The 57671-nt window shown below is 56.6% G+C and carries 52 protein-coding genes and 1 tRNA gene (1 of these 53 running past the window's edge); 22 read left to right on the top strand and 31 right to left on the bottom strand.

Translation table 11 applies throughout. The features are described from left to right. A protein-coding gene (locus ACR0LF_RS07085) for an ABC transporter substrate-binding protein (RefSeq protein ID WP_480582268.1) crosses the window boundary here: on the bottom strand, positions 1-1284 show its 5' portion. Its footprint begins 291 nt before the window's first position; the window shows 1284 of its 1575 coding nt (coding positions 1-1284); it begins with the start codon at positions 1282-1284; its stop codon lies off the left edge, out of view. A 353-nt stretch (positions 1285-1637) separates the two neighbouring features. Between ACR0LF_RS07085 and ACR0LF_RS07080 the strand changes: the two genes are divergently transcribed. From ACR0LF_RS07080 to ACR0LF_RS07055, 6 genes are all read left to right on the top strand, one after another. Further along, positions 1638-2051, top strand: coding sequence for a PepSY domain-containing protein (locus ACR0LF_RS07080; protein WP_480582266.1), 414 nt, complete (start codon positions 1638-1640; stop codon positions 2049-2051). A 64-nt stretch (positions 2052-2115) separates the two neighbouring features. Continuing rightward, positions 2116-2793 carry a winged helix-turn-helix domain-containing protein gene (locus tag ACR0LF_RS07075; protein WP_480582378.1) on the top strand — a complete coding sequence of 226 codons (678 nt, stop codon included), beginning with the start codon at positions 2116-2118 and terminating at the stop codon, positions 2791-2793. 13 nt (positions 2794-2806) lie between these two features. Beyond that, complete coding sequence (locus ACR0LF_RS07070) at positions 2807-4138, top strand: sensor histidine kinase (RefSeq protein ID WP_480582264.1); 1332 nt, start codon at positions 2807-2809, stop codon at positions 4136-4138. Between the two features lie 185 nt (positions 4139-4323). Continuing rightward, a complete protein-coding gene (locus tag ACR0LF_RS07065) occupies positions 4324-4644 on the top strand; it encodes a hypothetical protein (RefSeq protein WP_480582263.1) in 321 nt (106 codons plus the stop codon). Positions 4645-4692: 48 nt separating this feature from the next. Continuing rightward, positions 4693-5409, top strand: coding sequence for a HupE/UreJ family protein (locus ACR0LF_RS07060; protein WP_480582261.1), 717 nt, complete (start codon positions 4693-4695; stop codon positions 5407-5409). 13 nt (positions 5410-5422) lie between these two features. Continuing rightward, positions 5423-6034, top strand: coding sequence for a transmembrane anchor protein (locus ACR0LF_RS07055; protein WP_480582259.1), 612 nt, complete (start codon positions 5423-5425; stop codon positions 6032-6034). A 92-nt stretch (positions 6035-6126) separates the two neighbouring features. Here the strand turns inward: ACR0LF_RS07055 and ACR0LF_RS07050 are convergent, their stop codons facing one another. After that, positions 6127-6783, bottom strand: coding sequence for a GntR family transcriptional regulator (locus ACR0LF_RS07050; RefSeq protein WP_480582257.1), 657 nt, complete (start codon positions 6781-6783; stop codon positions 6127-6129). Positions 6784-6921: 138 nt separating this feature from the next. On the opposite strand from ACR0LF_RS07050, the gene dctP reads away from it, so the two are divergent. The 5 genes from dctP to ACR0LF_RS07025 all read left to right on the top strand — a co-directional run bounded on the left by dctP (position 6922) and on the right by ACR0LF_RS07025 (position 12640). Further along, positions 6922-7908: a TRAP transporter substrate-binding protein DctP gene (gene dctP / locus ACR0LF_RS07045; RefSeq protein ID WP_480582255.1), complete on the top strand. Its 987-nt coding sequence runs from the start codon at positions 6922-6924 to the stop codon at positions 7906-7908. 94 nt (positions 7909-8002) lie between these two features. Next, on the top strand, positions 8003-8545 hold the full coding sequence (locus ACR0LF_RS07040) for a TRAP transporter small permease (protein WP_480582253.1): 543 nt from the start codon (positions 8003-8005) through the stop codon (positions 8543-8545). Positions 8546-8550: 5 nt separating this feature from the next. Then, positions 8551-9867 carry a TRAP transporter large permease gene (locus ACR0LF_RS07035; protein ID WP_170670147.1) on the top strand — a complete coding sequence of 439 codons (1317 nt, stop codon included), beginning with the start codon at positions 8551-8553 and terminating at the stop codon, positions 9865-9867. Further along, entirely contained in the window at positions 9864-11120 is a 1257-nt protein-coding gene (locus ACR0LF_RS07030; RefSeq protein ID WP_480582251.1) for a malonyl-CoA decarboxylase, read from the top strand. The genes ACR0LF_RS07035 and ACR0LF_RS07030 overlap by 4 nt, the downstream gene beginning before the upstream one ends. 5 nt (positions 11121-11125) lie before the next feature. Further along, positions 11126-12640, top strand: coding sequence for a malonate--CoA ligase (locus ACR0LF_RS07025; RefSeq protein WP_480582249.1), 1515 nt, complete (start codon positions 11126-11128; stop codon positions 12638-12640). 440 nt (positions 12641-13080) lie between these two features. Here the strand turns inward: ACR0LF_RS07025 and ACR0LF_RS07020 are convergent, their stop codons facing one another. From ACR0LF_RS07020 to ACR0LF_RS06940, 17 genes are all read right to left on the bottom strand, one after another. Continuing rightward, complete coding sequence (locus tag ACR0LF_RS07020; protein WP_480582245.1) at positions 13081-14427, bottom strand: FAD-binding protein; 1347 nt, start codon at positions 14425-14427, stop codon at positions 13081-13083. 21 nt (positions 14428-14448) lie between these two features. Beyond that, positions 14449-17583, bottom strand: a complete 3135-nt coding sequence (locus ACR0LF_RS07015; RefSeq protein WP_480582243.1) for an ATP-binding protein — start codon at positions 17581-17583, stop codon at positions 14449-14451. Positions 17584-17900: 317 nt separating this feature from the next. After that, positions 17901-19412: a mannitol dehydrogenase family protein gene (locus tag ACR0LF_RS07010; RefSeq protein ID WP_480582241.1), complete on the bottom strand. Its 1512-nt coding sequence runs from the start codon at positions 19410-19412 to the stop codon at positions 17901-17903. Next, positions 19412-20185: an L-iditol 2-dehydrogenase gene (locus tag ACR0LF_RS07005; RefSeq protein ID WP_480582240.1), complete on the bottom strand. Its 774-nt coding sequence runs from the start codon at positions 20183-20185 to the stop codon at positions 19412-19414. The genes ACR0LF_RS07010 and ACR0LF_RS07005 overlap by 1 nt, the downstream gene beginning before the upstream one ends. Then, positions 20182-21186 (bottom strand): ABC transporter ATP-binding protein, encoded by a 1005-nt coding sequence (locus ACR0LF_RS07000; RefSeq protein ID WP_480582239.1) that lies wholly within the window; start codon positions 21184-21186, stop codon positions 20182-20184. Before ACR0LF_RS07000 ends, ACR0LF_RS07005 begins: the two co-directional genes overlap by 4 nt. 12 nt (positions 21187-21198) lie before the next feature. After that, on the bottom strand, positions 21199-22029 hold the full coding sequence (locus ACR0LF_RS06995) for a carbohydrate ABC transporter permease (RefSeq protein WP_480582238.1): 831 nt from the start codon (positions 22027-22029) through the stop codon (positions 21199-21201). Positions 22030-22041: 12 nt separating this feature from the next. Beyond that, the gene (locus tag ACR0LF_RS06990) at positions 22042-22908 is read right to left on the bottom strand and encodes a carbohydrate ABC transporter permease (protein WP_480431073.1); all 867 of its coding nucleotides are present in this window, start codon (positions 22906-22908) and stop codon (positions 22042-22044) included. Positions 22909-23014: 106 nt separating this feature from the next. Continuing rightward, positions 23015-24319: an ABC transporter substrate-binding protein gene (locus tag ACR0LF_RS06985; protein ID WP_480582237.1), complete on the bottom strand. Its 1305-nt coding sequence runs from the start codon at positions 24317-24319 to the stop codon at positions 23015-23017. A gap of 95 nt (positions 24320-24414) precedes the next feature. Then, positions 24415-25440, bottom strand: coding sequence for a LacI family DNA-binding transcriptional regulator (locus tag ACR0LF_RS06980; protein WP_480582236.1), 1026 nt, complete (start codon positions 25438-25440; stop codon positions 24415-24417). 158 nt (positions 25441-25598) lie between these two features. Further along, positions 25599-26609: a DUF2955 domain-containing protein gene (locus tag ACR0LF_RS06975; RefSeq protein ID WP_480582235.1), complete on the bottom strand. Its 1011-nt coding sequence runs from the start codon at positions 26607-26609 to the stop codon at positions 25599-25601. After that, positions 26599-27663, bottom strand: a complete 1065-nt coding sequence (locus ACR0LF_RS06970) for an HlyD family secretion protein (RefSeq protein ID WP_480582234.1) — start codon at positions 27661-27663, stop codon at positions 26599-26601. The genes ACR0LF_RS06975 and ACR0LF_RS06970 overlap by 11 nt, the downstream gene beginning before the upstream one ends. Then, complete coding sequence (locus ACR0LF_RS06965) at positions 27660-28739, bottom strand: AI-2E family transporter (protein WP_480582233.1); 1080 nt, start codon at positions 28737-28739, stop codon at positions 27660-27662. Before ACR0LF_RS06965 ends, ACR0LF_RS06970 begins: the two co-directional genes overlap by 4 nt. Positions 28740-28916: 177 nt before the next feature. Next, complete coding sequence (locus ACR0LF_RS06960; RefSeq protein WP_480582231.1) at positions 28917-29243, bottom strand: potassium channel family protein; 327 nt, start codon at positions 29241-29243, stop codon at positions 28917-28919. A gap of 188 nt (positions 29244-29431) precedes the next feature. Further along, complete coding sequence (locus ACR0LF_RS06955; protein ID WP_480582230.1) at positions 29432-30211, bottom strand: IclR family transcriptional regulator; 780 nt, start codon at positions 30209-30211, stop codon at positions 29432-29434. An 11-nt stretch (positions 30212-30222) separates the two neighbouring features. Next, positions 30223-31581 carry a TRAP transporter large permease gene (locus ACR0LF_RS06950; RefSeq protein ID WP_480582228.1) on the bottom strand — a complete coding sequence of 453 codons (1359 nt, stop codon included), beginning with the start codon at positions 31579-31581 and terminating at the stop codon, positions 30223-30225. Continuing rightward, complete coding sequence (locus tag ACR0LF_RS06945) at positions 31581-32246, bottom strand: TRAP transporter small permease (RefSeq protein ID WP_480582226.1); 666 nt, start codon at positions 32244-32246, stop codon at positions 31581-31583. The genes ACR0LF_RS06950 and ACR0LF_RS06945 overlap by 1 nt, the downstream gene beginning before the upstream one ends. Positions 32247-32311: 65 nt before the next feature. After that, positions 32312-33550: a TRAP transporter substrate-binding protein gene (locus ACR0LF_RS06940; RefSeq protein ID WP_480582224.1), complete on the bottom strand. Its 1239-nt coding sequence runs from the start codon at positions 33548-33550 to the stop codon at positions 32312-32314. 109 nt (positions 33551-33659) lie between these two features. On the opposite strand from ACR0LF_RS06940, the gene ACR0LF_RS06935 reads away from it, so the two are divergent. Further along, positions 33660-35255: a GMC family oxidoreductase gene (locus tag ACR0LF_RS06935; protein WP_480582222.1), complete on the top strand. Its 1596-nt coding sequence runs from the start codon at positions 33660-33662 to the stop codon at positions 35253-35255. Between the two features lie 56 nt (positions 35256-35311). Here the strand turns inward: ACR0LF_RS06935 and ACR0LF_RS06930 are convergent, their stop codons facing one another. After that, positions 35312-36340 (bottom strand): LacI family DNA-binding transcriptional regulator, encoded by a 1029-nt coding sequence (locus ACR0LF_RS06930; protein ID WP_480582220.1) that lies wholly within the window; start codon positions 36338-36340, stop codon positions 35312-35314. Positions 36341-36580: 240 nt separating this feature from the next. On the opposite strand from ACR0LF_RS06930, the gene ACR0LF_RS06925 reads away from it, so the two are divergent. The 4 genes from ACR0LF_RS06925 (at position 36581) to ACR0LF_RS06910 (ending at position 42422) form a co-directional block, all read left to right on the top strand. Then, on the top strand, positions 36581-38770 hold the full coding sequence (locus tag ACR0LF_RS06925) for a DUF1989 domain-containing protein (RefSeq protein WP_480582376.1): 2190 nt from the start codon (positions 36581-36583) through the stop codon (positions 38768-38770). A gap of 36 nt (positions 38771-38806) precedes the next feature. Further along, positions 38807-39778: an ABC transporter substrate-binding protein gene (locus ACR0LF_RS06920; protein ID WP_480582218.1), complete on the top strand. Its 972-nt coding sequence runs from the start codon at positions 38807-38809 to the stop codon at positions 39776-39778. A gap of 66 nt (positions 39779-39844) precedes the next feature. Continuing rightward, on the top strand, positions 39845-40894 hold the full coding sequence (locus ACR0LF_RS06915; RefSeq protein ID WP_480582374.1) for a quaternary amine ABC transporter ATP-binding protein: 1050 nt from the start codon (positions 39845-39847) through the stop codon (positions 40892-40894). A gap of 10 nt (positions 40895-40904) precedes the next feature. Beyond that, positions 40905-42422, top strand: coding sequence for an ABC transporter permease (locus ACR0LF_RS06910; protein WP_480582216.1), 1518 nt, complete (start codon positions 40905-40907; stop codon positions 42420-42422). A gap of 245 nt (positions 42423-42667) precedes the next feature. Here the strand turns inward: ACR0LF_RS06910 and ACR0LF_RS06905 are convergent. Continuing rightward, positions 42668-42743, bottom strand: a tRNA-Val gene (locus tag ACR0LF_RS06905). A 308-nt stretch (positions 42744-43051) separates the two neighbouring features. Between ACR0LF_RS06905 and modA the strand changes: the two genes are divergently transcribed. Genes modA through modC form a run of 3 tightly spaced genes read left to right on the top strand, consistent with a single transcriptional unit; the run spans position 43052 to position 45626 of the window. Next, positions 43052-43831 carry a molybdate ABC transporter substrate-binding protein gene (modA, locus tag ACR0LF_RS06900; RefSeq protein ID WP_480582214.1) on the top strand — a complete coding sequence of 260 codons (780 nt, stop codon included), beginning with the start codon at positions 43052-43054 and terminating at the stop codon, positions 43829-43831. A 5-nt stretch (positions 43832-43836) separates the two neighbouring features. Then, positions 43837-44529 (top strand): molybdate ABC transporter permease subunit, encoded by a 693-nt coding sequence (modB, locus tag ACR0LF_RS06895; RefSeq protein WP_480582212.1) that lies wholly within the window; start codon positions 43837-43839, stop codon positions 44527-44529. Continuing rightward, complete coding sequence (gene modC / locus ACR0LF_RS06890; RefSeq protein ID WP_480582210.1) at positions 44526-45626, top strand: molybdenum ABC transporter ATP-binding protein; 1101 nt, start codon at positions 44526-44528, stop codon at positions 45624-45626. The genes modB and modC overlap by 4 nt, the downstream gene beginning before the upstream one ends. Before the next feature lie 2 nt (positions 45627-45628). Here modC and ACR0LF_RS06885 read toward each other — a convergent pair whose 3' ends face one another. Both ACR0LF_RS06885 and ACR0LF_RS06880 read right to left on the bottom strand, forming a co-directional pair. Beyond that, positions 45629-46555 carry a Hint domain-containing protein gene (locus tag ACR0LF_RS06885; protein ID WP_480582208.1) on the bottom strand — a complete coding sequence of 309 codons (927 nt, stop codon included), beginning with the start codon at positions 46553-46555 and terminating at the stop codon, positions 45629-45631. Then, complete coding sequence (locus ACR0LF_RS06880) at positions 46556-47068, bottom strand: toxin-activating lysine-acyltransferase (RefSeq protein WP_480582207.1); 513 nt, start codon at positions 47066-47068, stop codon at positions 46556-46558. Positions 47069-47255: 187 nt separating this feature from the next. Here ACR0LF_RS06880 and ACR0LF_RS06875 point away from each other — a divergent pair, with 187 nt between their 5' ends. Further along, entirely contained in the window at positions 47256-47663 is a 408-nt protein-coding gene (locus ACR0LF_RS06875; RefSeq protein ID WP_480582205.1) for a hypothetical protein, read from the top strand. Positions 47664-47666: 3 nt separating this feature from the next. Here the strand turns inward: ACR0LF_RS06875 and hemF are convergent, their stop codons facing one another. From hemF to clpS, 4 genes are read right to left on the bottom strand one after another with little or no spacing between them, the layout of a single operon-like run. Next, on the bottom strand, positions 47667-48551 hold the full coding sequence (gene hemF / locus ACR0LF_RS06870) for an oxygen-dependent coproporphyrinogen oxidase (protein WP_480582203.1): 885 nt from the start codon (positions 48549-48551) through the stop codon (positions 47667-47669). Between the two features lie 5 nt (positions 48552-48556). After that, entirely contained in the window at positions 48557-49357 is an 801-nt protein-coding gene (locus tag ACR0LF_RS06865) for an SDR family NAD(P)-dependent oxidoreductase (protein ID WP_480582201.1), read from the bottom strand. Between the two features lie 36 nt (positions 49358-49393). Further along, positions 49394-50359 carry a class I SAM-dependent methyltransferase gene (locus ACR0LF_RS06860; protein WP_480582199.1) on the bottom strand — a complete coding sequence of 322 codons (966 nt, stop codon included), beginning with the start codon at positions 50357-50359 and terminating at the stop codon, positions 49394-49396. Positions 50360-50397: 38 nt separating this feature from the next. Continuing rightward, positions 50398-50739 (bottom strand): ATP-dependent Clp protease adapter ClpS, encoded by a 342-nt coding sequence (gene clpS / locus ACR0LF_RS06855; RefSeq protein WP_480582197.1) that lies wholly within the window; start codon positions 50737-50739, stop codon positions 50398-50400. A gap of 93 nt (positions 50740-50832) precedes the next feature. Here clpS and ACR0LF_RS06850 point away from each other — a divergent pair, with 93 nt between their 5' ends. Then, on the top strand, positions 50833-51534 hold the full coding sequence (locus ACR0LF_RS06850; protein ID WP_480582195.1) for an HAD family hydrolase: 702 nt from the start codon (positions 50833-50835) through the stop codon (positions 51532-51534). Between the two features lie 279 nt (positions 51535-51813). Beyond that, a complete protein-coding gene (locus ACR0LF_RS06845; protein WP_480582193.1) occupies positions 51814-53208 on the top strand; it encodes a D-alanyl-D-alanine carboxypeptidase family protein in 1395 nt (464 codons plus the stop codon). Positions 53209-53265: 57 nt separating this feature from the next. Here ACR0LF_RS06845 and ACR0LF_RS06840 read toward each other — a convergent pair whose 3' ends face one another. The 4 genes from ACR0LF_RS06840 to ACR0LF_RS06825 all read right to left on the bottom strand — a co-directional run bounded on the left by ACR0LF_RS06840 (position 53266) and on the right by ACR0LF_RS06825 (position 57180). Next, a complete protein-coding gene (locus tag ACR0LF_RS06840) occupies positions 53266-54513 on the bottom strand; it encodes a hypothetical protein (protein WP_480582191.1) in 1248 nt (415 codons plus the stop codon). 148 nt (positions 54514-54661) lie between these two features. Further along, complete coding sequence (locus ACR0LF_RS06835) at positions 54662-55423, bottom strand: LamB/YcsF family protein (RefSeq protein ID WP_480582189.1); 762 nt, start codon at positions 55421-55423, stop codon at positions 54662-54664. Positions 55424-55435: 12 nt separating this feature from the next. Further along, positions 55436-56434 carry a 5-oxoprolinase subunit C family protein gene (locus tag ACR0LF_RS06830; protein WP_480582187.1) on the bottom strand — a complete coding sequence of 333 codons (999 nt, stop codon included), beginning with the start codon at positions 56432-56434 and terminating at the stop codon, positions 55436-55438. Further along, a complete protein-coding gene (locus ACR0LF_RS06825) occupies positions 56431-57180 on the bottom strand; it encodes a 5-oxoprolinase subunit B family protein (RefSeq protein ID WP_480582185.1) in 750 nt (249 codons plus the stop codon). The genes ACR0LF_RS06830 and ACR0LF_RS06825 overlap by 4 nt, the downstream gene beginning before the upstream one ends. Between the last annotated feature and the right edge of the window lie 491 nt (positions 57181-57671).

Raw genomic sequence — 57671 nt, 5'->3', positions numbered from 1 at the left:
GTCATAAGTCGGAACGCCCCAACCCAGCATGTAGAAATCGGTCTTTCCGTCTGTGATCAGCGGGAAGTGCTGCGCCTTGGGCTTAGCATCCAGATTCACCGTAATGCCGATCTGACCCAGCATCCCGACCGCGGCCTGACAGATCCCTTCGTCGTTGATGTATCGGTCATTGGGGCAGTCCAGTCGGATCGAGAATCCATCGGGGTAGCCCGCTTCGGCCAAGAGTGCCTTTGCGCCTTCGACATCCGTGCTGCTTTCGGCGTCCATCTCAGCGGTCCAACCATTGACGAAGGGTGGTGCGATCATTCCGGCAGGTTGCGACTGACCACGCATGACCACCTGTTTGATGGCATCGCGGTTAATCGCTTTTGACATGGCCTGACGCACGCGGACGTCGGCAAGGGGGTTCTTGCCATCGACGTTATCCGCCTCGATGTCGTCTCCTCCCTGGTTCATGCCAAAAAAGATCACCCGGTTCTGCGGCGCTTGTTTGACGACCAGCCCATCAACGGCATTCACCCGGTCCAGATCCTGCACCGGCATATCCTGAAGGAAGTTCACCTCACCCGACAGCATGGCTGCAACGCGGGTCGCGTCATTCTGGATCGGTGTGTAGACGATTTCGCTGATCGCCATCGGAAACTGATCACGGCCCCAATAATCCTCATTCCGTTTCATCACGGTTTTCACGTCGGGTTCACGGCTGACGAGTTTGTAGGGGCCGGTGCCATTCACATTGGTGGTCGCGAAAGTGATCTCGCCACCTTCAAAGTCCTGAACGTCGACTGCGTTGTTCGCCTCGGTCCAGCCTTTGTCCATGATGAACAGGTCGGTCAGGTTCGCTGGCAGAATCGGGTTCGGACCGTCGGTTTCGATCTCGACCGTATGATCGTCAACAGCGCGCACCTCGACGATCGAGTTGATCAGCTCTTTCATGTCCGAGTTTGGCTGTTTGGCGCGATTGATGCTGAACACTACGTCTTCTGCCGTGAAGTCGGCGCCGTCATGGAACTTTACACCCTGACGCAGGTTGAACACCCAAACATTCGGATCGCTCTCGCTGGGGGCCCAATCCGTCGCCAGTGCGGGCTCGAAAGCGCCGGACGTATCGCGGATAATCAGTGGTTCATACATCTGGTGGCGCACGGTATGCGTGGGCCCTTCGTTTTGCGAATGCGGGTCAAGCGTCAGCGCATCCCCCGAACGCGCCCAACGCAGGGTTTCTGCGTTGGCCAATGACGTAGACGTCATCAACAGCGCGAGCGTTAGCATTGATATTTTCATATTTTTCTCCCAATTTTGCAGTAGTTTAGCTGCAATGAATCTGCGATACGGCGCCGCAAATTTCTGATTAAGTTATGGTTAGCGATAGCATACCAACTACGAATGCATGTCAATCGTGCAACGCGGTGCTTGGTTGCCAAACGTAAGCGACCTGGGATTTTTTGAAGGGCAGCTAACCTGTCTATATCAAATTCGCCGACAGATTTCGTGCTCTGCATCATCTTGTGACGCCAGTATTCGCGGTAAGTAAAAAAGTAACACAAACGTATTCTTCAACGAATCTGTATGAAACCTAAGGTTCCTAAATCCTGTCATGCGAGCGGATGAACCTCGCTGACACGAAAGGAAACTTTATGAACTCTTTGAACGTAAACAAACTGGTTGTTGCCGGTGCATCTGGCCTGGCGCTTCTGGCACTGTCAACGCTCGCATTCGCTGAGCCGGCGGGATCGGAAAAGGTGATTTCGCCTTCAGTTCCCTTCTCGAAAGCGATGGAGATCGCAACAACTGCCGCAGAAGGCAATCTAGTGGCACTCGAAGTGGACCACTATGGCGACAGCCCGATCTATGTTGCCGAGCTTGAGAGCAACACAACTCACACGATGCTGCAGATCGACGGCGTGTCGGGCGAGGTATTCGCGAACAATACGATTACGGCAGCGTCGCCAGAAGCGTTGCACGCGATGCTGGAAGAGCTTGATCACGACGGCGACGACGATGGCGATGACCACGAGGCCGAGCACGATGGCCATGAAGATGATCATTAAGGCCTAAACTTATCAGGGGGCAGCGTTTATGTTGCCCTCTGAAAACATCGCAGGTGTGATCAGGGTGAAGATATTACTACTCGAAGACAATTCGGAGATTACTCAATGGGTCGAGAAGGGTTTGGGCGACGCAGGGCATACCGTGGATTGTTTCGGAAACGGACCTGATGCTCTGTTTGCAGCAACCACCCGCAGCTACGACGTGATTATTCTCGACCGGATGGTTCCCGAACTTGACGGGCTGTCGGTGCTCAAGGCTCTACGTGCCGCTAGAAACACAGTGCCCGTACTGATGCTGACTGCACTGAATGAAGTTTCGGATCGTGTTGAAGGATTGGAAGCCGGTGCCGACGACTATCTTGCCAAACCCTTTGCCATCAGTGAGCTGTCCGCTCGGATAGCCGCGCTTGGCCGCCGGGCATCTTCGGTATCGTCAGGCGAAGAGACGACTTTGAAACATGAGGGTCTTGAACTGGATTTACTTGCCCGATCCTGTCGCCGAGATGGACAACTCATCGAGCTTCACGCCAAGGAAATCCGATTGCTAGAGGTTTTCATGCGCAACAAAGGTCGGGTTATGACACGCTCCATGCTTCTCGAAAAAGTTTGGGATATAAATTTCGACCCCGAAACAAATGTTGTGAATACAAACGTAAGCAGGCTGCGCAACAAGATCGACAAACCGTTCAAAACCTCCTTGCTGAAAACGGTTCGCGGGGCGGGATATGTTTTCGGCGCTTAGAAACTTTCTGCGCATGAGCGCATTGCGGAATTCCCTGCTTCTTGCGGCGGTATTTCTCGCTATCATGCTTGTCGCAGGCAGCATTTTGCGGTTCGAGCTGACGCGTCAGGCCTATGATGCGATTGATGACGATCTGACCTTGAGCGCTCAAAGGTTCGAGTTTTCCGGGCCAACATCCAACGCGCTGCACGGGGATCTGAACGCGGCACATATCGGCATTTCAGTCGGATTTATCTCCAATACAGGCGAGAATTTTGGACCAGTCAAAAGCAGTGTTTTTGAAACACTGGGGTTTCAGAACCTGACCAGGTCAGAGCTCTTTTCCAGGAAGGTTCCTATCGCCGCCGAACTGGATGATGACGACTATCATGACAACCACCATGACTGGGAAGACGATCCCGAACTTTGGAGAGTTTTGGTCGAAAATGCCCGCGAAGGTCGGCTGGCGGTTTTCACGCCGATTCATGAAATCGAAGACACGCTGGAACTGCTACCGCAAATCATGTGGCCGATCGCCATCGTGACCGTGATCGCGACACTGATAGTCGGGGCTATCCTTGGGCTGGTTCAGCAACGACGCATAAACAAGGTGCAATTTGCATTCGAACAGATCGCAAATGGGAATCTCGACCACCGGATTGAACCACAATCCTCTCGCGATGACATGGACGATCTGATGCAAGGGTTTGATACGGCTGCGGCGCGATTGGAAACTTCTGTCCAACAGATGAGGGATTTTTCCCGTAACGTGGCACACGAGTTACGAACACCCTTGAGCGAGTTACATCTTGCATTGGAAAGCATCGAGGATGGACCGGAGCAGGAGTTGGCGCTTGCCAAAGCTGACAAAGTGTTGCGCACGTTTGATGCAATCCTGCGCATATCTCGTTTGTCGGCTGGTACTGACCGTTCGCATGTGGAACCCGTAAATTTGGACGAATTGGCCCAGCAGCTTTACGACCTCTATGTCGACAGTGTGGATGAGGCGGGGCAAACTTTGAAACTGAACCTGGGGAATTCCGACGTTGTTATCGGGGATCGTCAGCTCTTGCTGCAACTCGGATCAAACTTGATTGAGAACTCGATAAAGTATGCGGGCGATAGCGCTGAAATTTCAATCGGGACAGATGACAAGAGTTTAACCATTTCAGACACAGGACCCGGAATTCCGGCCAAGGACCGGACGAAGGTCCTTATGCCGTTATTTACATTGGATGGATCCCGCTCGAGGCAAGGAAGCGGTTTGGGCTTGGCACTCGTAAAAGCGATTGCAGATCACCACAGCGCGGTCTTGAAGCTGGACGAGGTAAAAAACAGCGGGCTGAAGGTATCTCTTGTGTTTTGAGGACATCTTGGCAGACGGTAGTCTTTCGATGCAGTGGCGCGTTTCAGCCGGTCAATGAGTGCGGGATGACTTGCGTGTATTCGTGGTTTAATCTTATAAGTCCAGACAGCCCCGAGAGGGGAAAAAACAAGGCCGCAGAGGCATCTGTTAGCGTGAGAGCAGTTCAGAGATATACGCAGAACGCGATGGCAGCTTTGCTTTGCCTGTCTTTGATCGTGTGGTCGCTTCAGCCCAACTCGGGCCATGCTCCAACAGTGATTGAAACCGTGCAGGAGCATTTGCAGATCATTGCAGAGCACGGGCATACTCACGGATTTGAAGAAGATTTGTTGTGGGCGATGCACGGGCACAGTCATGATGGTGCCGATCATGACCACAGCCAAATGGTTATACCGGACTCGGGCAAAGCGCTTTCATTGGCGTCGCTCCCGGATGACTGGGCGTTCGGCAGGGTGCCGGACGGCCCGTTCAGGAACAACGGTATAGAACGACCTCCGCGCGTGTGACGTCGCCCCAATCGGGGTTTTCGACATCACATACAACGGAGATCATCAATGAATCTAATCTCTCGGGCTCTGGACAGGCGCGCGACGCTCCTGCTGGCCCTCATCATAACCAATCTGGCGCTGAGCACGTCTCAGGTGCTGGCTCACAACGTCACTGAAGGCGACGCAGGCTACATCCAGGAAATCTGGGGCGTGAACATCATCCCCTTCATGTATCTTGGGGCAAAGCATATGGTCACAGGCTACGATCACATCCTGTTCCTGCTTGGCGTTGTTTTCTTCCTATACCGAGCCAAGGATGTCGGCATCTATGTCAGCCTCTTTGCGGTCGGTCACTCAACGACCATGCTGTTGGGCGTTTGGTTCGGCTGGGGCGTAAACGCCTATATCGTCGACGCCATTATCGGCCTTTCGGTTGTCTACAAGGCGCTCGACAATCTTGGCGCGTTCCAGCGGTGGCTGGGGTTTCAGCCAAATACCAAAGCCGCGACGCTGATTTTTGGTCTGTTCCACGGTATGGGGCTCGCAACCAAAATTCTCGACTACGATATCGCTCAGGAAGGGCTTCTTGCCAATCTGTTGGCATTCAACGTGGGTGTGGAACTTGGCCAGCTTACGGCCCTTGCGATCATCCTTATCGTCATGGGGTTCTGGCGCAAAAGCCCGTACTTCTTCCAACAAGCTTACAGCGTAAACGTCATCATGATGACTCTCGGGTTTATCCTGATGGGCTATCAGATCACCGGCTATTTTGTTGCCGCGTAACGGAGTTCAGAACATGTTCAACACAGAAAGACCAAGTCTTGAGGAACTGCCAAGCTCGGCACAACTTATCCGCTCAACCGTCATCGCGGGTGCGTCCGCCGCTGTGATCCTTGTCACGGTGGTTCTGCCGGCAGAATATGGGATCGACCCCACCGGTGTGGGTCGTGTGATCGGACTGCAAGAAATGGGTGAAATCAAAACCCAGCTTGCTGACGAGGCCGAAGCCGACCGAGAACTTGAAAGTCAGGACCAGTCGAGCTTGCTGAACGACGTCCTTGGTTTGTTTGTCGGCTCGGCCCATGCGCAAGAGGCCGTGGTCTGGCAGGATGAAACCAGCTTTACCCTTACTCCGGGAGAGTCGGCTGAATGGAAGCTGGTCATGGAGGAAGGTGCGACGGCTGAATACCGTATGGTCGTGACGGGCGGTCGGGTGAACTTCGATCTGCATGGTCACGGTGGCGGGCAGTCGATCACCTATGAAAAGGGGCGCGGGTCGACCGGTGCCGAAGGCGCCATCGAAGCCGCCTTTGCAGGTGAGCATGGCTGGTTGTGGCGCAACCGCGATTCAGGTGATGTATCCGTGATGGTACAAGTCCGCGGCGACTACAGCGAGATCGTCGAATAAACAAAACAGGCCGTCGCGCAGTATCTTGTGCGGCGGCTCTTTTGGGTCGATCGACGATTTTGGGGATGTTTGATAATCCGCAACCCGCAGTGCTACTCGGGTGCGTTCTTCAATGATGCCATCAGATTGTGGAACTTTTCCCCCTGCACGGCGACATGCGAGCGTAACGCATTTGCCGTTTCCTCGGGATTGCCATTATCGAGAGCACGCACAATGTCTTCATGCTCGGACATCGACTGTGCCATACGACCTCTGAACCGCAGTTGTTGCCGCCGGAAAGGTTTGAGCCGTCTGTGCAGCTTGGACGCCTCTTGTTCCAAAAACGAATTGCCGGACTGGTTGTATATGATTCGATGAAACCGCTCGTTTTCCAGGTAGTATGTGTCCGGGTCTCCGGTATCGACGGCTTCCTGACATCTCGCGTTGGCGTCAGTTAGGTCTTTCAACGCTTCATCAGAGATACGCATAGCGGCAAGTCGACCGCAGACAGCCTCGAGTTCGGCCATGACCTCGAACATTTCCATCAGTTCTACTGGTCCGGGTTGTCGGACAAAAGCCCCCCGGCGCGGGATGAGGTCGACCAGGCCCGACAGGGCAAGCCTCTGAAATGATTCTCGAAGTGGTGTTCTCGAAACGCCGAATTGCTCGGCCAGTTTGACTTCATCCAGACGGTCACCGTCTGAAAATGTCCCGTCAAAGATCAGCTCTTCCAGATCCTGAGCAATGGTGTCGGCAAGTCTTTGGTCCATGGGTTTTTATTTTACTCACGAATGGGTGAGAACTCAAGAATTCAAATCTTGTATACAAAAATATTGACTTGAAAAACATTATGCCCCTATGCTTCTGCTCATCCCCGGCAAGCCCGGGTTTGAAAAAGGGAGGAAGAAATGAAAGCTACGATCAAAACAGCCGTTGCTGCTTTGGCGCTTGCATCCGCGGGTACCTTGAGTTCCGCAGAGGAACTGCGCCTGTCCCATCAGTGGTCGAACAAGGACATCCGGCATCAGGTCGCACAAATCGTTGCGGATGAGGTTGCCGCGGCCGACGTCGATCTGGAAATCAAGATTTTCGGCTCGAAATCGTTGTTCAAACCGCGCGAGCAATACAAGCCACTCAGCCGGGGGCAGTTGGATATGACCGTTCTGCCGCTCAGCTATGCCGGAGGTCAGCAGCCCGCCTATAACCTGACCCTGATGCCGGGTTTGGTGAAGAACCACGATCACGCAGCGCGTCTGGCAGACTCGCCCTTCATGGAAGCCTTGGAAGAAAAGATGGCCGAGGATGACGTGATGGTTCTGGTCCACGGTTATCTGGCCGGTGGTTTCGCCGGTAAGGACAAGTGTATCACCAACCCCGAGGACGTCGCAGGCTTGCAGACACGCGCAGCGGGCAAGTCCTTTGAGCAGATGCTGGCCGGAGCTGATGCCTCGATCGCCTCGATGGCGTCATCGGAAATCTACAACGCTATGCAGACCGGCGTTCTGCAGGCGGCCAATACCTCGTCCTCTTCGTTTGTCAGCTACCGGATCTACGAGCAGGTCAGCTGCTACACACCGGCGGGCGAAGTGGCGCTGTGGTTCATGTATCAGCCACTGCTGATGAACAAGTCCACCTTCGAGGGGTTGAGTGAAGATCAGCAGGCTGCACTGCTGGCCGCGTCTGAAAAGGCACAGGCCTACTATATGGAAGAGGCCAAAAAACAGGACGCCAACTCGGCCAAGGTGTTCGCCGACGCGGGTGTCGAGATTGCCGAGATGAGTGCGGAAGACTTCGAAGCCTGGCGCGCACTGGCGATGGAAACCTCGTACAAAGCCTTCGTGGAAGAGGTTCCTGATGGACAGGACCTGCTGGACAAGGCTCTGGCGGTCGAGTGACTCTCTCCAGCCCGGGCGGCCCTTGCTGCCGCCCGGTCCCTGATCTCAGTTCTGATCTACAGACTTAATTTCATCTCAATCACAGGAGGCGCACATGGCTGGCCATAGTTCTGCCGTTGCTTCCCACACCGGAAACAATCCCTTCCTTCGCTTTGTCGCTGCGCTTTCAACTCTGGCCGGATGGTTTTCCGCAGGCATGATCGTCGCCGCCGTCGCCATCACCTGCCAGATGATCGTTGTGCGCTTTGTCCTGAATGGCTCGACCATCTGGCAGACCGAAGCGGTCATCTATCTGGTCATCGCCGCCACACTGGTTGGCTTACCTTACGTGCAGCGTTTGCGTGGGCATGTGAATGTAGACCTGATCCCAATCTCGCTGGCCCCGCGTGCCCGCTTTTTCATGGCGATCCTGACTTCGGTCCTGTCCATCGCCATCGTCTCGGTCATGCTGTTCTACGGCTACGAATATTGGCATTTCGCATGGGAGCGTGGCTGGAAATCCGACACTGTATGGGGTGTTCGCCTGTGGATTCCCTACCTGTCCATCCCGGTCGGCTTTGGACTGCTGTTGTTGCAACTGATTGCAGACCTCGTCGCCGTCCTGCTTGGCATCGATAAACCCTTCGGACTGGAGTAAAGCCGATGGATCCCCTTCTGCTCGGCGCCATTGTCGCCATCGCCACCATCCTTGTTCTGTTCTCGGGCGTCTCGGTCGCCATCGGTTTGCTGATCGTCTCGGCTGGTTTCCTGATTGTCTTCGACGGCCCCCGTTCGCTGGAACTGATGCCGGAAATCCTGTTCGGTAAACTTGACAACTTTGCTCTTCTGTCGATCCCGATGTTCATCATCATGGGGGCGTCCATCGCCTCGACCCGCGCAGGGGCGGATCTGTACGAAGCCCTGGAACGCTGGTTGACCCGTGTTCCCGGCGGGCTGGTCGTATCAAACCTTGGCGCTTGCGCCCTGTTCGCGGCCATGTCGGGCTCATCGCCCGCCACCTGTGCTGCCATCGGTAAGATGGGCATTCCCGAAATGCGCAAGCGTGGTTACCCCGATGGTGTTGCTGCCGGGTCCATCGCCGCAGGCGGTACGTTGGGCATCCTGATCCCGCCTTCTGTCACCATGATCGTCTATGGCATCGCCACCGAGACCTCGATTGGCCGCCTGTTTTTGGCCGGCGTGATCCCGGGCCTGATGTTGGTCGGCCTGTTCATGGCCTGGTCGCTGTATTCGACATGGAAATCCGGCGACGCCACCCGTCTGGGGTCCGGCAGCTACACCTGGGGTGAACGGTTTGAGATCCTGCCGCGCGTCCTGCCTTTCCTCGGCATCATTCTTGGCGTGCTCTACGCCATGTATGGCGGCATCGCGACGCCTTCGGAAACGGCTGCCGTTGGTGCACTGCTGTGTCTGCTGATCGCGATGATCATCTACAAACTGTGGAACCCCAAGGACATCTGGGTCGTGCTGCGCGACAGCACCAAGGAAAGCGTGATGATCCTGTTCATCATCGCCGCTGCAGGGGTGTTCTCGTACATGCTCAGCTCGCTGTTCATCACACAGGCGATCGCCGAATGGATCGGTACGCTGGATGTGAACCGCTGGGTTCTGATGGGCGCGGTCAACGTGTTCCTGCTGATCGCTGGGTTCTTCCTGCCACCTGTGGCGGTGATCCTGATGGCGGCACCGATCCTGTTGCCCATCATTACCACCGCCGGTTTTGACCCGATCTGGTTCGCGGTCGTTCTGACCATCAACATGGAGATCGGCCTGATCTCACCCCCGGTTGGTCTGAACCTCTACGTGATCAACGGCATCGCGCCGGACATCTCGCTGAAAACCATCCTGACCGGATCACTGCCATTTGTGGCCTGCATGGTGATCGCGATTGTCCTGCTGTGCCTGTTCCCGGGCCTGGCGACATGGCTGCCCGATCTGGTGATGGGAGCAGCGGTATGACCCTGTTTGCCGATCTTCTGTCCACGGTGTTCGAACGTCGCTATCGCCGTGACAGCGCGGCGACCCTTGATGGTCGCCCGCTGACAGAGCTGGCTGACGCGCTTGTTGGGTCTGCCGGGGAAACCTCAGGGCTGGCATTGGCCGAAGAGATTCTCGGTCGCTTCGAAACGCTGAGTGACGGTGAAAAACTGGAGTTTTTCCGCTATCTCGCCACGGCGATGAATATCGACCCCGAGACAGTGCGATCATCTTTGGACGAATACGAACGCAACCCGTCCAAGGCCAGCTATCGCAGTTTCGCCGCCGCCGTTGAACCGGCGCGGCAAGAGTTGATCCGCCGCCTGAACCGGGTCCCCGGTGCCACCGGAGCACTGGTGCAAATGCGCGCTGACCTGCTGCGGCTGGGCGGCAAAGAGCCTGAATTGCAGGCGCTGGATCTGGATTTCCGGCATCTGTTCGCCAGTTGGTTCAACCGCGGTTTTTTGGTCTTGCGCCCAATCAACTGGGAGAGCCCGGCGCATATTCTGGAAAAGATCATCGCCTATGAAGCCGTCCATGCGATCGACAGCTGGGACGACCTGCGTCGAAGGCTGGAGCCCACCGACCGGCGTTGCTTTGCCTTCTTCCACCCCTCGATGCCAGACGAGCCTTTGATCTTTGTCGAGGTGGCGCTGAATAGTGGAGTACCCGGCTCGGTTCAGGCACTGCTGGCCGAAGATCGCGATCCTCTGCCGGAAGACCAGGCAGATACTGCGGTGTTCTATTCGATCTCGAATTGTCAGGCAGGGCTGGCCAGCATCTCGTTCGGCAATTCGCTGATTAAGCAGGTGGCCTCAGACCTGGCGGCAGAGCTGACCGGACTGAAGACTTTTGTCACCCTATCGCCGATTCCGGGGCTGACCAAGTGGCTGTCACAACAAGGCTTCGAATGGGACATCGAAGAACCCGATCATATGAAGTCGCTGGCAGCGCATTACTTACTGAACGCCAAAGGGCGCGGCGATTTACCGTTCGACCCGGTGGCGCGGTTCCATCTTGGCAATGGCGCGCTGGTCCATGCAGTTCATGCCGATGCCGATACCTCGGACAAGGGTCGGGCGCAGTCCGGCGGTGCGATGGTTAACTACCTCTATGACCTTGACCGCGTTGCCCAGAACCACGAGAAGTTCGCCAATTCACGCGAGGTTATCGCTTCGCCCGAGGCCAAGTCACTTGCTGCATCTGCCTCTCTCACCACGACACAGGAAAGGTAACCCTTATGGCCAATCCTCTCTATGACGGTTTGTTCGGCGCTCATGCCGGGAAAGACACACCTTTTTTGCATCTGCTCGACGGTTCGGTGATCACGCATCAGGGCTTTCTGAGTACAGCCGCGCAGATCGCGCATGTGGCAACCCAACTGGGTCTGAAGCCCGGAGACCGGGTCGCGGCGCAGATTGAGAAATCGCCCGAAGCACTGGCGCTCTATGCCGCCTGTGCGCAAGCCGGTCTGGTGTTCCTGCCGCTCAACACGGCGTATACGGTGGATGAACTGACCTATTTCATCGAAAACAGCGGTGCTTCTCTGATCGTATGCGACGGCAAAAACGAAGCGAAGCTTGCCCCGGTCGGCTCGCAATTGGGTGCAAAGGTCGAAACCCTGAATGCCGATGGCTCGGGCACACTGATGGATCAGGCCGCAGCAATGCCTGCCAGCTTTGAAACCGTTGATCGCGACGGTGAAGACTTGGCCGCGTTCCTCTACACCTCGGGCACGACGGGCCGGTCGAAAGGCGCGATGCTGACCCAGAACAACCTGTTGTCGAATGCACAAACGCTGGTCACGGAATGGCGTTTCACATCAGACGACGTGCTGCTGCACGCGCTGCCGATCTTTCACACTCACGGACTGTTCGTGGCAACCAATGTCACACTGGCTGCGGGCAGCAGCATCTTATTCATGCCCAAGTTCGATCTGGACGAGATCATCGGGCGGATGCCACAGGCTACGACGATGATGGGCGTCCCGACCTTCTATACCCGCCTGTTGGATGATGATCGGTTCACAAAGGAACTGGCCGAACATATGCGCCTGTTTGTTTCCGGTTCCGCGCCTTTGCTGGCGGAAACCCATGTGCAATTCGAAGAGCGCACCGGCCATCGCATCCTGGAACGTTACGGCATGACCGAGACCAACATGAATACTTCAAACCCCTATGACGGTGACCGTCGTGCTGGCACTGTTGGTTTCCCGCTGCCGGGTGTCGAACTGAAAATCTGCGACTCTGATGGCAATGCCCTTCCGCAGGGCGAGATCGGAGAGATCGAGGTGCGCGGGCCCAATGTATTCAAAGGTTACTGGCAGATGCCGGAAAAAACCGCTGCCGAACTGCGCGAGGACGGATTTTTCATTACTGGCGATCTGGGCCGGATCGACGAGGATGGCTATGTCCATATCGTTGGCCGCAACAAAGACCTGATCATCTCGGGCGGTTACAATATCTATCCCAAGGAAATTGAGCTTGTGCTGGATGATCAGCCGGGAGTGCTGGAGAGTGCGGTCGTCGGCGTACCCCACCCGGATTTCGGTGAAACGGTTCTTGGTGTGATTGTCGCCGAACCGGGTGAGATCCCCAATCTTGAAGAGATGCAGGCTGCTGTGTGCAACAGTCTCGCGCGGTTCAAACACCCCCGCCAGTTGATCCTGCTGGATGAACTGCCACGTAACACCATGGGCAAGGTTCAAAAGAACATCCTGCGTGACCAATACAAAGACATGTTCGTGGAAGCGTAAGACAACACTCCCCAGCCCGACAGTCTTCTTCTCGACAATGCTGCGGGCCTAACTTCAACGGCCTGAGGGTTCGAAATCCGTGCTTTCAAGCCGTTGATTTTTCTCTTCAGACGTTTGCAACAAAAATAAAACATCCTCGTTCCGGTTTCGTTGGATGGAGGCCGAGGCACGGCGCGCGCTGTAGACGTTGCGCGGGCGCTCAATTCCGACGGTGGTCATCTCACGTTTTTACATGTCCTCGAGCATCTGCCGCAATATACGAACGATGTGCTTCCCGAAGATCATTTGGAACGCGTTAAAACTGTGGCTTCATAAAAATTACAGGTATTGATGAGTGGTGCGACGAACGCTCAGAGTCCCCGTCCAAAAAAACAGGACGGCGGGCGGTTCAAATCCTCCGAGCAGCAGTTACCGGGCTTGCCGTGCGTTCACTGAAATCGTTACAGCAATGCCGCAAAAAAGGAGTTTAGGAACCGGTCATTCGGGTCAGCTTTGCGCCGCAAAGCGGCAAATGTTTTCCACTTGTTTCCAAATGCGCCATTAACATCTTTCTTACAAAGCTGCTTTGTCTGGTTCAACAAAGGACGCGCCCCGTGAGCGACGGCAAGCTCGTTAAAACGCCGGTTGAACTCGGCCCACAGCGGATCGTTTGGGCGCGTATCCACCGGATCCATGGTAAAGATGGCTTCGTCGAACGAAAACGACAGCGGAGAGTGATCGTCCTGTTGGATGAAATAGATTTCGGTCGTCAAACTTGGTCGAAATCCCGTATTTTGTTTAAAACGATCGCAAAAATCCAGATAAGCGGGAACGAACGTGCCCCACTTGCTAACTGGCACGGCCCAGAACGTGAAATCAAAGTAGTGACATCGCTTAAACCTGAAGTTCAGCATGGAGTCGGCTCGTCTGGCCCTGAAACCACCGGACCAGCGTATAATCTTCAAGAACGCAATGAGGGCATAGTCGTTTGCGCTGTACCACCAGTTGTAGGGTAGCCATGACAGGATAAACGTCGCACCAACTTGCCAGATGCGATCACGAATCCGGCGCTTTACCCGTGACGGCACTCCGATGCTGCCTGTGGTAACTTTGCGCCGTTCGACAATCAGCCTGCCACTGCCGGGTTGCAAAAAGCCCAAGAAACCGTCCGAAGAATCAACCAACTCATTAAAGGCTGGCAACGGTTCGAGTTTGAAGAACGCATATTGATATTGCAGAGTTTCTTCCGGCTGGATTCTGAATGTGACCTCAAAAATCACCCCCAGCAACCCATAGCTACACCGGATGTTCTGCATCTTTTGCGGGTGGTGCTGTTCAGTCAGCGTTTGGATTTTGCCAGAGGCATCCACCATACGTACACCGACAACGCAGGAACTGATCTGGCCCAGGCCCTTTGGACCCAAAGATGCGTCTTTGGTTCCGCAACAGGCAACCGAACCGGCTGTCGCATTGCCGATTTCCGGTTGGACCTCGATACACATTTTGTGCGGCTCAAGCGCATCCCGCAATCCAAGCATGTTCACGTGGGCGCCAACAGTTACAGTCCGGTTTTTTAAATCAATTTCAATATCGGTGAAATGGTCCAAAATGATCTGCGTACCGGTCGTGCAAAAACAATCGTTCAGGGAATGAAAGCTGCCGCCCACGCGAAGGGGTGATGGAAAACTATCCTTGTCGCGCACGACATTCGCCAGTTCGTTGACATCCTTCGGATGAACAACTTTGGCTGGTTCGCTCAGAGCCGTATTGTTCCAGTTTCGAAATGTTTGCCCAGTCTGTTTGGACATGGCACCCCCCTTAGCAATTCATTAAGAAAACAATTGGCGACAACTCATCTCGTCAGGTGATCCGCAGATTTCGGGGAGCACGTCCAAGAGGTTGGAAACCTCTTCAAGGGAACGTTCTTTCAGTGCCCCATCGCCTGACACACGTGCCAGGTTGATCGATGACCGCAACACCCAGAGGTTCGAGCCATGACTCAGAGCAAGGTTTCGCGCTTCCTCGAAGGCGTCGATTGCAGCCTCATTTGCCTGCTGTTGCAGCAATAGCTCACCCTTCAATCGGAGAAGCTCGGGAACGTACCACATTTCACGGGTTGTTTTGGCAACTTCGATGGCGCGGTCGTTTGTCTGCAAGGCGGTTTCGATATCACCGCCAAGTCTTTGCATTCTGGCCGCGACCGAGATGACGAAAGGCAGGTATTGACGCGCCTCCATACCCTTTTCGTGGATTTTCCGGCCCAGCAGGAATTCCTCTTTGCCCTTCTGCCCTTCACCTTCGGACAGATGTGCATAGCCCAACAGAATGCGCGACATGCCTTCCCAGCTGGCGAAACCGTGCTCGATGGCCATGTTTCGGCTGAGTGTGGCTATCGAAATCGTTTGTTTTTGATCGTTCAGAAGGTGATGAATGGCTGCGCGATAGGTCAGTGCGTAGTTTCGCGAATGCAGGTTTGTATGCTGGTTGGCGAATTCCTCGCACTTCCGGATCGTTTCGACCGCACTTTTGATCTTGCCTTGCGCTATCTTGGCAAGTGCCAGGTAGCATTTCGCCGTAACCCTATGGTCAAGGGCGTACAATTCGTCAGATGTAGAAATCTCACGATGATGTTGGTCGTAGAGCTCGACTGCTTCGTTCAGGTCACGAATGCCGTGCGAGAGTTGCCCCTGAAGAACATTCGCACCGCCCTCGAGCCTTTTTGCGATCACCCGGCCAAGATTGGATTGTAGTACCTCAGCCTCGGCCCGACACTCTGCGGCGATCTTGCGGGCACTTTCGAAATCCGCCCGGACCATCAGCATCGATCCGAACCCTGAATACGTCGCGAACAGGTTCTTGCTGTCGGTAAGGTTGCGATGAGCACGGCACAATTGCAGTGCGCGTTCGTAGTGTTTTCTTGCGTTTGCGCACGAGAATCCGTCGCGTACCTCATAGGCAGTCCCAAGCGAAATACGAAGCCGCAGCTCGATTTCAGGGTCCAAGTTCGGGTCGTCCCGAGTTAAGTCCAAAAGCGCCGCTGCACGCTCGTACTGGACGACGGCCTCCAAATAGCCACCCCTGATGGACGACAGATTGCCGGCTTCAATCCAATAGCGAACTGCCGTGTTTGCATCCCCGGCTGCCTCGAAGTGATGGGCGAAGAGTTCTGGCCGTGCCTTTGCCTGCTCTGGATGTTCTTGCAGAAGGAAAGCGGCAATGCGGGAATGGTGTGCCCGGCGCCTTTCCCGCGACAGAGACTCATAGGCTGTGTCCCGATAGCGCGCATGGCGAAAACAATAGTCTTCAGTCGCGTCTGAAGCCACTTTGCGAATGATGTCCGCGCTTTCAAGTTCGTCGAGACCTCCAGCGAGGTCTTGGTTGGAACAATCGAGCAGCGACATGAGTTGCGGGCGCGAAAACTCTTTGCCGATCGCTGCCGCCGCCTGAGCGATTTTCTGGCTGAAACCATTCAGTCGATCCAGGTGAGATTTGATGGCATCGCGACGGGTAGGGGGAATGCCGAAGTGACCGGGGTTTCCAACCATTGTGCCTGCATTGCTTGCACCCGAAAAACGTTCGGACCATTCCAGCAGCTCAATGCGCGTGTGTTCCTCGATGTCCAGAGGAACCCCGTCGCTCCAGCCCAGGATGGCTCGAATTTGGCTTGCTGGCAGCTTTGGGCCGGACGTCAACTCGGAAACCAGCGTCTCCGCTTCGGTTTCGGGCAAGGCTGAGACCTGAATGCTGATTACATTCTCGTTCGCAAGAATTCTGGCTTCGTGACTTCCCCTGGTGGTCAGGACCAAGAGTATCGGACTGTTCGGCACAGCCTTAATCAGGCGATCCACAAGCTCCAGTGTCGAGTCATCGGCCCAGTGTATGTCCTCGATCAAAATCAGACGGGGAGCGTCGCGGGGATTGCCAGTCAGCATACGAACAACGGCATCCAGCAGCTTGCGAAGGTAGAGAACGGAAGACACGTCTTTCCGAGCGTGCGTCCTGTCCAGACCGATTGAAAGAAATTCGGCAAGAAACGACAGCGCCTCGTCGCTGGGAGGTTCAAAAACCGCATCAGTCAGCTTAGCCAGCTTTTCAACTTTTACGGCTTCGGAATCGCCGTAGTTAATCCCGGCCCTTTGAGTGACGTAGGTGCCAACAGGGGCGAGTTGGCTGCTCATAAGATGCGGTTCGCATTGCAGCACACAGACGTCGCACCTTTTGGTGTTCACCTCTTCTACGAGATCATGTGCAAGACGAGATTTTCCGATACCCGCCTCACCGCTCAATACGGCGATCTGTCCGGCACCTGATTGGGCCTGTTTCCATAGAGTATCAAGCACCGACCACTCTTGGTCGCGACCGATCAGCGGAGCATGGCGAAACCCTCTGAGTTTGTCGAACCTGGTCCCGCTTGATCGTTCCCTGACGACTTCCCAGGCCTGCAACGGGTCGCTGTAGCCCTTGAGACTGCGCAGCCCCAAATTCTCATACTTGAACGTGTCCCCAAGCAACAGGCGCGTTTCGTGGCTTATGGCGATGGTGTCGGAGTCGACGAGTTCCTGCAACCTGGCCACCCGGTTCATCGCATCACCGATGGCATCCTGTTTTTGGTGGTGGGTGATGGCCCCGAACAGCATCATGCTGGTCGCGACGCCTATTCGCGCGTGCAATTGATCGTGGAACCGTGTGCTTTGGCCGAGGTTCGTCAGGATGGCGAGCGCGGCCCGAACCGCGTTTTCAGCCGCAGTTTCTTCTGCATTCGGATAACCGAACAAAACATATACACCGTCACCATGCGATGAATATTCGAAGCCGCGCCATGGTTGCGTCGCAGCACGAATCCTGTCAAAAAATTCACGAAGCAGTTCGCCATAATCTTCCGCCCCGAGTTCGAGCGTGAGCCCGACAGAATTAACCAAATCGCAGTTCAGCACTGTGACTTGACGGCTTTCTGTTGTGTGCATCAGATCTAGTGCCCTCCTAACCTAAACCTGCTTGGTAACATACTTCTAAAAAACTTGGCGGCAGCTGGGGGATCTTTGGAATTGCCACTACTGGCTTTAATGTTAGCGGGTTGCGGCTCTGTTGTCGTTATACTTCTGTCGGCGAATAAATTGGCGAAGCCTGCACGTAGAACTATCTCGAAAGTCAGGCAGAGGCGGGATTAGGGCGCGTGGATCGCAAAGATTGCTAGTTTTCGCCCGGATAGTTTCATTGCCTGGCGCATAAGTAGCCGAAACAACCAGAACCAGATATGTCCTCGGCTGATCGCGCTTTGCGGTCAGCGAGACACCGACCCGTTTGAGACATATTCAGCTATGACTGCCCGGCTGCCACGCTGCCAGATCGCGGTCAGCCATGAAGCAAAGACTTCGGAAAACCGGCTGCCGCAGCCAAATTCGCCAAAATAGTAGTGTTGTTCGAGCCAAAGCTCTGGGTCGGACTTGGACGCCAACGCGGTCTTTTGCAGGCTCTCCCAATTGGGGTCATTGGGGGCGATTTCGGTGCTATCTTCACGAATACCCGCACACATCCGGCACCAGAAAGCTTCGGCAAGCGCAAGTCCGTTTACGGCAAAACCAGACGCAAGTGCATCTTGCAGCGACGGCAGCAGGAACTCTGGATGCCGCGCCGATCCGTCGAATGCGACCCGCCGCGTTGTGTCGTGTATTGCAGTGTTTGCAAATCGCCTCTCAACCAACCCAAGGTATTCTTTCGCGGTTGCCCCCGGCACGGCTTTGACATGCGGCAGAATTTCTTGAGCCTGAACTTTTCGAAAAAATGCCAGGATGTCCGGGTCTTGCATGCAGTCTGAAATCGTCGGGACGTTCAGAATTTCCCCGACATTTGCCAGCAGTTGGTGACCTCCGTTCAAAATGCGCAGTTTCATCGTCTCATGGCTGTGCACATCATGGGTGAGTGTCACCCCGACCATTTCAAGTGGCGGTCGGCCTGCGCAGAAGTCATCTTCGATCACCCATTGGCGAAAATTCTCATGCGAAACCGGCACGCGGTCGTCGATGCCAAGCGTCTGGCATTGCGATACCAGTTGATCGGTCGTTGCGGGCACGATGCAATCCACCATCGAATTGGGGAACGCGCCGTTTTGATCAATCCAGTCGGCCAGATCAGGATCGGACATGCGCGCCAAACCGACAACACAGTTCCTCAGGATCGCCCCGTTTCCCTGCAGGTTGTCACAGCTCAGCGCGGTAAAGGGACCGAGGCCATCTTTACGGCGCTGCTTTAGCGCTGCCACGATTGCTCCAAAGGCAGTGCGGGGCAGGTGGGGGTTGGCCGCATCGTGAAGAATGTCTTCGTGATCTGTGTTGAATGCACCGGTGTTGGAATCTAGATAATACCCACCTTCGGTAACGGTCAACGACACGATACGTATGGATGGGTCGGCCATTTTTTGGATCAGAGCGCCATTTCCCACCTCAATCGGCACGTAATAGATCATCGAACCAATCACTTCGGCGGATATCCCTATCGGATCCAGTTCAATCAGCGTTGTCAGGCAGTCCTGCTCCAGCAACCTTTCTCGCATGGCGGCGTCATAGCTTCGCACTCCGGCCCCAATGATCGCCCAGTCGTGCCCCTGACCTTGTTGCATCAGCTGGTGAATGTACCACGCCTGATGCGCACGGTGAAAATTCCCCAGCCCGATATGAACGATACCCGGCGTCAGATCGGAACGCTCATACGCCGGGGTCCTGACAGTTTCCGGCAGTTCTGAAAGGTTAGCTTGCCGCAGCCTTACCGGAGGGTATGCGTTCGCCACAGGATTCATCAGCTCATCCAGTTCCCGCCGTCGACATTGTAGGTTTGTGCGACGATGTACTCGGCCTCGTCCGAAGCGAGAAACACCGCCATCCCGGTCAGATCTTCCGCGCGACCCATTCGGCCGTAAGGGACGGATGCCGCCACTTCACGTTTCTTCTGGCCAAGCGGCTTGCCTTCGTGTTTTGCAAAGAACGCATCAACTCCGTCCCAGTGCTCGCCATCCACTACGCCGGGAGCAATTGCGTTCACGTTGATCCCATGTGAGATCAGGTTCAGCCCCGCCGATTGGGTCAGAGAGATGATCGCAGCCTTGCTTGCGCAGTAAACGGCAACAAGGGGTTCGCCCCTCCGTCCTGCCTGTGAAGCCATGTTGATGATCCGGCCTTTGGTCCCGTTTTCGATCATGTGGCGCGCGACGGCCTGCATTGTGAACAGTGTGCCAGCAACGTTGATGTCAAAAACGCGGTTGTAGTCTGCACGCTTGATCTCAACGATTGGTGCGGCGGTGAAAATGGCAGCGTTGTTGATCAAGATGTCGATCGGACCGAAATGGGCAGCCGTTCGCGCGACGGCCTCATCTATGCTCTGCTGGTTGGTCACGTCCATCTCGACGGCCACCGCGGCCTCGCCGATCCTGGCGGCCGCGTCCTGCGCGCGCTGGGCGTCAATGTCGGCGATGGCGACATGCGCGCCCTCGGCCACGTAGGCTTTGGCAAAGGCCAACCCGATGCCACGCGCGGCCCCGGTGATCAGGGCGGTTTTGCCTGCCAGTCGTGTCATTCGATCCGCAAGCCTTTTGCATCAAACCGGTGGATCACATCGGCGCGTGGAGTCAGGTGAATGCGATCCCCATGGCGGAAGCCGACCTCGCCATCGGCGCGGACGGTAATTGTTTCGGCCAGACCGGTTTCGTGAACGTGGAAGAACGTGTCTGAACCAAGGTGCTCAGAGACGCTGACGATCCCGGACCATTCACCTTCGGTTTCCGAAACCGAGATGTGCTCGGGACGGATGCCGATGGTTTGGGCACCGTGTTTCGCAGCCTCTGCCCCTTCGATGAAGTTCATCTTGGGTGAGCCGATGAACCCAGCAACGAACAGGTTGCGTGGCGTCCGGTAAAGCTCCAGCGGACTGCCGACTTGCTCGATCACACCGGCCTGAAGCACGACGATCTTGTCGGCCATCGTCATCGCTTCGACCTGATCGTGGGTCACGTAGATCATGGTGGTCGCCAGACGTTCATGCAGTTCACTGATTTCCAAACGCATACCAACGCGCAGCGCCGCGTCGAGGTTGGACAGGGGTTCATCGAAGAGAAACGCCGCCGGTTCGCGCACAATAGCCCGTCCGATGGCCACCCGCTGACGTTGTCCGCCGGACAATTGCCCGGGGCGTCGATCCAGATAGTCGGTCAGGTTCAGGACGCTGGCTGCACCTTCGACGCGTTTGTCGATCTCGGCCTGGTCCAGTTTCGCCATACGCAGAGGGAAAGCGATGTTTTTGCGTACCGTCATATGCGGGTACAAAGCGTAGGACTGGAACACCATCGCCAGACCACGTTTGGCAGGCGGCACGTCGGTGGCGTCCGAACCGTCGATGTCGATGGAGCCCGATGTGATGTCCTCCAACCCCGCGATCAGACGCAGCAGCGTAGACTTACCGCAGCCCGAGGGGCCGACGAAGACTGTGAACTCACCATCTTCGATAGTCAGGTCCAGCGGAGGGATAACCTGCACGTCGCCGAAGCTTTTGGTCACGGACTTGAGTTGAATGCGTCCCATACGGAAGGCTCCTTATTTCACAGCGCCGAAGGTCAGGCCGCGGACAAGTTGTTTCTGGCTGAACCAGCCAAGGATCAGGATTGGTGCGATTGCCATGGTCGAGGCCGCGCTGAGCTTGGCAAAGAACAGGCCTTCGGGGCTGGAATAGCTGGCGATGAATGCGGTCAACGGCGCCGCGTCAACGGCGGTCAGGTTGAGGGTCCAAAACGCCTCGTTCCATGCCAGGATGAAGTTCAACAGCACGGTCGAGGCGATGCCGGGGATGGCCATTGGGGTCAGGACGTAGAGGATTTCCTCTTTCAAGGTCGCCCCATCCATCCGCGCGGCTTCCAGAATTTCGCCCGGAATTTCGCGGAAATAGGTGTAGAGCATCCAGACGATGATCGGCAGGTTGATCAGCATCAGGACCACGACCAATCCCCCACGGGTGTCCAGCAGACCCAGCCGGATGAACAGCAGGTAGATCGGGTACAGCACGCCAACCGCAGGCAGCATCTTGGTCGACAGCATCCACAGCAGAATGTCCTTGGTACGTTTCGAGGGCACGAAGGCCATCGCCCATGCGGCAGGCACTGCGATGATCACACCCAGAACGGTTGAGCCACCAGCGATGATAACCGAATTCCACAGGAACCGCATATAGTCCGAGCGTTCCTGCACGATGGCATAGTTCTCGAGCGTCCAGTCGAAGTTCAAAAACAGAGGCGGGCTGGCAATCGCCTGCGCCTCGGTCTTGAAGCTGGTCAGGATGGTCCAGAGGATCGGGAAAAAGATCAGCAGTCCAACGGCCCAGGCGAGGACAGTGTTCAGCGATTTGCGGCGGGGTGTGACGGCGCGGGCCATGATTTTACCTCCTCACGCGTCCAGGTTCTTGCCAACGATGCGCATCAGGAAGATGGCGACGATATTGGCAAGGATGATGGCGTAGACACCTCCGGCTGATCCAAGGCCGACATTCTGGCTTTCCAGCACGCGCTGGAAGATCAGGTAGGTGAGGGTGCGGGTGCCGAAGGCGCCGCCGGTGGTCACGAAGATTTCGGCGAAGATCGACAAAAGGAAAATCGTTTGGATCAGGATCACGATGGTGATCGCACGGCTCAGATGCGGCAGGATGATGTGGTAGAAGCGTTTCAACACAGGGGCACCGTCCATCTCGGCCGCTTCAAGCTGCTCACTGTCCAGCGATTGGATGGCGGTCAGCAGGATCAGCGTCGCGAACGGCAGCCACTGCCATGACACGATCATGATGATCGAGGTCATCGACGCCTCGGACAGCCAAGAGATCGGTTCGGCCCCGAAAAACCGCCACAGATGGGCCAGCAAGCCGTTCACCGGGTCCATGAACATGTTCTTCCACACCAGTGCGGATACGGTCGGCATGACAAAGAACGGCGCGATCACGAGGATGCGGACAACACCTTGCCCCCACATCGGCTGATCCAGCAGCATCGCCAACAGGATGCCCAGCACTACGGTGATCACCAGAACACCTCCGACGATCACCAAGGTTGCCTGAACCGCTGGCCAGAAAGAGCTGGACGAGACAAAGCGGACGTAATTGTCGAAACCGACCCAGCCCAAATCACCACCGCGCAGCGGCAGGTATTTTTTGAAGGAAAAGTAAAGCGTCATCGTCAGCGGCACGAGCATCCAGCCAAGCAGCAGGACCACTGCAGGTGCCATCATCAGGCGCGCAACGGATCGGGAATGTTGAGTTGCCATGACGCAAGACCTCTCTGTTCAGGCGCGTATCAGCCTGCGAGAAAAACGTGAATTGTGGAAGGGTAGGGCGGGGGGCAGAGGTCTGCCCACCCGCGGGGAGGATGCCTCAGTACCCTGCGGCTTCCATTTCTTCGGCAGTGAAAGCCTGTGCTTTTTCCAGCGCCTCTTCCACCGATTGCTGGCCTGCATAGACAGCCGAGAATTCCTGGCTGACTTGCGTGGCAATGCCCGCAAATTCCGGGATCGCAGCGAACTGAATGCCGACGTATGGCACTGGTTTCACAGTCGGGTTGTTCGGGTCGGCCGACAGAATGGAGTCCAACGTCATCTTGGCGAACGGAACCTTCTGATATTCGGGGTTCTCATATAGCGAGGTCCGCGCGCCCGGCGGAACATTGGCCCAGCCTTCATTCTCGGCCACCAGTTCGATGTAATCCTTGGAGGTGGCCCATTCGATGAACTGCTTGGCCGCATCTTCCTGCTGCGTACCGGCAGGGATGGCCAGCGCCCAGGCCCATAACCAGTTCGAACGCTTGTCTACGCCTTCTGAGTTCGGAGCCAGCGCAAAGCCAACCTTGTCCGCGACAGTCGAGTCGTTCGGGTTTGTCACGAAGGAGGCCGCAACGGTGGCGTCGATCCACATACCGCACTTGCCTTGCTGGAACAGTGAAAGGTTCTCGTTGAAGCCATTGGTCGCGTAGCCTGCGGGTCCCGATTCACTCATCATATCGACGAAGAAGGTCAGCGCCTCGTTCCATTCCGGCTGATCGAACTGGGGCTTCCAGTCTTCGTCGAACCAGCGCGCGCCAAAGGAATTCCCGGTCACGGTGATAAATGCCCCGCCTTCGCCCCAACCAGCCTTGCCGCGCAGGCAGATGCCGTTGATGTCGTTGTCACGGTCCGTCATCGCCGCCGCGGCTTCGCGAATGAATTGCCAGTTGGGTGCTTCAGGCATTTCCAAACCGGCCTTTTCCATCAGGTCGGTGCGGTACATGATCATCGAGCTTTCGCCATAAAACGGAGCGGCGTAAAGCGTGCCCTCATGGCTGAGGCCATTGCGCATCGCGGGCAGAATGTCGTCCACGTCATACTCAGCGGACATGCCCTCCAGCGGCACCAGCCAGCCATTGGCGCCCCAGATTGGCGTTTCGTACATGCCGATGGTCATGATGTCGAACTGACCGCCCTTGGTGGTGATGTCGGTGGTCACGCGCTGACGCAGCACGTTTTCCTCCAGCGTCACCCATTCCACATCAATGCCGGTCGCTTCGGTGAATTTGTCGGTATAGCCCTGCATTCGGATCATATCGCCGTTGTTCACGGTGGCGATTGTGATGGATTGCGCGTGGGCCGCTGCCGTGGCGACGAATGTCAATGCAGTCGCCGCACGAAGTGCGTGCTTCAGATACATCCCTGTCCTCCCTGAGCTTGGATGTCGTGCAGAGAGCGTAGAGCGTAAATTGTCGCGGCGTCAATAAAAACTTTACGCGCGTTAAAAATATTGAACTATGCCGAATCCCTTAAAACAAGTCGTGCAGGGAAAAGCGTCTCGGTTCGCGTTTCAAATTCTCCTCCACTTTCAATGAGTTCGAACAAAGTTTCGACACTTCGCGCGGCCACGTTGTCATAGTCATGCGCCGCCGTAGTCAGAGACGGGCAGGTAAACTTCGCAAACGGATGATCGTCAATTGAGGCGAGCCGCAGCGTGCAGTCTTCTTTCCGGCCGACCCGAATCCCCTGTTCGAAACAGGCTGCAAGAAAGCCAATGGCAAGCCGGTCGTTGCTGCATAAAACTGAGTCCGTCTTCAGCCCGCGCTCTTCCAGAACTTTCAGCGCACCTCTGTGTCCGATTTCTTCAAAGGCCCAACCCTTGCCGTCGACCTTGATGATATGTGGCTCGAACCCGAGGCGCTCCATCACTTCAATATAGGCCTTCCTTCGTTTGTTGGCATTCGGGTTGGCAGGTGTGCGCATTTCAAAGAAAGACGGTGGCTCGCCTGTCCGGGTCATGTATTCCACGGTCTGCGACACAAAGCTGAAATTGTCCGACCCGATGAACGCGGCCCCCAAGCCATCAAGATTGCTGTCGAACAGGACAGTCGGCACATTGGCGCAGAACTTTTCGATCGCCGAACGGTCTGAGATCCGTCCCAAAGGTGCCAACAAAACCCCGGCGGGTTTCATGGCTTGCAGCCCGTCCAAGATTTCGTTTTCCAGCTTTTGTTCCCCATGAGCGCTAAAGAGAGACGGGCGATAACCTGCCGCGATACAACTTTGTTCCAGATAGCGCGCGATTTCGGCAAAGAACGGATCGGCCAGATAGGGGACCACGATTCCGATGTTCTTGGTCAGTTTCCTGTTCTGGTTCACCGCATAGATATTCGGGCGGTAGTCAAAGCGTTCGAGCGCCTCTTCTATGCGTGCCCTTGTCGTTGGACGAACGCTGTTGGGATCGTGGAAGTATTTGGACACCGTGGGCCGCGAGATGCCGCTGAGGGCTGCGAACTCTTCCATGTTCTTAATTTTGGTCATGCCAGTCTGCCTGCGGAACTTAGCCGTCTTGATCTTATCATGGCTTTACATTTTCTTTGCGCGCGCAAAAAAATCAATAGGCAAGCAAATGCCCGACAAGGGGATTGATCGTCTTTAGGCGTTGATCAGGTATAATACATCATGCCTTGCATTGGAGATTAGTGCGTGAAGCTGCGTTTTTTCTCAGGCCAGAACTCGTCCACTATGACATAGGCGGCTATCACGAAGAAGGCGGCACCTGCGACTTGCAAGACGCGGGTGATACTCTTGACATCGGCCTCATCTGAAAACGGTGAAATCGACCCGCCGTAAACGATCAGGACCGTCGTCAATGCCGAGCCTGCCGCAGCGGCGAGGGGGATTTGTGATTTTCCAAGCGCTCCAAGCGCGAAACAGAAGAATAGACACAGCAAAATGGGCGTCAAAATTACTGGCGCGATCACGTTTACCTCATAGCAGATGATCGAAACTACAGCCCCCAGCAGGTTTGCTGTCAGCATCGCTTTGGCAACCGCTTTGCCCATGGACGGCATGGCTGCCAGTTGTTGGCTGAGAAGGGCGACAAAGAACAGAACCAACAAGGCAGACGCGCCGGACACAAAAAACGCCATGGCAAACGGAACTGTCACCAGCGACATTCTGACGATGCGCCGATACGGGTCAAAGTCTGGCGCAGCGTCGGCTTTTTCCTGACCGGCCGCAGGTGGATCGGCAGGTATCAACACGAAAATCAGTGTCGATACGAACCCGGCGAACAGCAGGTTCATCGGTATCCAGAACACAAGCACCAAAGCCAGGTCCTGTGATTGAAGAACAAGATTCGGAATCATCAACGCACCCATGAGCGCTATGACACCGGGTAAAACCCCCGCACCCGAAACCGACCACATGAAAGACAGGATTATCCCGATGGCCACCAGTATAAGGAAGACCACAGGGTAGGGCGCAAAGATCGACGACAGCAGGAATGATACGAACATCAATCCTATTGAGAAGACAAACAGCTTGGCGAATGCTGCCAACGGCAAGGCGGCCGGTGCCTGAAGGAACAAAGCGGTGAAAACTGCCCCCACAACTGCCAACGGCCACCCTAGAAACAGGCCCAATGCGAAAACGCCGGTCACACCAAACGCGAGCCGAACGACGGATTTTCGGTCTTCAGTAGGCATAGGACAGGATTGAGACCAAACGGATATAAGTCCGGCCAACCATGTTCAGCAGAGAGTTGTCACTCAGGTACATGATGACATCGGCCTGCCCGTTGAGTTGGAAGCGCAGATCGTCTTCGGCGCTTCCGGCCTCGTACCCCGGCAGCACGATCCGCACCGGAAACCGTTCCGGTTCACGTAGAAAGCCCTTTGTGCTGGGTGGGCTTGCCAGCTGGCCCGGTTCATCTCCACCGCTGAGGGAAACGGCCGCACTGAAACTCTCGATGACGCCGGGAACAATTTTGCCCGGGTGCATGTCCAGCACGACATCAACCGGAGACCCTACCGCGGCCCGGCCAAGGTTGTTTTCGGTGAAATACGCCTCGATCCAGACGTCGGTTGCATCCAGAAACGTCAAAAGGTCCTGACCGGATCGCGCATAGGTTCCGGGGGCGATCAACAGGTTGGATATGACACCTGTCGCCGGTGCGCGCAGTTCCGTCCATTCAAGGTTCAGCTCTGCGTCCGCCAAAGCGGCCAATGCGCGCTGGATTTTAGGGTTTTCGATCCCCTCGTCGCCCAGCCTCTGCTTGGCTTTTTCCAAATCTGCCTTGGCATTCTCAAAATTCGCCTCGGACTCGGCCAGTTGCCCACGCGCGTCATCGGCCTTTGAGACGGCAACCAACCCTTTCTTTTCAAGCGCGAAGACGCGTTCGGTTTGAATGCGCATCGTGTCTAGATCACTCTGCGCGCGTGCCAGTTTGGCTTGCGCGGCGCTCACTTCTGCCGAGGATGCGCCCACTTCTTGCGTGGCCGCTTCAAGGTCAGCCTCCGCCTTGTCGCGGTCAATTTCGTAGGGCCTTGGGTCGATCCGAACCAGAACATCCCCTGCCGAGACGACCTGACCATTTTCGACCAGAACCTCGGTCACAGTTCCGGTGACTTGAGGAACGATCTGGGTCGCGATGGCCTTTACTCTGGCGTTTCCGGTGAACGGCGTTTTTCGATCGGCGACGAGGTACCAGATGAGAAAGACAAGAATGACAGCCAGCGTTGTCCAAATCGTCTTTCTCATTTCGCCGCTCCTTCCGCAGATTCTTTGACTGCGGGTGGCGTATCAATCCAGACTTTGAACAACTCATAGAAGACAGCGAAAAGAACCGGCCCCATGAAAATGCCGATCAGGCCATAGGCCATCATGCCGCCTAATACGCCAATGAGGATTACCAGCATGGGCGTCTCCAGACCTTTCGAGATGAACACAGGTCTCAGGAAGCTGTCCATTATGGTGACGGGAATGGCCAGTATGGTGAAGATCAGGGCTGCTCCGCCGGACATGGTGCTCCAGGCGTAGATGATCACAGGTAATAGAACCAGGCCGGGTCCGATTTGGATAATTGAGAGGATCAGGCAGATAAATGCCAGCGTGGCGGCCGAGTTAATCCCGAACAGCACCAACAAGACCCAAACAACGACTGCCTGAATGGCGGCCACGCCGATTACGCCTTTTGTTACGTTACGGATTGTTGCCCCCGCCAGTGTAACGAACTCGCCGCCTCGGGGCGCGAAGACGCGGTTGGCAAAGCGCTGAAGCCCCTGAACCAGATTTGGACCGGGGCTGAACAAAGCCCCCATAATAAGCACAGACAAGGCAAGACCCAACAGGCCGATGCCAATTCCCAATACCTTGCCGAAGAGGGACTTTGTAATCTCAAGAATCTGCGCGCCGTATTTGGCAAGCGCACCGTCGAGGTTTCGTTCAAACAAGCCCCAGACTTCGGCAATCTTGCCGCCGACCAGGGGCAATTCCTTGAGGCCCTCGGGTGCAGGTGGAATTTTCAACTCGCCGCTGTCCGCCTGTTCGGCAAACTCAGACCCAAGCTCTGCGGCACCGGATACCGCCGTTGCGACTGGCCCCAGGGTCAAGACAAGGCCCAATAGAACCAGGATCGTCGCCGCAAGCTTTTTTCGCCCGCCCAACTTGGACTGCAGCCAATCAAAAACCGGATAAAGCGCGACACAAAGGATCGTGGCCCAAATGACCACGCTTGCAAGCGGGGCAACCATGACCAAGGCGCTGTAGAGGAACAGCCCGAGAAAGAGCAATCTTATTGCGAGGTCGACAATCTTTGCGTCCTGGGTCTTTTCCATACCATCCCTCCACTATCTTTTTTTGAATATTACACTCAAAAAACGTAATATGTATATTTTTATACTGAAGGGATTCTACAGCAGCTTGAAAACGCGTTTAAATCCAGGCTGAGGTTTGGTCTGTTTGGTCAAAACAGTGTCGGTTGAAGAACTCGCATTGGTCCAACTCGGCAGAGCCTATTGGTCCGCTTTTTCATCGTCCTGCGACAGGATCGTATCCGCCACCGTGGTTGCCGCAGTCACGAAGATGCCCAGGCCCACGATGATATAAATCATCGTAAAGATCTTACCCGCCGCAGTTTCAGGAGAAAAATCCCCAAATCCCACCGTCGAAATCGTGACGACAGAAAAATAGATGGAATCGAGCCAACTCCATCCCTCGACGTAATGGTAAAACACCGAAGCCCATAGGATCATGCCAGTTGTAAAGGCCAGAAGGCCTTTCACCCTGCCGTCCTTTAAAGCAACACCTATCCCTCGTGTTATTCTGGTCAGTGAATTCATAACCCCACCATACCAGCAAATACATGTAAACATACTATTTAATGAATGAATTAATAAGTATTCAATAAAATAGATGCTTACCCTCGCAAACAGAATTCTTTGGTGCTGAATCAAGTTGGAAAGGTCGGTTGGTTATCGTTCCGTTCAGATGCTGACGGCTAACTAACCTGCAACAAGTCCGAACTGTTTCACGAGGTGAGCAGACCTGAGAGCTTTTCTGATCCGTCCTTTAGCAAATCGAAAAATTGGATCAGACTTGCCAGATCATGGCGCTGTGTTGGTGCATGAACAGACAGTGTTGCCACCAGCCTGCTATTCTCATCCAAAACCGGCACAGCTATGGCCGTCATGCCAGGCATGAACTCTTCGTCGTCGGTAGAATACCCACTTTGCGCGATTTGCATGACCTCGGTACGCAGTGCCTCGGGGTCGGTTATTGTTCTTTCGGTGTTTGGCGTCAGTGCGCGGGCGGAAAGAAACCCGTTCAAGGTGTTCTGACGCAGGGTGGAAAGATACATCTTTCCGCTTGCTGTACAGTGAAACGGAACTTGCGTACCGATCGGCAGTTGAATTCTCAACGGCCATTTCGTTTCCACCCGGTCCAGATAGATCATGCCTTCGCGGTCCGGGATGGCGAGGTTACAGGTTTCACCGATTTCATCTGCGATACCGCGAAGGATCGCCAGACGGGCCGTGCGCAAATGTTCAGATGATACCGTGTTTACCGAAAGCTGCCGCAAGCGTGGCCCGGGGCCATAGGATCGACCATCCAGGTCACGTTGAAGAAACCCTTCAGACTCGGCTGTTTGAAGCAGACGGTGGATTGTCGGTTTCGCCAGACCCAATGCCTCGATCAGGTCTGACGGTTTGACTGCGACCCCGCGCTTGGCTACCTCTTCAAGGATCAGCAGCAAGCGCAGGTTCGTCGGGATCTGGGTCTCTTTTACTTTAGTGTCTGCATCAGCCATCTCGCCACATTCTAATTGTTTGGCAGCAGGATCAAGGCAAGATCAGGCACCAGCGACACCAAAATCCAGACGGATAGCAGCGCTGCAAGGTAGGGCACCGTGTATCGCAGCAGCCGGAAGTATGGCACGCCGGTCACACCTGATGCGACGTAGAGGTTCAGACCGTATGGCGGGGTAATGAACCCAATCGATGCACCGACAAGGAAGATCACCGAAAAGTGGATCGGGTCAACGCCAACCGATGCCGCAATTGGGGCAAGTATCGGCGCCAGGATGATCGTAACCGGAAGGCTTTCCAGCACCATTCCCGAGAAAAAGACAATGACCATCGACGTGAACAAAACGGCATAGTACCCGCCCATCGAGGTCACGAAGTCCCCGATGGTCTGTTGCGCGCCCAGCAGAGAAAGGATTTGCTGCATGACGACTGAAATCGCAATCAGCGGCGCAAGAATGCCGGTGATCTGTGCCGAGCGTATGACGATTGACGGAATCTCGGGGATGGTGAAGCCTTCGACGACCATCATTTCCGCAAAGCTTTTGTCTGTCGGTGATACATCGTCCCGCGCGCCCATGATCCGGTTGATCGGATAGCTGACCAACCCAGCGATGACACAGAAACCAACGGTGACGCCCGCCGCCTCGGTCGGAGAGAACTTGCCCGTATAAATGCCCCACAGGACCAAGCCGATCGCAAAGAACCCAAGCCACGCGCCAAAGGCGGTTTTGAGGACCCGGTTCAGTTGCAACGGGATCAGGTGCCCCCAGCCGTTCAAGCGACAGATGATCCAGCAGGCGAACTGCATGCCAAACACCATCAAGGCGCCGGGCAGAATACCCGCCACGAACAGCTCGGAGATCGGTAGATTCATCAGGAAGCCGTAGACGATGAAAATAATTGACGGAGGAATGATGATCCCAACCGTACCGCCTGCGGCAGCCGTCGCGGCGCTAAAGCGTTCGTCGTAACCGCCTTTGACCATCTCGGGGTGCAACATCGAACCAATTGTGGCCGTCGTGGCCGAGTTCGAGCCTGAAATTGCAGCAAACAAACCACAGGCGCCAAGCGATGCCATGGCCAATCCGCCTCGTATCCAGCCTAAACAGGAATACGCAAAATCACTTAGTCGTCGCGCGATGCCCGACTTGTTGATCAAGTCACCGGTCAGGATGAACAGCGGCATCGCCAACAGGGCGAAGCCCTTGTTGAAAACGTTCAAAAGCTCAGCGCCCATGTTGTCGAGTGTCAGCCCAAGGACAAATGAGCAGCCGATTACCCAATAGCCGATCACCAAAAGGACCGGTACACCCAGCATGAACAGGAACGTTACGCCCAGAGAAATTAATGTAACCAAGGTTCCGTCTGTCATCAGTCTGCCCCAATCACGGCCTGCTTGATAAGCGGCTCTCCGGTTTTCCAGTTGTTTAGATCGTCAGCCAGGTTTTGAAACACACGGCCGACCATCAGAAAGAATGACAGCGGGGCTGCCAACAGGAACCACCATTGCATGATGTTGTCGGTGCCCAGAACGATCTGAAAGTTTGATGCTGACAGCGCGACCAGTCGCGTTGTGGTCACGATCACGATGACTGCAAAAATGAACCACAAAACAGCGTCGAGGATCAGGCACGCCAATTGACCACCACGCGGCATCGCGGTGCGAAACTCGCTGAAACTGAGATGTGTGCGCAGGCGGACGTTATAGGACGCCCCAAACCACGCCATGACCATGAACAATAGCGGAGGAATGGTGGTGGACCAGGGTTCCTGATCATTGAATACAAATCGGTCGATCACGCCCCAGAAAATGATCAACGCGATGGCGAGGTATGAATACACCATGACCGAACGCTCGAGGTGGCGTTCGATAAACGGCACTTTGCGATAGATCAGCAGCACAATAAGGCCGCCGAGAGCGGCAACAATCGTGCCGACAACCCAAGCGGCATCGGATTCCAGAGCGAGTTGAATCTCGAATGAATCGCGGGTGAGCAAGGCGCTGAAAATCGCACCGATATCTGCCCATAATGACATGAACCCCGTCCTCCCAGTCGGTGTTTAGTGGAGTCGGCCCCTTGAGGCCGACTCGATCAGGTAAATCAGGCTTGGCCCATCCACCAACGGCGTGGCTCGACATTCTCCGGCAGGGTGTCTGCGGGGATCTGGCGCGCGATGTCGTAGATCTCTTGGTAGGTGTCGATGCCACCGGCCCATTTGTTCAGACGCTCGCGCCACTGTGCCCAGGGCTCGGGGTTGAAGTTCGGCGCACACATCTCTTCGGCCAGCTTGATCTGATCATCGGGCAAGAAGGCCGGACGCACGCCGTTTTCGGCGAAGATCGTGTTGGGAAGCTGCGGATCCGAGAAGCCCACCGTGTTCAAAAGCGCGGCTTCGTTTGCGCCTTGAATCAGCGCCTGTGTGAAATACGACGATTCCATCACGGCATCCTGCAATTCGCCGCCAAGGCCGTCGAACACTTTGGCCGACATCGACGTATGCTCGGTTCCGCAGAAGAACTTGAGGTTCACCGATTGCGAAACCACAGGTGCCATGTTGGCGTAGGCAACCGCCGATGCCCATGTTTCGGCACCATCGATCAGGCCCGTCTTGAGCGCGTCCAGCGTTTCTTCCCAGGCTACCGGAACCGGGTTCAGGTTCAAAAGCTGCATGGCGATACGGCCAAGCTGCGTCCCCGTCACGCGGTTCTTCGTTCCGAACAGTTCCTCCAACTTGGTGACAGTTGGCTTGTCGGAAAAGGTCGAGCCCATTTGCAGGCCGCGCAGCTCGCAATGGGTAAACAGAAACTTCAGCCCGTGGCGCTTTTCGAGGGGATCTCGCAGAATGCGCTGGCTTTCGGGGCTGTAGAAGAAATGATACTGGGCTGCCCGGCTGGGGAACATATAGGCGTAATCCAGCACGTTCAGATAGGGCGCACCTCCGGCAGAGTTCTGGGTCGAGGCCGCATAGATGTCGACGATTCCCTGCTGAGTCTTCTCGACACAGCTCAGCTGTCCGCAGATCTGGTTGTCGCCGATGAACTCGATCCGAATCTCTCCGTCCGTGCGCTCTTCCAGATCGCGGGCGAATTCAATCGCGCCCGCCCGTTCGATCAGAAGGTTACGGGTGTTAAAGCCCGACGCGCCGAATTTCAGCGTATGCTTTGGCTCTTTCGAGAATCGTTTTTCATATGTGGATTCTGCAGCTTGCGCCAGATTGGCCAGGCTCATAGCCCCGCCAAAACCGCCCGCCGCCAGCAGAGTCGAACTCATACCATAGCGCCCGGCCACGCGGAAAAAATCCCGCCGCGAAATACCGTTTAGTTTCTTACCGATCTCCATTGCTTACCTCCCTGATCGCAAATAATGAGACGTTTTGTATCAAAAAATGCTAGTATAGTTCTGGCATTTTGCATAGAGTTTTTTTCAGTGACCTTGGAAGGAGACCGTCATGGAGGTAGATTATGCAGTTGTCGGAGCGGGCTCTTCGGGCTGTGTCATCGCCAATCGGCTGAGTGCTGATCCCAATACAACCGTTGCATTGTTGGAAGCTGGCGGCCCCGACACCAATCCGTGGATTCACATCCCGGTTGGGTACTTCAAAACCATGCACAACCCGTCGGTGGATTGGTGTTACCGCACCGAACCTGACCCGGGCTTGAACGGGCGTTCGATTGACTGGCCGCGTGGGAAGGTTCTTGGGGGATCATCCTCGTTGAACGGGCTTCTTTATGTGCGCGGCCAGAAAGAGGACTATGATCGCTGGCGTCAGATGGGGAATCTTGGCTGGGGCTGGGACGATGTCTTGCCTTTGTTCAAGCGCTGCGAAGATCAGGAACGCGGCGCTGACGAGTTTCACGGAACAGGAGGTCCCCTGTCGGTCTCGAACATGCGCATCCAGCGCCCGATTTGCGATGCGTGGGTGTCCGCCGCGCAAGCTGCGGGCTATCCGTTCAACCCCGACTACAATGGTGCCGAGCAGGAGGGCGTCGGCTATTTCCAGTTAACGACCAGAAACGGGCGCCGGTGCAGCGCTGCAGTTGCTTACCTCAAGCCAATCAAGAACAGGCAGAACCTGAACATCATCACCCATGCGTTGGTGACGCGTGTGGAACTGGACGGAAAGAAGGCCACCGGGCTTCTCTACCGAGACCGATCTGGCGAGGTGAAGTCGCTCAAGGTACGGCGCCAAATCATCCTGTCCGGGGGTGCGATTAACTCCCCCCAGATATTGATGCTGTCGGGCATTGGCGATCCGGATCACTTGAAAGCCAACGGTATCGAGCCTGTTCATGCGCTACCCGGTGTCGGCAAAGGACTGCAGGACCATTTGCAAGCGCGTCTTGTCTTCAAGTGCAATGAGCCAACCTTGAATGACGAAGTGCGAAGCTTGTTCAATCAGGCCCGCATCGCGCTGAAATACGCCCTGTTCCGTGCAGGACCCATGACGATGGCGGCGAGCCTGGCGACTGGGTTCCTGAAAACCCGACCCGAGGCGCAAACCCCCGATATTCAATTCCACGTCCAGCCCTGGTCTGCCGACAGCCCCGGAGAAGGCGTGCATCCGTTTTCCGCGTTCACCATGTCGGTCTGCCAGCTCAGGCCGGAAAGCCGCGGCGAGCTGCGTCTGGATGGCCCTGATCCCAGCAGTTACGTCAAGATCATTCCGAATTATCTGTCAACCGAAACGGATTGCAGAACCATCGTCGACGGCGTGAACATTGCCCGTGACATTGCCCGGCATAACCCGCTGGCGTCCAAAATCTCAGAGGAATTCCGACCAACGTCCGATCTGTCCAGTGACGATTACGAAGGGACATTGGATTGGGCGCGTTCGAACTCGGTTTCAATCTACCACCCGACGGGAACCTGCGCTATGGGCGTCTCTGAAACGGCGGTGGTGGATCCAGAACTTAAGGTTCACGGCATTGAGAACCTGCGCGTGGCCGATTGTTCCATCATGCCCGAAATCGTAAGCGGAAACACCAACGCCCCTGCAATCATGATAGGTGAAAAGGCAAGCGATCTCTTATCTAGCAGAACCTGACAGACTGGTTGTGAGCAGAGCGCGGACAGTCCTTGCTGCCTGCTCACAGTTCGAACTTAGTCGCCAAGAGCTGAACTTCGAATTGTCGAGTTCCTTTTGATTAGATTGGCTTCAAGCCGTTCGGGCTCTGGTTTCTCTTCTGTGGAAATCCACCGGGCCAATGCCATGGCTGCCCTTTCACCCATTCGGGAAACGGGCAGATGAACGGTTGTCAGTGACGGTACAGCAAAAGCAGAACTCGGAAGATCGTCCAGACCCATCAACGATAGCTCGGTCGGGACACTTATACCTTTGGCTTGAAGGCCGAACAGAACCCCTAGTGCGACGACGTCCGACAGACATAGGATAGCGTCAGGCTTGATGGAGTTGCTCAGGATACGGGCAGCGGCTTCGGTGCCTCCGCGCAGACTGATTTCAGTTTCGACCGACGTCAGTTCGCCATCCCAGTGCAATGAGCGCAGCCCGGTAAGCCGGGCAAGTGTCCGGTCATTGTTGTGCACCGGGCCATGCACGACGGCAATACGCTGATGTCCAAGGTCAACGAGATGCTGCAAAGCCAATTGCGCCGCGGCTTTGTTGTCGTATCCGATAGTTGGCAAAGGGTTGGAAGCGTCAAAGTAAGACGTGATGATCGTGGGGATCATCGTGCGCTCGATCAGATCGTGAAACTCAGCGGTATGAGTTGCTCCGGTCACGATCAGCCCTTCCGCGCCGATGTCTACCAGACCTTTCGCCTTTTTTGCCTCAACCTCCAGATCGGATTCAGTTGTGGCCACGATCAGTGAGAGCCCGTCTTCGGACAGCTTTCGTTCCAGTGCCGCAAGAAACCGGGCGAAGATTGCGTTGTCCAATGTCGGAACCAGCGCACCTACAAAGCGTGTGCGACCAGAGTTGATTGCTCTGGCAGCGGCGCTGGGTACGAATCGAAGTTCAGCAATCGCCTTCTGAACTTTCTCCAGGGTATCCTTTTTCACCACGCCTGGCTCATTCAGCACACGGGACACGGTTGCAACTGACACACCCGCTGCTTTTGCGACATCTCTGAGATTCGCGCGTTTTTTCAGCGTTGGGTCCTTTTTTGCCACCTGATTTTGCGTCCATTTTGCCAAGCTTCAATGAAAGTGTTGACATATGAAACTAGTTTCATCAACCTCTGTAACTAGTTTCATAACTGAGAATCCGACAACAACATGCAAGGTTCGGCCGTCTTACACGAGTTCACGAATGCTGGCTTCACAAGCCCAGGGCGCAGATTCCCGGGGTTCCCGAAGGCTGCGGGCGTCCGGAAATCTATTCTGGCGTCGCGCGAAGCGGCCCGAGTGGAGATGGACGCAGGTGATCTTCTGTCATTGGAGGCGACATCGCAGACGCAGCCAGTGGACATTATTGCCTTTCTCGACGGGCAGGCAGCGCTTGTTCATCTGGGCTTGCAGGCAAACGGAACGATTGAGCAGAGTGAGTTCAACAGCGCACCGTTCGCGAGTTGGATTGCTAAGAATGGCGGAAACCCCTCACAGGAAACTCCACGTTGCAGAGTAATGGCTTCTGCCGAGCCGTTGGTCTTGCGCGCCAGCAACCGCGTAACGGTTTGGCTGACCCGGCCAACTCCCATCGTGGGCTTGATTGAAGGAACCGGCACCGGCTGTGTCTCGGTTTCTCATCAGCTTGCCGGCACGAGCAAGCCATTGCTACCACCGCTTTTGGGCGATACCCGAGACGAGTTCACAGTACCGCGCGGTACAGGGCTCGCATATGAACTGAAAGCTGGCGAACTCGTTCAGATCATCGACGTCGAAGGTCAACAATGCTCGGACTTCATGGCGCTTCGAGCCGATGGGCTGGACCGTGGGGCCGAATGGATGATCGACTCGACGGCGACCCGCTCGATGGTGCGACGCGCCTATCCCGGCCCTGGGTTGCTGGACAAGTTTTATGATCGAGAAATGCGCCCGCTTCTCAATGTGGTGCAGGACACTTGCGGACGTCATGACACGTTCGGTCTGGCCTGCACTGCCCGTGGCTATGAAGAGCGTGGCTTTCCCGGTCACGTCAACTGTTCCGACAATATGTCGAACGCGCTGGCGCCTTACGGTGTTACGCGCCGGTCGGCCTGGCCTGCGATCAATTTCTTCTGGAATACGTGGATTGATCCGGCGACGCATCACATCCTGACCGAAGAGTCCTATTCCCGCCCTGGTGACTATGTCGTCATGCGCGCGATGGAGGATCTGGTGTGCGTTTCGACTGCCTGCCCGGACGACATTGACCCGATCAATGGCTGGAACCCAACGGATGTGCATGTCCGCATCTATCGCCCGGAAACGCCGATACGCCGCGCGGTTGCCTATCGTGAAAAGGAAGACGCCCCGATGTCGATCAGTCAGGAATCCGCATTTCATGACCGGCTTTCCCCTTTAACCCAGCAGTTCGCGCCCGCACGTGATCTATGGGCACCAGTCAGCTTTCCCGCGCACGGCACGTTGGGTGAGTACTGGGCCTGCCGCGAGGCAGTGACGGTGCAGGACATGAGCGGGCTGCGCAAGTTCGATATCGTCGGTCCGGATGCCGAGAAACTGCTGCAACAGGCCACCACGCGCAATGTTGCGAAACTGCCGGTCTGGCGCGGGTCCTACACGTTGATGTGCGACCAGAGCGGGTCTGTCATTGATGACGGCACGCTTTTTCGACTTGCGCCCGAAATTTTCCGTTGGTGCTGTGGGTCCGAGGAAAGCGGTCGCGCGCTGCAGTCATTGGCGACGGATTTGGACCTGCAGGTCCGTGTACACGCGATGCAGAACGCGATGCCGAACCTCGCCATTCAGGGGCCAAAATCCCGCGACCTGCTACGCAAGATTGCCTTTACGCAACCACATGTACCTTCGCTGGAGGACCTGAAGTGGTTCGGGGTCACGATCGCCCGGCTCAATGATCGTGAAGGCGCGCCGTTTATGCTTTCTCGTTCGGGGTATACCGGGGAACTGGGTTACGAAATCTTTTGCTCAAAAGCCGACGCGATCGCGATCTGGGACGCGGTTATGGAGGCGGGCGAAGAATACAGCGTCACCCCCATGGGCTCGGCTGCGCTGGACATCATCCGGATCGAAGCCGGGTTGGCTGCGGCCAATGCCGAGTTTGCGCCGGGTGTTGACGCGTTCGAGGCCGGACTGGGCTTTGCAGTTGATCTGAACAAAACCAGTTTCACAGGCAAATCTGCGCTCGAAAGAAACGCGCGCGACCCGCGCCGTGTGCTCAAAGGGTTGTTGATTGGCTGCGATGATGTGCCAGCGCATGGCGCCCCGGTCTTCGCAGGCGAACGGCAGGTCGGCGTGGTCACTTCGGCCACGCGGTCACCGATGCTTGAGCACGCAATTGCCATGGCGCGGTTGTCAATCGAACATGCGGAAAACGGCACTCAGCTGGAAATCGGGCAACTCGACGGGCGCATGAAGCGCCTGGGGGCAATGGTTTCGGACATTCCATTCATAGACCCGCAACGCAAGCGGGCGCGCGCCTGATGGCACAACCAACACAACGCAACGGGAGAATATGATATGAGGAAACTGACAACACTGACAGCAACATTGACGCTCGCCCTAGGGGCGACTTCGGTGTTGGCGCAAGACAAGGTCATGGTAGGCGAACCCAGCTGGCCCGGTGCCAAAATCATGAGCCGTGTCATCGGTCAGGTCATCGAAACGCGTTTAGGCGGCGAAGTCGGATATGCACCCGGCGCCAACGCCGTGATTTTTGCCGCAATGGACGGTGGGCGAGGGGACATTGATGTACACCCCGATGTCTGGTTGCCGAACCAGTCTTCCTTCACTGACGAATATGTCGATCAGAAAGGCACAGTGGCGTTGTCTTCGGGCAGCTATGAAGGTCGCGCCGGGATCTGCGTTCCGAACTACATGGTCGAAGATCACAACATCAAGTCGATCTACGATCTGGCCACGCCAATGGCGCAGGAGTTGTTCGACTCGGACGGAGATGGCATGGGCGAAGTCTGGGTCGGGGCGTCCGGCTGGGCTTCGACAAACACCTTCAAGGTGCGCGTGCGCGACTACGGGATCGAAACTTTCCTGACGCCCACCACCGAAGATGAGACTGTGTTCTACTCGCGCCTCAAGGACCAGATCGACCAGCAGAAAGGGGCTGCCTTCTATTGCTACGCACCTCACTATGTGCATGCGCTGTATGATGTGACGATCCTTGAAGAACCCGAGCATGACGCAGCCACGTACAAGATGGTTCAGCCGGATCAGGACGCGGATTGGTACAACAACTCGCATGTCAGCACAGGCGAGCCCGTGAAAACCGTGACCGTTGCCCATTCAAAATCGCTGGAGCAGCGCAATCCGGCCGCGGCGTCTTTCCTGAGCAACATCAACATGAATGCGGATGAGCTCAGCGGCCTGACCTACGAAGTCGTTGTCAAAGGACGCGACACGGATGAGGTCGTCTCCGAATGGATCGCCGCGAATGGCGACATGGTCGACGGCTGGCTTGGCCTGAAAACCAACTGATACGAAATGGCCCTCGGCCTGTCGGTCGGGGGCACGATCAGCAAGCTCAACCAAAGTGGGGCCATTATGACGGCGGAGATCGCAATTGACGCACGCGGCGTTTGGAAGGTGTTCGGAGCACGAGCACAGGACGCGCTGAAAGCCATACACAGCGAGGGGCTGAGCAAGGCCGAAGTATTGGAGCAGTTCAACTGTGTTGTCGGCGTTGCTGATGCCAGCTTCGAGATCGAGCGTGGAGAGCTGTTTTGCGTCATGGGTCTGTCCGGGTCGGGTAAATCGACCCTTGTGCGCCATGTGAACCGTCTGTTGGAACCCACCGATGGCCATATCTATCTGGACGGCGATGACGTAATGGGCCTCAACGACGAAGGGCTTCGCGACCTGCGCAACCGCCGCGTTGCCATGGTCTTCCAGAACTTTGGCCTGATGCCCCACCGCACCGTTCGGGACAACGTCGCCATGCCGCTGGAAATTCGCGGCACCGGCAAGGCGCGTCGCTGGGAAGAGGCGGACCGCGTTCTTGAGCTGGTGGAACTCAACGGCTGGGAAGACAAATACGCACATGAGCTGTCCGGAGGCATGCAGCAGCGCGTCGGCCTTGCCCGGGCCATCGCTGCGGACCCGGAGATTCTACTGATGGACGAACCGTTCTCGGCCCTTGATCCGCTGATCCGCAAGCAGTTGCAGGACCAGTTCATGGAGCTGAGCCACAAGCTCAACAAGACCACGATGTTCATCACCCATGACCTTGATGAGGCGATCCGTATCGGCCACCGCATCGCGATCATGAAGGATGGGCGCATCGTTCAGATCGGCACGCCGGAAGAGATCATCCTGAACCCGGCCGATGACTACGTTGCCGACTTCGTCGCCGGGATTTCCAAGCTCAACATGATCTTCGCCCATTCGGTGATGAAACCGGTCGACGAATTCGAGGCGCATCACGGCGAGGTTCCCGACGACGCCAAAGAGGCGCATCCTGACATGGACCTGTCCGACCTGATGAACCTTTGCGTCGAAGGGCACGGCGTAGTGGCGGTCACGCAAGACGGCAAGACCGTGGGAGTGATCAACCGCGCGGGGCTTATCCGCGCAATCCAAGACAGTCAGGCATAAGGGGGCCACGATGAAACACGTTGATGCACAACAGGTCAAACCCGAAACCGCCGACCGCTTGGAAAGTTTGATCGGCGATTTTGTCGGGCAGAGCCAAGCTTATTATCAAAAGACCTTTGCCTACATGATGCAGGCGCCGGGGTATCGGTTCACCCTGAACAAAGCTGCAGCAATCCTTGGTCCGATCTGGTTCGGCGCACGCGGTCTCTGGTCGTGGTTCCTTGGCTTTTTGGTGCTTGAGACGCTCGCCTACATTCAAATCGGCTTGGGTTTGTTTGGCGATCTCGGGCGGGAATTCCGAGAACGGGCTGAACAGATTGAACAGACCTTGGAGTTGCGTCGACAGCAGATCGACGCGGCGGAACAGTCCGGAGCGGCCTCGTTGGACTCTTTGAAACGCGCGGCCGAGTCGCTGGAGGGTGCGTTGGCAGGCGCGCAGCAAGCCGCCCAGAGCGCAGACTCCACCGGCATCACGTATCTGGCAGTCGGGATCGTCCTGTTGCTGGCGGTGAAGTTCCTTGCAGCGTCGCTGGCCAACTGGACGCTGGAAGGCCAGTTCGCGCGTTGGCGTTCGGATTCCAGCGTGGCCCATGGATGGTCCGCGCCTCGGATGATCGTTGCCTCCGTGCTGACTCTGGTCGTTGTCGTATTGTCCGCCATCAAGTTCGCGCAACCTGATGCGCTGGCCGTTCTGAAGACTTTCCCAACCAACCGTGATTGGCGATTGAATGTTGGTGACGGTGTTCAGGCTGTCTTCGAATGGACCAAGACCGCTGGTCGAGGGTTCTTTGACGGCCTGACTTACGGAATGCGCACGTTGCTGGATTGGATCGAGGTTGTTCTGGTCGATACCCCTTGGCCGGTTGTGGCGTTGGTGATCATCATGCTGGCATACCTTTCCGCCGGTGCTCGCGTGGCGATCTTCACGGGAGCGGCATTGGCCTATCTCGGCCTGTTGGATTTCTGGGAAAAGGCGATGACGACTATAGCGCTGCTCGGAGCGGCTGCGTTGATCTCGATTACACTGGGCATACCACTCGGCATCTATTGTGCACGCCGTCCACGTGCGTTCGCCATTGTACGGCCAATTCTGGATTTCATGCAGTCTATGCCGTCTTTTGTATACCTCATCCCGGTCGTGGCCTTCATTGGGTCAGGCAAACCGGCAGGTGTCGTGGCGACGATGATTTTCGGCAGCCCACCGGTGATCCGCTTTACCGTTCTCGGTTTGCAGCAAGTGCCTGAGACAGTTCGCGAGGCTGCGCTCGCCTTCGGCGCAACGCCGCGTTACCTGCTGTGGCGGGTCGATCTGCCACTGGCGCATAAAACGATCATGGCTGGCGTAAACCAGACCATTCTGATGTCGCTGGCCATGGTCGTTGTTGCGTCCCTGATCGGCGCGAAAGGCTTGGGCGAAGATGTGCTGGAAGCATTGCAATATGCCGCCGCCGGACAAGGTATTTTGGCGGGCCTGGCGATCCTCTTCTGCGCTCTGATCCTTGATCGTATTGTGGCGGGGAAAAAGTGAGTTCGGACAGGTGACAGCGCTTGCACGGTTAGCTTTGGGCTTGCGATTCTGACGGCATGGCATGTTTGAAAATGGATGGTTTAACATTCAGGAACAGATGTTTGGCCCAGGTCGCAAGCCTGACGAGTAGGAACCCCTGCGTTGGAGACGTCCTTTCCGTATAGGTTCTACAGAGACAGTTTCACGCACCGCACAAAAAGCGGCGCTAGTCGCGTAAGTTCTTCATATGTTTTTTGGGGGTTGCGTGGTGGGTGATGAGAGACTCGAACTCCCGACATCTTCGGTGTAAACGAAGCGCTCTACCAACTGAGCTAATCACCCGTGACGCTGCATGTAGACAAGCCAGCGGGCGGACGCAAGAGGGTCTGGAAAATTTTCGTGCATTCCTTGGTGGGAAACTGATCAGAGCGGCATCGCTTTGGCAGTTGATCGTACCGATGTGTGCCCTAGCCACGTTGCAGACCCAGGATTGTTTTAGCCAAAAACGTATTTAACGGGCCAGAGGCCGGCTCCAATGAACCTATTGCAACGAAACAAGTTCACCTGAGTAAAAGCTCAAATGAGCTTGCACGTGACCTGTGGCGTCCGATATTCCCGAAGAGACTGAAACGTTCCGGCCGGGAGTGTACATGACCCTTTCCTTCGCCCGCCGATTCTGGATGGTGGCACTGGTCCTTGGCGCAATGGCCTTGGCCCCGGTCAGGGCAGGGGCCGATGGGGTTTTGGTCTTTGCGGCGGCCAGCCTCAAGACCGCTTTGGATGAGGTCGCAGCGGGGTACGAACGTCAAACCGGCCAGAAAGTCACTCTATCCTATGCGGCATCCTCGGTTCTGGCACGGCAGATTCAGCAAGGCGCGCCTGCGGATGTGTTTGTCTCGGCAAACCCGGACTGGATGGATGTTCTGGAAGCCGACGGTCTGATCCGGGCAGACTCGCGGGTGGACTTGCTGGGCAATGGATTGGTTCTGATCGGGCCTGTCGATCACGCCAAGGTGGGCGAAATCCAACCGGAATACGATCTTAGGGCTGAGTTGAAAGATGGCTATCTGGCCATGGCATTGGTCGATGCGGTTCCTGCGGGGATTTACGGAAAGGCCGCTTTGCAGGGCCTGAACCAATGGGATGCGGTCCAGGGGCAGGTGGCGCAGGCCGACAACGTGCGCGCTGCGCTGGCATTGGTGGCGGCAGGGGCCGCGCCGCTGGGGATCGTGTACCAGTCAGATGCCAAAGCGGAAGACAGTGTGAGCGTCGTTGCTACATTTCCCGCCGATTTGCATCCTCCGATCATTTACCCGGCAGCATTGACGAGCCGCGCAGAAAAGGAAGCGCAGGCGTTCCTTGATCACCTGCAAACGGATGCCGCCATATCGGTGTTTCTGGAGCAGGGGTTTACCCTGCCGGGCAGGTGATCCCGTTGGATTGGTTGGGTTCCGCCGAAATTGAAGCGCTGAAGCTTTCCCTGCGCGTGTCGTTCTGGGCGACGCTGGCGACTCTGCCGCTGGGGGTTTTTGTGGCCTACGCTTTGGCTCGCTGGCGATTCCCCGGGCGGCAGATATTGAACGGTCTGGTGCATTTGCCCCTGATCCTGCCACCGGTCGTCACCGGTTATCTGTTGTTGCTGACCTTCGGCATTCAGGGGCCGATGGGGCGGTTTCTGGCCGAGTTCGGCATCGTTGTCGCCTTTCGTTGGACAGGGGCCGCGCTGGCAGCCGGGATCATGGCGTTTCCGCTGATGGTCCGGGCAATACGCCTGTCGATCGAGGCGGTGGACCCAAAGCTGGAACAGGCAGGGGCCACACTGGGGGCATCCCGCCCGATGGTGTTTCTGACCGTAACCTTGCCGATGATATTGCCCGGAGTCATTGCCGGTTCCATTTTGGCCTTCGCCAAGGCCATGGGTGAGTTTGGGGCAACGATTACCTTCGTGTCCAATATCCCGGGTCAGACGCAGACCCTGCCTTCTGCCGTTTATGCCTTTTTGCAGGTTCCTGGGGGCGAGGGTGCTGCAACCCGGCTGGTTCTGATCTCGATCGTCATCGCGATGAGCGCGTTGTTACTGTCGGAGTATGTAGGGCGGCGCGCCGCAGCGCGGGTGGCCGGATCATGAACCTGTCTGTTCGGTTGCATCATCAATTGCCGGGGATCAATCTGGACGTCGCTTTCGATGCTCCGCCCGGCGTGACGGTATTGTTTGGGCGTTCCGGCTCGGGCAAGACCACCATCGTCAACGCAGTTGCGGGGCTGCTGCGGCCTCAGGCGGGGCGGGTGGCCGTGGATGATTGGGTTCTGTTCGACACCGAACAGGGGCTCTGGCTGCCACCGCATCGGCGGCGCCTGGGGTATATCTTTCAGGAAGGGCGGTTGTTTCCGCATTTGACCGTGCGCCAGAACCTTTCTTTTGGCCGCTGGTTCGCGCCGAAAACAGCCCGGCGCGAAGACCCCGGCAAAGTTATCGATATGCTGGGTATCGGACATCTTCTGGATCGGCGACCTGCCGGGCTGTCGGGTGGCGAGAAACAGCGTGTGGCCATCGGGCGCGCGTTGCTGGCAAGCCCACGTCTGATCCTTGCCGATGAACCGCTGGCGGCACTTGACGACGCGCGCAAGGCGGAGATCCTGCCTTATTTTGAGCGTCTCAGGGATGAGGTCTCGGTCCCGATCCTTTATGTGACCCATTCGGCTGCCGAAGTGGCCCGTCTGGCAACGTCCGTCGTTGCGTTGCAGGATGGCAAGGTCGTGCGACACGGGCCTGCGTCCGAGGTTTTGGCCGATCCGTCGGTGGCCCCGGCGGGCATCCGCGCGGTCGGGGCTGTATTGGAGGTGCAGGTTCTGAAACACCATTCCGACGGGTTGACAGAATTGAACGCCAACGGCGCGCGGTTGTTTCTGCCGCGTATCGAACAGGAAGTCGGGACACATCTGCGTATCCGCATTCCAGCGCAAGAAGTGATCCTGTCCAACCAAAAACCCCAGGGGCTGTCGGCGCTGAACGTGCTCAGCGGCACGATCGACTCGATCCGCTCGGGCGAGGGACCGGGTGCGATCGTGTCCATAAAAACCCCAGCGGGCAATATTCTGGCGCGGGTCACGCGCCGGTCCGTTGCGGCACTGAACCTGCAACCGGGTGGCACATGTCACGCGGTGATCAAGACGGTTGCCCTCGCCCCACAGGATGTCGGCGGGCGCATTGTGACCGGCAGCTAGTCTCAGGCCAATGCGCGGGCTTCGTGTTCGCGCAGAATTAGCCGAGCTGCACGCCCAAACCCGGTATGGCCCGAGGCTGGTCGGTCCGGGAATATGGCTGCGAGTTCCTGCAGTGCGTCCGAGGACAGCGTATGCAATGCCTCTTCCCCCAGAAACAGGCTTTCGGCCTGTGCGCCGTCGGCATTCAGAATTTCATGTCGATCCAGCAGGATGTGGAGGTATTCGACCGTTTCTATCGACGTGTCGATGTAGATTCCGGGCCACCTGCACAGGTGCTTGGCGGCAACCAATGCCTCGGTCGCGCCAAAAAGCAACTCGACCTTCGGACCCTTTACCAGAATGCGGTGTTGCTGCGACACCAGAAGGTCCTGTTTTGGTTTTTTCGGACCCAGGCTGCCCGCCGAGATACGAACGGGCCGCATCGCGGGCTCGTCGCATAATCGTTCAGGCGGAATCGTACTGCTTTCGATCCATCGAATAGGTTGAAGCCCGTGATCGACAGTTTCGACCTTGTGGCCCACGTCCAGTGTTTCGATGGCGCGAGGGCCGTCTTCAGTCTTGATCAAAGTACCGGCCGCAAAGCAGACGCCTTCGATCCTGATGACCACTTCAACCGGATCCGGTGTGCCAGTGAACGGAATGGTAAACCCACCGATTGTCGTCGTGCCCGTGACACTGATGAAGAAAGAATCAAAGACAACTTCGCCGTCATCCAGACTGTCGAAAAAAGTCGGATCGACGGTATAGGTCCACTGCCCGGTGTTCGGGTCTATCGACGCGGTGCCGTTGGCGGGCTGCGTTGCAATCGTCCAGTTTTGCGTGGTTGCGTTGAATGTCCCGTTGTTCAGCGTCGCCTGTCCCGTCTCCACATTGGGTGGAAACCCGGTCACATCACCGGTCAATTCACCTGTGACTGGAACAGAAACCAATTAACCCTCGCCTTCCTGCAACATGCGCTCAAACTCCTTCTTCCGATACAGGCGCATTTGGACCTCGCCTGCCTCATCCCGCGTCCATTCAACGATCCGGTTGCGTGTCATGTCGCTGTCCATCCGGTTGGTGCGTACACGCGGGTGCGGGATTTCCTGCTTGAGGATATCAACAATTTGACTGGTCTGTCCAAACGGAGCCACCAGATCAATGATCCAGAACGAAGATCCGCTGGTGAAATCCGTGTCCGTGAGGGGTTTTTCTTTCACCGCATACCGATACTCGGCATCGGGGCTGAGCCCGGCAAAGGTGACAAAGCCACGCGGAAATCCGTTTTGCCGGAAGATTTGATACTGTCCCAGGCGAAAAGGCGTTTCAAACGCATACAGAACCTGCGCCAGACTGCGTTTCTGATGTGTTTTCGTCAGCCCGGCCAAATAGAACATCGCACCCAGATCGGCATACTTCTCGGGCGGGAAATCGAACCAGTCTTTCGGGAAGCTTTTGCTCAACGGGACAGGCCAACTTTTTGATACGAACCAAAACCTTAGCTCTAGTGTAACGTTTTCGGGAGATATGGGTAGAAGAATTTCCCCGCCGCGGTCGGATCATCTCTATCGCAGCTACGCGCCGCTTTACTCGGGGGCTGACCCGGCTATGCTGTTGGGTATAGGGACCCTTTTTCGGGATGCTTGGATCATGCGTTTTTTTAAGGTTTTCGCCCCCGCTGCGCTTGTATTGATGCCTGCTTTGGCTGAGGCTGTCGGGTTTGGCCTGCAAGTCCGTCCGACGTTTCGCACGGAAATCACGGCATTGCCGGATGGGGTTTACGAGGTAAAGGCTGTCGGTTCGTCTGCGCCCGTGAACTATTGGTGCGGGATTGGCGATTATGCAATCCGCGCGCTGGGCGTGCCGAACAACCAGCGGATCTATATCTGGCGGGCCTATGAACCCGGTGTTCGAACCGTGCAGTTTTCCCTGACCCCGCCGCCGGGTGCGGATACCAAGCCGGGGTATTCCGTCACCGTCAGGAAAGTAGGGGCAAACATGTCGGCAGTGTCGGCACAGAATTACTGCTATGATAACTTCATCATGGACAGTTTCTGAACGTCAGATCCATTTCGCCATCGGCGGCAGGCTCATCAGAACAGCATCCGGGTCATGCCCGGTCTCCAACCCGAATTTGGTACCCCTGTCGTATACAAGGTTGTACTCGGCATAGAGACCGCGATGCACAAGCTGGGTATTCTTGTCTGCATCCGAAAAGCCCTGCACGCGCCGCTTTTCGACCAATGGCAGAAAGGCAGGCAGGAAAGCCCGCCCGATATCCTGCGTCAGGGCCAAATCAGCCTGCCAGTCGCCGGTGCAGTAGTCATCCATGAATATCCCACCCACACCGCGCGCGCGCTTGCGGTGCGGGATATAGAAATACTCATCCGCCCAGTCTTTCAGGCGGGGATAGTGCCCGGGTCCATGCGGATCCAGATGGGACTTTTGGGCGGCGTGGAAATGCGCAGTATCGTCGTCATATTCGATGCAGGGGTTCAGGTCTGATCCGCCACCAAACCACCAGGCGTGCGGGGTCCAGAACATCCGCGTGTTCATATGCACCGCAGGGACATGCGGGTTCTGCATATGCGCCACCAGACTGATCCCCGAGGCCCAGAAACGCGGATCCTCGGTCATTCCGGGGATGCCTTTGCGCGCGGCCATTGCCTGTTGCGCGCGTTCACCCAACGTGCCGTAAACGGTCGAGACATTGACCCCGACCTTTTCAAACACACGCCCGTCGCGCATCACTGACATCAAACCACCACCCGCATCCGAGCCGTCCTCGGAATGGCGTTTGGTTTCCTTGACCTCGAAACGCCCGGGTTTCGCGTCCGAGAACGGGCCGGTGTCGTGACTGTCTTCCAATGTTTCGAACGCGGCTACGATGTTGTCGCGCAGTTGGCGGAACCAGGCGGATGCGGTGGATTTTTCTGTTTCGAACATGGGTCTTAATGCGCGGGTGCTGCAACAGGGTCAAGCAGGGTGCGTCCGCCGTCAATCGTCAGGATCTGGCCGGTGATGAACCCCGCCGCATCAGATGCCAGATATTGTGCGGTTTCCGTCAGCTCGGTGGCCGACGCGATACGGGCCAGCGGTGTGTGTTTTTCGATGTCGTCGCGGAAATCGCGGTTTTCTTTCAGGGTCGATTGCAGCGATGCGCTCATTACCGAGCCGAGCGCAATGGAATTGACCCGAATGCGGTTGGGCGCCAACGCCACGGCCAGCGACCGGGTCATCTGATCCAGCGCTGCGGTGGATACGGAATAGGCCATCAGGTCCGGATGCGTGCGCCGGGCCGCAATGGATGACAGGTTGATGATCGACCCTGCGGGGTTTTCATCATCATCCCCGGCCTGCTTGATCATGCGTTTCGCCACCAATTGGCTGAGCCGCAGGGCGGGCATCAGGTTCTGGTTCAGCAAGTTGCGCATCGAGTCGTCGTCGGGATCCAGCGGATCGGACGGAATCACCTGACGCGCGCCGTTGATCAGGATGTCTACCTGATCGAACGCATCCAGCGTGGCCGACAGCAGATTGGCAATGGTCAGTTTCTCGCGCAGGTCGCCTGCAAAAAACCGGATGTTGCCGTCCTCTGCCTGCTCACCCAACTCATTGACAAGGCTCTTTTCGTCCATGTCAGCGAACATGACATTTGCGCCCGCATCCGCGAAATGCCGTCCGATGGCCAAACCAACACCATTGGCCCCGCCTGTCACGATTGCTGTCTTGCCTGCGATGGAAAAGGACATCCGAATCCTCCTGAATTGGGGGCAGGTTACCGAGCCTTAGCGCCGAGGGCGAGAGGCCTGAAACACCTTGAACCGATTGTCACCGGCGGTTTCATCGACCTGAACGAAATGATCGTTCAGGGTTGTTTCATAAGGAAGATGGCGGTTGGCGACCATCCACAAGGTTCCGTTGCGCGTCAGATTGCGGGCGGCGGCGGTGATAAAGCCCTGACCCAATGTTGGGTCTGCGCTGCGCGAGGTGTGAAACGGGGGATTCATCACCACCGTGTCGATGGGCTCGGGCGCTGTCCAGGTGACGGCATCCGCCCAGTAAAACTGTGCCTTCGGGTCTGTTACGTTGACGCGCGCACAGGTGAGGGCCGCATGATCTGCCTCGACCAGGTGCACGGATTTCACCCCGTCGTGTTTCAGGAGTTCTGCGGACAAATACCCCCAACCTGCGCCCAGATCAGCCACACGCGGTCCAAGTTTGGCAGGCAAGGCCTTCAACAGCATGGCCGAGGCCGGATCGATCCCGTCCGCCGAAAACACGCCCGGCGCTGTTTGGAATCCATCGACCATCTGTGCCTTAGGTGCGGCCCAATCCGCAAAGGCCTGTGCGTCTGCCTGAAACCAGAATATCTTGCCATGCGCTTTGGACAAAGGCCCCTCGACCGGAACCCGCTTGCGTATATCTTTCAAGATACTGTCCACGCCGTCGGTCTTGGCCCCATCGATGACGACACAGCCCTTTGCCAGCGAATTGGCTTGTTGGATCATTGCTCGCGCCAGCGCCTTCGCGCGCGGCAGAAAGACAATCGCGTCCTGACAGGGCCCCTCCGCTTCGGGCACCGTGTCAAAGCCTTGCGCGGTAAAATGATCGTAAAACGGCTTGAAAGGCTGCACCACCTTTGACCCGTGGGGCAAGGACGACAGATCATGGTCTGGCACAGGGCAAAGAACAGTTACTGGGTCTGTCAGCGACAGACCGTTCTGCAAAGCAAGTTCCAGGCGAGGGGACATGGGCTATTCCGGCAGTGCGAGGCGTCAGGCGAAACGCCTTACTCTTCGCGTTCCATTGTACATTGCAGCGGATGCTGGTGCCTGCGGGCAAAATCCATCACCTGGCCAACTTTGGTCTCGGCAATCTCGTGGCTGAAGACGCCTACGACCGCGACGCCCTTCTTGTGGACGGTCAGCATGATCTCGAACGCCTGAGCATGGGTCATGCCGAAAAAACGCTCCAACACGTGAACCACGAACTCCATTGGGGTGTAATCGTCGTTCAGCAACAGCACCTTGTACAAAGGTGGACGCTTGGTTTTTGGGCGCGTCTGCACCAGAACGGACGCATCATTGTCGTCGTCCGGTTCGTCAGACATCATCCAGGTCTTTTCCAGCATCGTAGGCAACTGTCCGATTCAGGCTTTGGGTTTATCTTCGCGCTTATATAACGTGGGTAGGGCCGGTGAAAAGAGCAAGCGGACGTAATCAGGATGACGAATAAGCTGACAACAATCGGGTTCGATGCGGATGATACCCTTTGGCATAATGAGCGGTTTTTTCAGCTGACGCAGGCGTATTTTGCCGAACTGCTCGAAGATCATGCCGACCGGGATCACTTGATGGAACGTCTTCTGGCTGCCGAAAAACGCAACATCAAGCATTATGGCTACGGAATCAAAGGCTTTGTTCTGTCGATGATCGAAACCGCTATCGAGGTGACGGATGACCGCGTTCCGGCCTCGGTCATTCGCCAATTGATCGAAGCGGGGCAGGAGATGCTGGCTTATCCGATCGAGCTGTTGCCACATGCCCGTGAAGCCGTGGAAGGCGTGACCGGCAAATATCGGGTCGTCCTGATCACCAAAGGCGATCTGATCGATCAGGAGCGCAAACTGGCCCAGTCCGGGCTGGGTGATTTATTCGATGCCGTCGAAATCGTTTCTGAAAAGACGCCCGAAACATACCGGTCCATATTCCGACAGCACGGTGATGGTCCGGCAGCCGCAATGATGGTTGGCAACTCCATGCGGTCCGATGTTGTGGCGCCGATTCAGGCCGGATGCTGGGGCGTCTACGTCCCGCATGGCCTTGTTTGGGAGGTAGAGCATGCTGACGCCCCGGTCGACAGCCCTCGATTCCGTGAGTTGAGGGATTTGGGCGATCTGGGCGATCTGGTGCACAGCCTGAGGTGATGTTGCCTTTTGGCCGCAGTTTCACAAAAACCCGGCCAGCCACGGACGAAGTTCTGCCGTAATCGCGCATTTGGTGGGTCGGTGGCCGCGTTCCCCTAGATGTAGCCCTTCCTGCGCAGCATAACGAAACCGCGAAATGCTCAGCTTTCGGTTTATTTCATTGGGTCTCTGTGATAGCCTTGACGGTAATAAAATAATTTTAGCTGACTGGGAAAACCCGGCGGCGCGAGGCAGACAGAGGCAAAGATCGTGCAGATTCGGCGGACAGTTCCGGCCCGAATGGGCTTATTCCTTATAGCGATGCTATGTGTGCTGGCGTTTGCGCCGCTCAAATCCATCGCAGCACCTTACGCGGCAATGGTCATCGATGCCCGAACCGGAGAGGTTCTGCATTCGCGCAATGCAGACACACGGCTTCACCCGGCCTCGCTGACTAAGATGATGACGCTCTATATTGCGTTTGAGGCGGTGCGTAACGGTGAGATCACGTTGGATACGCCGGTTCGGATCACCAAAAAAGCAGCGGCAGAGCCGCCGTCGAAACTGGGCCTGCGCTCGGGCCAGACGATTGCGTTCCGCTATCTGATCCGCGCAGCCGCGGTAAAATCGGCCAATGATGCGGCTACGGCCATCGGTATTGCCATCAGCGGGTCCGAGGCGGCCTTTGCGCGCCGCATGACCCGAACCGCCAAGGCGATGGGTATGAGCCGCACGACCTTCAAGAACGCCCATGGCCTGACCGAGTCGGGGCACCTGTCGACCGCGCGTGACATGACCACGCTGGGGCGGCATCTGCTTTACGATTTTCCGCAGTACTACAACCTGTTCTCGCGTCAATCGACCCATGCAGGGATCAAGACCGTTCCCAACACCAACCGCCGCTTGCTGGCTGCCTACAAAGGTGCAGATGGCATCAAGACCGGCTACACCCGTGCTGCAGGCTTCAATCTGGTGGCATCGGCAAAACGCAAGGATGAACGTATCATCGCGACCGTTTTCGGCGGAAAATCCACCGCTTCGCGAAATGCCAAGGTTGCGGAGCTTCTGGATATGGGTTTCCGCCGTGCCCCGTCGCGCGCGCCCATTCGCAAACCCGCCCGTCCGGCCTATGCGGGCAATACCGGTCTGGGTGTCGGCACGCAGGTTGCCAGCGTGAGCGGAGCGCCAAAATCCAGCCTGCGCCCGATCGTGCGTCCGACCGCAGCGACGCAAGTCGCAAGCGCGATTGCAGTGACAGCCGATCAGAACAGTGATCGCATTTCCAACGGGATCGCGGCGGCCATTGCCGAAGCGGATGTCGCACCAACAGCGCCGCCCGTGGAAACATCTGACACCCGTCCGGCACTGCGCCCGGACAATCTGGTGCTGGCTTCGACCGAAACAGCCAAACAGCCAGAGCCCGAGCAAGAGGTCGTCACCCGCCTGTCTTCGTCGGGTGGGCATTTGTGGGGCGTCAATGTGGGTCGCTACACCACGCGGTACGAGGCCGAGAAGGTTCTGCTGAAAACTGCTTTGTCGGAAATGACCACGCTGGAAGGCACGCTGCGCAAGGTAAACCAAAGCTCGCGTGGCTTTGACGCAACCTTTCAGGGCATGACCCGCGAACAGGCTGATCTGGCCTGCCGCCGTCTGCAAGCCCGCAACGTCACCTGTTTCATGATCGGGCCATCATAAGGCTCGGCATATTCTCTCCTGAATGGGTCTGGGCTGCGGTAATCCGCAGCCCTTTTTTCAATCGAAAACGTGGCCGTGCTGGTATTGTTCGTCTTGCCCTGCAGCTGCGGTCAGGGCGGCGACATTGTCCTTGGTGAAGAAGCCGTCATAGTGATGGCAACGTTCGATGTATTCGGTGATCAGCAGGGTATGCTTTGAGTGTTTCGAGAAGATCTGTTTCAGGTTCGGGTCGTCCTTGCACTCGCCCACCACATGGGCCAGGAACGGCACGCCCTTGTCCTTCAGGGTATTCACAACGAAATCGACATTCTTTTCCCCGGCGCCGTGATCGCCGTCCTGAATCTCGACGGCCATATGATGCAGGCGGCGGCCAAAATTGCGCACGAAATCCTCGGTCGGCATCGGCAGCTTGGCGAAGGAATTGACGAAGGATGGTGTGTTGTTCGCAGTGAACACCTTGGCCGGAGACTTCTTGTCATCATCCACATTGGCGTTACGGTTCACATTGGTCGACGAATTCATGTCGAAGATGTTGTAGGCCCCCCAGAAGTAGTAGGGCACCATGGTCAGAAACTCGAGGATTGCATCCTCGCGCTCACCCGCCAGCACCCGCGTTGCAAGATGGTCAATGCCCAACATGAGCGGGGCAATCTTGCTGTCCGAACCGAAGGCCGCGGCCTGTTCCAGGCGGGCCAGTTCCGTATCGCTCAGCAACACGCGGTCGCCCAGGCCAAGGCTGTCGGTGTCGTTGAAGTCATGCGTTGAGTACCCGACCCGGTTGCAGGTGAAATCCGAAGGGGTGGTGAACCGGAACCCGTCAGATGTGTAGAACGGGTTTTCGGTGTCGCCGGAGTATTCAAAGCGAATATTCTGGTCTTCAAGCGCCCCGGTCAGCGCCTTCAGATCACAAGCTGCGAAGATCTCGCCAACATAACGTGTTTGCGGCGTGCTCCGCGCCAGCGGGTACATGCGATTGATGCGGGGAATGAAGTCTTCAAAACCCAGGCTGAGCGGGGCCATCAGGATCAGCGCAGGGTAGTCGGGATGCGAATGCAGGACCGAGAATCTATGGGTCTGGCCCAGATAGCTGGCAGTGTGACGGTAGGGTGTCATCACATAAAGTTCGACCATTGTCTCGAACAGCGCATCAGGTTCGACCTGAATGACGATCGCCCGCATCGCGCCGACCTGATCCGCAATGCCCGAGCTTGTCCGGCGTTCGTATATTCGCGGCAGGTATTCGTTGAAGAAGTCCGAGTTCTTCTTGTCGCCCCGGGGTTGGTAAGACATCAGATCAAATGACATTCGACGACCTCCTTGCGCTTGCCCGCTGTGGGCCAAGGCGTTGCTTGAAATTGTAGTATTCAGAACATGCACTTGCCGTCATGCTAGGCGCTGAGGCCTGTCTGGGCAACAGTCGTGAATTTGGGGCGTAGAAGTTAAAGCGGGGTGGCTAGCGGATGAATTTCGTGACCTCGACGCCGCCGCCTATCAGGCTTTCGCGAACCGAACGCGCGATCTGAACCGCAGTAGGCCCGTCCCCGTGCAGACAGATCGTGTCGATCGACGTTTCCAGCCGCTTGCCGCTTTCTGTGATAATGGCACCTTCGCGGACCATGTTGAGGATGCGAAGTCCGGCGATATCGGCGTCGTGGATAACGGCACCGGGCAGGCTGCGGTCGACCAATGTGCCGTCGTCATTATAGGCGCGGTCAGCAAAGATCTCGCCCACCCATTTGCAGCCCAGCTCGCGGACGGCCTCTTCCTGTTTGGTCACAGCAAGAACCATGACGATGATGTCGGGATCGACGTCCAGCGCGCCCTGATAACAGGCCCGCGCCATATCGATATCGACCGAGCACATATTGGCCAGTGCGCCGTGCAGTTTCAGGTGACGAACCGTGGTGCCGACCGCCTTGGCCATGCCCACAGCAGCACCCAACTGATAGCGTACCAGATTGCGCAGATTGTCGTGTGGCAGTTTCATGTTCCGGCGGCCAAAGCCCTGAAGATCGGGAAACCCGGGATGCGCGCCGATACCGACATCATTCTCGGCCGCCAGCTTCATGGTCGAAGCCATCACATCCGGATCACCCGCGTGAAAGCCACAGGCGATGTTGGCAGACGTGATGATTTTCAGCAGGCTTTCGTCATCGCCCATCTTCCAGGGACCAAAGCTTTCCCCCATATCGGCATTCAGATCGACGCTTGGCATTGGCACATCTCCTCAGTCGGTGGCAGAGATCACTCCGCCGATCAATTGGTAGGACAACAGGTCCGATATGTCATGCGGGTCACGCACCAGCGGCTCGACTTTTGATGGCAGTCTCGCGAGGTCTGACAAAAAAGCCCTGTGCAATTCGGTGGCCTGATCCAAGCTGATGAATTCGAACCTGATTGCTCCACCCGCAGGTGTCTGTGCCGCGCGTGGCATGTCGCAGGGCAAAACGGTTGCGATGCGGGGATACCCACCCGTGGTCTGACATTCCGGCAGCAGGATGAACGGATCTCCGGTACCGGTCATCTGGATATCGCCGGGGGTGATCACCTCGGACAATATGTTCAACTGGCCCGAGGCCGCAAAGCCGTCGCCGTCGCTTTCCAACTGCATCCCCATCCGGTTGGCGCGCGCGCCACGATGAAACGCAGTGCGGGCAAACCGATCGAGTGTCGGTTGGTCGAACAGGGGCGTCTGAAAACTGGCTACAACACGCAGCACTCCGCCCGAAAAGCGTTCAACCGGTGTCAGCTTCAAGCCCGCGTCGCCTGTGTCCGGGCCGCATGGCAATGTAACGTCTTGTTGTACTGCCCGACTGATCCGCGCCGTCAGGTGCGCCGAGCGAGAGCCCAGAAAAACCTCTGAATCGATGCCGCCACCCAAATGGAGATAGCCATAGCTGCCGTGCAGAGCCGCGCCGATGACCAACCGTTGTCCGGCCTCCAAATGATGCGACGCATTCCAGGCCACGGGACTGCCATCAATACTGGCCTGCATCCGGCCCCCGGTCAAAGCGATGCGCATGGTTTGTGTGGCTTCAAACTCGCCACCCATCCCGGCCATTTCCAGTGCGGCAAGCTCCGGGCTCTGTCCCAGCAACGCTGCTCCTTCATGCAGCGCGATTATGTCGGCGACGCCGGATCGGGACAGGCCCTGGTCCAGATAACCAGTGCGCCCCTGATCCTGAATGGTACAAGCCGGACCGACACGGCGAACGATCAGGGTCATTGCGTGATCTCCTCGCAGGTCGCGCCGCCAAAACCGTCACTGTTATTGGTTCGGATGTGTTCGAACTTTTCGCGGGCAACGGGCTCGAACACTATCTCGTCCCCGGGCTTCAACGCGAAAGCGTCGGTCATGTCTGGTCGAAAGCACCGAAAGGCGGTCTGTCCGACATGACGCCATCCGGTTGGGGTAGGTCCGGAAAACAGAACGAATTGAGAGATCGCCAGAACCAAGGCACCTTCGGGCACCATGGGGGTCAGGGTTTGCAGTCGGGGTATGTTGAACTCGGGGCCGAGTGGTCCAAGGTATGGCTGCCCGGGGGCGAACCCGATTGTCAAAACCCGAACGCGGGATTGTCCAAGCCGCCGCACCGCTTCTCCCGGCGTCAGACCGGCAGCGGCCGCCGCATCGTCCAACTGAGGTGCAAGATCGGTGCCGTATACCGTCGGAACACGCCACAGCCTGCGGCCTGTCGGTAAAGGAGCGGTGTACCAGTCCTTTTGCTCAACAAGGTCCTGAAGCTTGAGCAGCATCTGCTGATGAGAAATGCGGTGTGTATCAAACCGAACAAAAGCCGAGCCCAGGGAGGCTGACGACTCGGTAACCTCGTCCCATTGAAGTCGATCCACTTCGGAACGAAACGACAGCGCCGCGCGGTTGGCGGTGTCAGACATCGTATCCGCAAAGGTCACAAGCGCCCCGTCAATACCGACGGTTCGGACCAGAGGAAACTTAGGGTGGCGCGCCATGTCTGTCTCGTTGCTGAAACCGGAAAGGAATTGTCGCGACCAGACCGCATCCCAAAGGGATGTGCAAGATGGGTGTTTAGAATGCAGGCGCTCTGCTGGTGCCATCAGAGCGATGTGACGTTCTCTGAATCGGAATAGGGCAAAACCTGGTACTGAAGGTTTTCACGTAGAATCTGGTCGGGATTCCGAGTCGATTCACTGGTTCGAGTCGCGTGGCCTTGTGTCCGACATGGACAGACTCCCTATATGTAGTAGTGTCACCTGTTGCCGGTAAGGTTGGTCGATGGACACTTGTTGGGAAAAGTGCCAATCGGCACTAGGAAGGCACTCCTTGAGACAGCGTAACCTATTGATTAAAAATGCTTTTAAGGGAAAGTGCAAAAAAATGCTCAACAACGTCATTTTCCGCTTGCGGCTAGGGCTGGTTATACTTAGAACCCCCTTCACCGGCGCTGCTGAGGCGGTTGCTGGGACGCTGGAGACGGCGGAGA

This window comes from Ruegeria sp. E8 (assembly GCF_056533985.1).
Note: the sequence above shows the minus strand (reverse complement) of the source record. Positions and strands in the feature narration are given on the sequence as shown.

Bases quoted from the DNA above. Each gene is read 5' to 3' on its own strand.
- ACR0LF_RS06920 (WP_480582218.1), top strand. From the start codon at position 38,807: ATGAGGAAACTGACAACACTGACAGCAACATTGACGCTCGCCCTAGGG.
- ACR0LF_RS06915 (WP_480582374.1), top strand. From the start codon at position 39,845: ATGACGGCGGAGATCGCAATTGACGCACGCGGCGTTTGGAAGGTGTTC.
- ACR0LF_RS06970 (WP_480582234.1), bottom strand. From the start codon at position 27,663: ATGAGAAAGACGATTTGGACAACGCTGGCTGTCATTCTTGTCTTTCTC.
- ACR0LF_RS06875 (WP_480582205.1), top strand. From the start codon at position 47,256: ATGCGTTTTTTTAAGGTTTTCGCCCCCGCTGCGCTTGTATTGATGCCT.
- clpS (WP_480582197.1), bottom strand. From the start codon at position 50,739: ATGCTGGAAAAGACCTGGATGATGTCTGACGAACCGGACGACGACAAT.
- ACR0LF_RS07035 (WP_170670147.1), top strand. From the start codon at position 8,551: ATGGATCCCCTTCTGCTCGGCGCCATTGTCGCCATCGCCACCATCCTT.
- ACR0LF_RS06940 (WP_480582224.1), bottom strand. From the start codon at position 33,550: ATGGAGATCGGTAAGAAACTAAACGGTATTTCGCGGCGGGATTTTTTC.
- ACR0LF_RS07010 (WP_480582241.1), bottom strand. From the start codon at position 19,412: ATGAATCCTGTGGCGAACGCATACCCTCCGGTAAGGCTGCGGCAAGCT.
- ACR0LF_RS06850 (WP_480582195.1), top strand. From the start codon at position 50,833: ATGACGAATAAGCTGACAACAATCGGGTTCGATGCGGATGATACCCTT.
- ACR0LF_RS06840 (WP_480582191.1), bottom strand. From the start codon at position 54,513: ATGTCATTTGATCTGATGTCTTACCAACCCCGGGGCGACAAGAAGAAC.
- ACR0LF_RS06835 (WP_480582189.1), bottom strand. From the start codon at position 55,423: ATGCCAAGCGTCGATCTGAATGCCGATATGGGGGAAAGCTTTGGTCCC.
- ACR0LF_RS07055 (WP_480582259.1), top strand. From the start codon at position 5,423: ATGTTCAACACAGAAAGACCAAGTCTTGAGGAACTGCCAAGCTCGGCA.
- ACR0LF_RS06980 (WP_480582236.1), bottom strand. From the start codon at position 25,440: ATGACCAAAATTAAGAACATGGAAGAGTTCGCAGCCCTCAGCGGCATC.
- ACR0LF_RS07050 (WP_480582257.1), bottom strand. From the start codon at position 6,783: ATGGACCAAAGACTTGCCGACACCATTGCTCAGGATCTGGAAGAGCTG.
- ACR0LF_RS06985 (WP_480582237.1), bottom strand. From the start codon at position 24,319: ATGTATCTGAAGCACGCACTTCGTGCGGCGACTGCATTGACATTCGTC.
- ACR0LF_RS07040 (WP_480582253.1), top strand. From the start codon at position 8,003: ATGGCTGGCCATAGTTCTGCCGTTGCTTCCCACACCGGAAACAATCCC.
- ACR0LF_RS07065 (WP_480582263.1), top strand. From the start codon at position 4,324: ATGGCAGCTTTGCTTTGCCTGTCTTTGATCGTGTGGTCGCTTCAGCCC.
- ACR0LF_RS06845 (WP_480582193.1), top strand. From the start codon at position 51,814: ATGGGCTTATTCCTTATAGCGATGCTATGTGTGCTGGCGTTTGCGCCG.
- ACR0LF_RS06910 (WP_480582216.1), top strand. From the start codon at position 40,905: ATGAAACACGTTGATGCACAACAGGTCAAACCCGAAACCGCCGACCGC.
- ACR0LF_RS06990 (WP_480431073.1), bottom strand. From the start codon at position 22,908: ATGGCAACTCAACATTCCCGATCCGTTGCGCGCCTGATGATGGCACCT.
- ACR0LF_RS06925 (WP_480582376.1), top strand. From the start codon at position 36,581: ATGGACGCAGGTGATCTTCTGTCATTGGAGGCGACATCGCAGACGCAG.
- ACR0LF_RS07020 (WP_480582245.1), bottom strand. From the start codon at position 14,427: ATGTCCAAACAGACTGGGCAAACATTTCGAAACTGGAACAATACGGCT.
- modC (WP_480582210.1), top strand. From the start codon at position 44,526: ATGAACCTGTCTGTTCGGTTGCATCATCAATTGCCGGGGATCAATCTG.
- modA (WP_480582214.1), top strand. From the start codon at position 43,052: ATGACCCTTTCCTTCGCCCGCCGATTCTGGATGGTGGCACTGGTCCTT.
- ACR0LF_RS07005 (WP_480582240.1), bottom strand. From the start codon at position 20,185: ATGACACGACTGGCAGGCAAAACCGCCCTGATCACCGGGGCCGCGCGT.
- ACR0LF_RS07000 (WP_480582239.1), bottom strand. From the start codon at position 21,186: ATGGGACGCATTCAACTCAAGTCCGTGACCAAAAGCTTCGGCGACGTG.
- ACR0LF_RS06950 (WP_480582228.1), bottom strand. From the start codon at position 31,581: ATGACAGACGGAACCTTGGTTACATTAATTTCTCTGGGCGTAACGTTC.
- dctP (WP_480582255.1), top strand. From the start codon at position 6,922: ATGAAAGCTACGATCAAAACAGCCGTTGCTGCTTTGGCGCTTGCATCC.
- ACR0LF_RS07030 (WP_480582251.1), top strand. From the start codon at position 9,864: ATGACCCTGTTTGCCGATCTTCTGTCCACGGTGTTCGAACGTCGCTAT.
- ACR0LF_RS07070 (WP_480582264.1), top strand. From the start codon at position 2,807: ATGAGCGCATTGCGGAATTCCCTGCTTCTTGCGGCGGTATTTCTCGCT.
- ACR0LF_RS06865 (WP_480582201.1), bottom strand. From the start codon at position 49,357: ATGTCCTTTTCCATCGCAGGCAAGACAGCAATCGTGACAGGCGGGGCC.
- ACR0LF_RS07015 (WP_480582243.1), bottom strand. From the start codon at position 17,583: ATGCACACAACAGAAAGCCGTCAAGTCACAGTGCTGAACTGCGATTTG.
- ACR0LF_RS07025 (WP_480582249.1), top strand. From the start codon at position 11,126: ATGGCCAATCCTCTCTATGACGGTTTGTTCGGCGCTCATGCCGGGAAA.
- ACR0LF_RS06960 (WP_480582231.1), bottom strand. From the start codon at position 29,243: ATGAATTCACTGACCAGAATAACACGAGGGATAGGTGTTGCTTTAAAG.
- ACR0LF_RS06825 (WP_480582185.1), bottom strand. From the start codon at position 57,180: ATGGCGCGCCACCCTAAGTTTCCTCTGGTCCGAACCGTCGGTATTGAC.
- ACR0LF_RS06860 (WP_480582199.1), bottom strand. From the start codon at position 50,359: ATGTCCCCTCGCCTGGAACTTGCTTTGCAGAACGGTCTGTCGCTGACA.
- ACR0LF_RS06995 (WP_480582238.1), bottom strand. From the start codon at position 22,029: ATGGCCCGCGCCGTCACACCCCGCCGCAAATCGCTGAACACTGTCCTC.
- ACR0LF_RS06975 (WP_480582235.1), bottom strand. From the start codon at position 26,609: ATGCCTACTGAAGACCGAAAATCCGTCGTTCGGCTCGCGTTTGGTGTG.
- hemF (WP_480582203.1), bottom strand. From the start codon at position 48,551: ATGTTCGAAACAGAAAAATCCACCGCATCCGCCTGGTTCCGCCAACTG.
- ACR0LF_RS06965 (WP_480582233.1), bottom strand. From the start codon at position 28,739: ATGGAAAAGACCCAGGACGCAAAGATTGTCGACCTCGCAATAAGATTG.
- ACR0LF_RS07060 (WP_480582261.1), top strand. From the start codon at position 4,693: ATGAATCTAATCTCTCGGGCTCTGGACAGGCGCGCGACGCTCCTGCTG.
- ACR0LF_RS06830 (WP_480582187.1), bottom strand. From the start codon at position 56,434: ATGACCCTGATCGTTCGCCGTGTCGGTCCGGCTTGTACCATTCAGGAT.
- ACR0LF_RS06945 (WP_480582226.1), bottom strand. From the start codon at position 32,246: ATGTCATTATGGGCAGATATCGGTGCGATTTTCAGCGCCTTGCTCACC.
- ACR0LF_RS06935 (WP_480582222.1), top strand. From the start codon at position 33,660: ATGGAGGTAGATTATGCAGTTGTCGGAGCGGGCTCTTCGGGCTGTGTC.
- ACR0LF_RS06955 (WP_480582230.1), bottom strand. From the start codon at position 30,211: ATGGCTGATGCAGACACTAAAGTAAAAGAGACCCAGATCCCGACGAAC.
- ACR0LF_RS07080 (WP_480582266.1), top strand. From the start codon at position 1,638: ATGAACTCTTTGAACGTAAACAAACTGGTTGTTGCCGGTGCATCTGGC.